The 51,705-nt window shown below is 69.6% G+C and carries 52 protein-coding genes and 1 riboswitch; of the genes, 30 read left to right on the top strand and 22 right to left on the bottom strand.

What is annotated here, in order from left to right; translation table 11 throughout:
• Window positions 1-144 precede the first annotated feature (144 nt).
• A complete protein-coding gene (nadA, locus tag ACIA03_RS20960) occupies window positions 145-1,317 on the bottom strand; it encodes a quinolinate synthase NadA (protein ID WP_396986053.1) in 1,173 nt (390 codons plus the stop codon).
• A 78-nt stretch (window positions 1,318-1,395) separates the two neighbouring features.
• On the bottom strand, window positions 1,396-2,445 hold the full coding sequence (locus tag ACIA03_RS20955) for a DUF695 domain-containing protein (RefSeq protein ID WP_396986051.1): 1,050 nt from the start codon (window positions 2,443-2,445) through the stop codon (window positions 1,396-1,398).
• 94 nt (window positions 2,446-2,539) lie between these two features.
• Between ACIA03_RS20955 and ACIA03_RS20950 the strand changes: the two genes are divergently transcribed.
• Together ACIA03_RS20950 and erpA are read left to right on the top strand one after the other, a co-directional pair.
• Window positions 2,540-3,625 (top strand): glycerate kinase, encoded by a 1,086-nt coding sequence (locus ACIA03_RS20950; RefSeq protein WP_396986049.1) that lies wholly within the window; start codon window positions 2,540-2,542, stop codon window positions 3,623-3,625.
• A gap of 65 nt (window positions 3,626-3,690) precedes the next feature.
• Window positions 3,691-4,044, top strand: a complete 354-nt coding sequence (erpA, locus tag ACIA03_RS20945; RefSeq protein WP_008363173.1) for an iron-sulfur cluster insertion protein ErpA — start codon at window positions 3,691-3,693, stop codon at window positions 4,042-4,044.
• A gap of 55 nt (window positions 4,045-4,099) precedes the next feature.
• Here erpA and ACIA03_RS20940 read toward each other — a convergent pair whose 3' ends face one another.
• Window positions 4,100-5,515: an MFS transporter gene (locus ACIA03_RS20940; protein WP_396986045.1), complete on the bottom strand. Its 1,416-nt coding sequence runs from the start codon at window positions 5,513-5,515 to the stop codon at window positions 4,100-4,102.
• An 86-nt stretch (window positions 5,516-5,601) separates the two neighbouring features.
• On the opposite strand from ACIA03_RS20940, the gene ACIA03_RS20935 reads away from it, so the two are divergent.
• Window positions 5,602-6,198: a TetR/AcrR family transcriptional regulator gene (locus ACIA03_RS20935; RefSeq protein ID WP_396986043.1), complete on the top strand. Its 597-nt coding sequence runs from the start codon at window positions 5,602-5,604 to the stop codon at window positions 6,196-6,198.
• Window positions 6,199-6,284: 86 nt separating this feature from the next.
• Here the strand turns inward: ACIA03_RS20935 and ACIA03_RS20930 are convergent, their stop codons facing one another.
• Window positions 6,285-6,500, bottom strand: a complete 216-nt coding sequence (locus ACIA03_RS20930) for a hypothetical protein (protein WP_396986041.1) — start codon at window positions 6,498-6,500, stop codon at window positions 6,285-6,287.
• Window positions 6,501-6,619: 119 nt separating this feature from the next.
• On the opposite strand from ACIA03_RS20930, the gene ACIA03_RS20925 reads away from it, so the two are divergent.
• Window positions 6,620-7,603: a carbohydrate kinase family protein gene (locus ACIA03_RS20925; RefSeq protein ID WP_396986039.1), complete on the top strand. Its 984-nt coding sequence runs from the start codon at window positions 6,620-6,622 to the stop codon at window positions 7,601-7,603.
• A gap of 10 nt (window positions 7,604-7,613) precedes the next feature.
• On the opposite strand, the gene ACIA03_RS20920 is transcribed toward ACIA03_RS20925, so the two are convergent.
• Entirely contained in the window at window positions 7,614-7,850 is a 237-nt protein-coding gene (locus ACIA03_RS20920) for a sulfurtransferase TusA family protein (RefSeq protein ID WP_396986037.1), read from the bottom strand.
• Complete coding sequence (locus tag ACIA03_RS20915; protein WP_396986035.1) at window positions 7,847-8,956, bottom strand: cysteine desulfurase family protein; 1,110 nt, start codon at window positions 8,954-8,956, stop codon at window positions 7,847-7,849. The genes ACIA03_RS20920 and ACIA03_RS20915 overlap by 4 nt, the downstream gene beginning before the upstream one ends.
• 175 nt (window positions 8,957-9,131) lie before the next feature.
• On the opposite strand from ACIA03_RS20915, the gene ACIA03_RS20910 reads away from it, so the two are divergent.
• The 10 genes from ACIA03_RS20910 to ACIA03_RS20865 all read left to right on the top strand — a co-directional run bounded on the left by ACIA03_RS20910 (window position 9,132) and on the right by ACIA03_RS20865 (window position 18,656).
• Window positions 9,132-10,025, top strand: a complete 894-nt coding sequence (locus ACIA03_RS20910) for a cytochrome c oxidase subunit II (protein WP_396986033.1) — start codon at window positions 9,132-9,134, stop codon at window positions 10,023-10,025.
• Window positions 10,022-11,704 (top strand): cytochrome c oxidase subunit I, encoded by a 1,683-nt coding sequence (ctaD, locus tag ACIA03_RS20905; protein WP_396986031.1) that lies wholly within the window; start codon window positions 10,022-10,024, stop codon window positions 11,702-11,704. Before ACIA03_RS20910 ends, ctaD begins: the two co-directional genes overlap by 4 nt.
• A 5-nt stretch (window positions 11,705-11,709) precedes the next feature.
• Window positions 11,710-12,126 (top strand): cytochrome c oxidase subunit 4, encoded by a 417-nt coding sequence (locus tag ACIA03_RS20900; RefSeq protein WP_396986029.1) that lies wholly within the window; start codon window positions 11,710-11,712, stop codon window positions 12,124-12,126.
• 149 nt (window positions 12,127-12,275) lie between these two features.
• Window positions 12,276-13,484, top strand: a complete 1,209-nt coding sequence (locus ACIA03_RS20895; RefSeq protein WP_396986027.1) for an Ig-like domain-containing protein — start codon at window positions 12,276-12,278, stop codon at window positions 13,482-13,484.
• A 204-nt stretch (window positions 13,485-13,688) separates the two neighbouring features.
• Entirely contained in the window at window positions 13,689-14,423 is a 735-nt protein-coding gene (locus ACIA03_RS20890; protein WP_396986025.1) for an HAD family hydrolase, read from the top strand.
• Window positions 14,404-15,381, top strand: a complete 978-nt coding sequence (phnD, locus tag ACIA03_RS20885; RefSeq protein ID WP_396986022.1) for a phosphate/phosphite/phosphonate ABC transporter substrate-binding protein — start codon at window positions 14,404-14,406, stop codon at window positions 15,379-15,381. The genes ACIA03_RS20890 and phnD overlap by 20 nt, the downstream gene beginning before the upstream one ends.
• Entirely contained in the window at window positions 15,378-16,142 is a 765-nt protein-coding gene (phnC, locus tag ACIA03_RS20880; RefSeq protein ID WP_396986020.1) for a phosphonate ABC transporter ATP-binding protein, read from the top strand. The genes phnD and phnC overlap by 4 nt, the downstream gene beginning before the upstream one ends.
• The gene (gene phnE / locus ACIA03_RS20875; RefSeq protein WP_396986018.1) at window positions 16,139-16,954 is read left to right on the top strand and encodes a phosphonate ABC transporter, permease protein PhnE; all 816 of its coding nucleotides are present in this window, start codon (window positions 16,139-16,141) and stop codon (window positions 16,952-16,954) included. The genes phnC and phnE (ACIA03_RS20875) overlap by 4 nt, the downstream gene beginning before the upstream one ends.
• Complete coding sequence (gene phnE, locus ACIA03_RS20870) at window positions 16,951-17,808, top strand: phosphonate ABC transporter, permease protein PhnE (protein ID WP_396986016.1); 858 nt, start codon at window positions 16,951-16,953, stop codon at window positions 17,806-17,808. The genes phnE (ACIA03_RS20875) and phnE (ACIA03_RS20870) overlap by 4 nt, the downstream gene beginning before the upstream one ends.
• Complete coding sequence (locus ACIA03_RS20865) at window positions 17,805-18,656, top strand: MurR/RpiR family transcriptional regulator (protein ID WP_091049949.1); 852 nt, start codon at window positions 17,805-17,807, stop codon at window positions 18,654-18,656. The genes phnE (ACIA03_RS20870) and ACIA03_RS20865 overlap by 4 nt, the downstream gene beginning before the upstream one ends.
• Window positions 18,657-18,780: 124 nt before the next feature.
• On the opposite strand, the gene ACIA03_RS20860 is transcribed toward ACIA03_RS20865, so the two are convergent.
• From ACIA03_RS20860 to ACIA03_RS20840, 5 genes are all read right to left on the bottom strand, one after another.
• Window positions 18,781-19,161: a hypothetical protein gene (locus ACIA03_RS20860; RefSeq protein WP_396986013.1), complete on the bottom strand. Its 381-nt coding sequence runs from the start codon at window positions 19,159-19,161 to the stop codon at window positions 18,781-18,783.
• A gap of 112 nt (window positions 19,162-19,273) precedes the next feature.
• On the bottom strand, window positions 19,274-21,001 hold the full coding sequence (locus ACIA03_RS20855; protein WP_396986011.1) for a cytochrome bc complex cytochrome b subunit: 1,728 nt from the start codon (window positions 20,999-21,001) through the stop codon (window positions 19,274-19,276).
• Window positions 20,998-22,161, bottom strand: a complete 1,164-nt coding sequence (locus ACIA03_RS20850; RefSeq protein ID WP_396986009.1) for a Rieske 2Fe-2S domain-containing protein — start codon at window positions 22,159-22,161, stop codon at window positions 20,998-21,000. Before ACIA03_RS20850 ends, ACIA03_RS20855 begins: the two co-directional genes overlap by 4 nt.
• Window positions 22,158-23,039, bottom strand: coding sequence for a c-type cytochrome (locus ACIA03_RS20845; RefSeq protein ID WP_396986007.1), 882 nt, complete (start codon window positions 23,037-23,039; stop codon window positions 22,158-22,160). The genes ACIA03_RS20850 and ACIA03_RS20845 overlap by 4 nt, the downstream gene beginning before the upstream one ends.
• Before the next feature lie 13 nt (window positions 23,040-23,052).
• Entirely contained in the window at window positions 23,053-23,718 is a 666-nt protein-coding gene (locus ACIA03_RS20840) for a heme-copper oxidase subunit III (protein WP_396986005.1), read from the bottom strand.
• A 150-nt stretch (window positions 23,719-23,868) separates the two neighbouring features.
• On the opposite strand from ACIA03_RS20840, the gene ACIA03_RS20835 reads away from it, so the two are divergent.
• Together ACIA03_RS20835 and trpD are read left to right on the top strand one after the other, a co-directional pair.
• Window positions 23,869-24,279 (top strand): hypothetical protein, encoded by a 411-nt coding sequence (locus ACIA03_RS20835; protein ID WP_091049965.1) that lies wholly within the window; start codon window positions 23,869-23,871, stop codon window positions 24,277-24,279.
• Window positions 24,276-25,313, top strand: a complete 1,038-nt coding sequence (gene trpD, locus ACIA03_RS20830; protein ID WP_396986003.1) for an anthranilate phosphoribosyltransferase — start codon at window positions 24,276-24,278, stop codon at window positions 25,311-25,313. Before ACIA03_RS20835 ends, trpD begins: the two co-directional genes overlap by 4 nt.
• Window positions 25,314-25,477: 164 nt before the next feature.
• Here trpD and ACIA03_RS20825 read toward each other — a convergent pair whose 3' ends face one another.
• Window positions 25,478-25,756, bottom strand: a complete 279-nt coding sequence (locus tag ACIA03_RS20825) for an Lrp/AsnC family transcriptional regulator (RefSeq protein WP_040757138.1) — start codon at window positions 25,754-25,756, stop codon at window positions 25,478-25,480.
• A gap of 23 nt (window positions 25,757-25,779) precedes the next feature.
• On the bottom strand, window positions 25,780-27,498 hold the full coding sequence (locus ACIA03_RS20820) for a DEDD exonuclease domain-containing protein (RefSeq protein WP_396986163.1): 1,719 nt from the start codon (window positions 27,496-27,498) through the stop codon (window positions 25,780-25,782).
• Window positions 27,499-27,660: 162 nt separating this feature from the next.
• Here ACIA03_RS20820 and ACIA03_RS20815 point away from each other — a divergent pair, with 162 nt between their 5' ends.
• Entirely contained in the window at window positions 27,661-29,559 is a 1,899-nt protein-coding gene (locus ACIA03_RS20815; protein WP_396986000.1) for a hypothetical protein, read from the top strand.
• Here the strand turns inward: ACIA03_RS20815 and ACIA03_RS20810 are convergent.
• Both ACIA03_RS20810 and ACIA03_RS20805 read right to left on the bottom strand, forming a co-directional pair.
• Complete coding sequence (locus ACIA03_RS20810; RefSeq protein ID WP_396985998.1) at window positions 29,540-31,435, bottom strand: APC family permease; 1,896 nt, start codon at window positions 31,433-31,435, stop codon at window positions 29,540-29,542. The two genes, ACIA03_RS20815 and ACIA03_RS20810, sit on opposite strands and share 20 nt — an antisense overlap.
• 82 nt (window positions 31,436-31,517) lie before the next feature.
• Window positions 31,518-32,783: an NYN domain-containing protein gene (locus ACIA03_RS20805; RefSeq protein WP_396985996.1), complete on the bottom strand. Its 1,266-nt coding sequence runs from the start codon at window positions 32,781-32,783 to the stop codon at window positions 31,518-31,520.
• A 123-nt stretch (window positions 32,784-32,906) separates the two neighbouring features.
• Between ACIA03_RS20805 and ACIA03_RS20800 the strand changes: the two genes are divergently transcribed.
• From ACIA03_RS20800 to ACIA03_RS20785, 4 genes are all read left to right on the top strand, one after another.
• Window positions 32,907-33,104, top strand: coding sequence for a hypothetical protein (locus ACIA03_RS20800; protein ID WP_396985994.1), 198 nt, complete (start codon window positions 32,907-32,909; stop codon window positions 33,102-33,104).
• A 96-nt stretch (window positions 33,105-33,200) separates the two neighbouring features.
• Window positions 33,201-33,379: riboswitch (cyclic di-AMP (ydaO/yuaA leader) on the top strand.
• Between the two features lie 15 nt (window positions 33,380-33,394).
• A complete protein-coding gene (locus tag ACIA03_RS20795) occupies window positions 33,395-34,381 on the top strand; it encodes an NlpC/P60 family protein (RefSeq protein WP_396985992.1) in 987 nt (328 codons plus the stop codon).
• A 38-nt stretch (window positions 34,382-34,419) separates the two neighbouring features.
• Window positions 34,420-35,634, top strand: a complete 1,215-nt coding sequence (locus ACIA03_RS20790; RefSeq protein WP_396985990.1) for a hypothetical protein — start codon at window positions 34,420-34,422, stop codon at window positions 35,632-35,634.
• 79 nt (window positions 35,635-35,713) lie between these two features.
• The gene (locus tag ACIA03_RS20785) at window positions 35,714-36,946 is read left to right on the top strand and encodes a M48 family metallopeptidase (RefSeq protein ID WP_396985988.1); all 1,233 of its coding nucleotides are present in this window, start codon (window positions 35,714-35,716) and stop codon (window positions 36,944-36,946) included.
• 94 nt (window positions 36,947-37,040) lie between these two features.
• Here the strand turns inward: ACIA03_RS20785 and ACIA03_RS20780 are convergent, their stop codons facing one another.
• Window positions 37,041-38,834, bottom strand: coding sequence for an AMP-dependent synthetase/ligase (locus ACIA03_RS20780; RefSeq protein WP_396985986.1), 1,794 nt, complete (start codon window positions 38,832-38,834; stop codon window positions 37,041-37,043).
• 132 nt (window positions 38,835-38,966) lie between these two features.
• Here ACIA03_RS20780 and ACIA03_RS20775 point away from each other — a divergent pair, with 132 nt between their 5' ends.
• Genes ACIA03_RS20775 through ACIA03_RS20755 form a run of 5 tightly spaced genes read left to right on the top strand, consistent with a single transcriptional unit; the run spans window position 38,967 to window position 43,065 of the window.
• Entirely contained in the window at window positions 38,967-39,398 is a 432-nt protein-coding gene (locus ACIA03_RS20775) for an SRPBCC family protein (protein WP_141792761.1), read from the top strand.
• Window positions 39,399-39,409: 11 nt separating this feature from the next.
• Window positions 39,410-40,705 carry an ArsA family ATPase gene (locus ACIA03_RS20770; protein WP_396985984.1) on the top strand — a complete coding sequence of 432 codons (1,296 nt, stop codon included), beginning with the start codon at window positions 39,410-39,412 and terminating at the stop codon, window positions 40,703-40,705.
• Window positions 40,702-41,124 (top strand): hypothetical protein, encoded by a 423-nt coding sequence (locus tag ACIA03_RS20765; RefSeq protein ID WP_396985982.1) that lies wholly within the window; start codon window positions 40,702-40,704, stop codon window positions 41,122-41,124. Before ACIA03_RS20770 ends, ACIA03_RS20765 begins: the two co-directional genes overlap by 4 nt.
• A gap of 3 nt (window positions 41,125-41,127) precedes the next feature.
• Window positions 41,128-42,078 (top strand): ROK family glucokinase, encoded by a 951-nt coding sequence (locus tag ACIA03_RS20760; protein ID WP_396985980.1) that lies wholly within the window; start codon window positions 41,128-41,130, stop codon window positions 42,076-42,078.
• A 24-nt stretch (window positions 42,079-42,102) separates the two neighbouring features.
• Window positions 42,103-43,065: an ROK family protein gene (locus ACIA03_RS20755; protein ID WP_396985978.1), complete on the top strand. Its 963-nt coding sequence runs from the start codon at window positions 42,103-42,105 to the stop codon at window positions 43,063-43,065.
• Here ACIA03_RS20755 and ACIA03_RS20750 read toward each other — a convergent pair.
• The gene (locus ACIA03_RS20750) at window positions 43,062-43,550 is read right to left on the bottom strand and encodes a hypothetical protein (RefSeq protein WP_396985976.1); all 489 of its coding nucleotides are present in this window, start codon (window positions 43,548-43,550) and stop codon (window positions 43,062-43,064) included. The two genes, ACIA03_RS20755 and ACIA03_RS20750, sit on opposite strands and share 4 nt — an antisense overlap.
• A gap of 181 nt (window positions 43,551-43,731) precedes the next feature.
• Here ACIA03_RS20750 and ACIA03_RS20745 point away from each other — a divergent pair, with 181 nt between their 5' ends.
• Genes ACIA03_RS20745 through ACIA03_RS20730 form a run of 4 tightly spaced genes read left to right on the top strand, consistent with a single transcriptional unit; the run spans window position 43,732 to window position 46,736 of the window.
• Window positions 43,732-44,484 carry a lysophospholipid acyltransferase family protein gene (locus ACIA03_RS20745; protein ID WP_396985974.1) on the top strand — a complete coding sequence of 251 codons (753 nt, stop codon included), beginning with the start codon at window positions 43,732-43,734 and terminating at the stop codon, window positions 44,482-44,484.
• Window positions 44,481-44,966 carry a flavin reductase family protein gene (locus ACIA03_RS20740; protein ID WP_396986161.1) on the top strand — a complete coding sequence of 162 codons (486 nt, stop codon included), beginning with the start codon at window positions 44,481-44,483 and terminating at the stop codon, window positions 44,964-44,966. Before ACIA03_RS20745 ends, ACIA03_RS20740 begins: the two co-directional genes overlap by 4 nt.
• Window positions 44,963-45,808, top strand: coding sequence for an arylamine N-acetyltransferase (locus ACIA03_RS20735; protein ID WP_396985972.1), 846 nt, complete (start codon window positions 44,963-44,965; stop codon window positions 45,806-45,808). The genes ACIA03_RS20740 and ACIA03_RS20735 overlap by 4 nt, the downstream gene beginning before the upstream one ends.
• A 25-nt stretch (window positions 45,809-45,833) precedes the next feature.
• Entirely contained in the window at window positions 45,834-46,736 is a 903-nt protein-coding gene (locus tag ACIA03_RS20730) for a hypothetical protein (RefSeq protein ID WP_396985970.1), read from the top strand.
• A gap of 58 nt (window positions 46,737-46,794) precedes the next feature.
• On the opposite strand, the gene ACIA03_RS20725 is transcribed toward ACIA03_RS20730, so the two are convergent.
• The 5 genes from ACIA03_RS20725 to ACIA03_RS20705 all read right to left on the bottom strand — a co-directional run bounded on the left by ACIA03_RS20725 (window position 46,795) and on the right by ACIA03_RS20705 (window position 51,667).
• Window positions 46,795-47,328, bottom strand: a complete 534-nt coding sequence (locus tag ACIA03_RS20725; protein ID WP_396985968.1) for a GNAT family N-acetyltransferase — start codon at window positions 47,326-47,328, stop codon at window positions 46,795-46,797.
• Window positions 47,329-47,500: 172 nt separating this feature from the next.
• Window positions 47,501-47,842 (bottom strand): DUF202 domain-containing protein, encoded by a 342-nt coding sequence (locus tag ACIA03_RS20720; RefSeq protein ID WP_396985966.1) that lies wholly within the window; start codon window positions 47,840-47,842, stop codon window positions 47,501-47,503.
• Entirely contained in the window at window positions 47,839-48,198 is a 360-nt protein-coding gene (locus ACIA03_RS20715; RefSeq protein ID WP_396985963.1) for a YidH family protein, read from the bottom strand. The genes ACIA03_RS20720 and ACIA03_RS20715 overlap by 4 nt, the downstream gene beginning before the upstream one ends.
• The gene (locus ACIA03_RS20710; RefSeq protein ID WP_396985961.1) at window positions 48,195-49,211 is read right to left on the bottom strand and encodes a formylglycine-generating enzyme family protein; all 1,017 of its coding nucleotides are present in this window, start codon (window positions 49,209-49,211) and stop codon (window positions 48,195-48,197) included. Before ACIA03_RS20710 ends, ACIA03_RS20715 begins: the two co-directional genes overlap by 4 nt.
• A complete protein-coding gene (locus tag ACIA03_RS20705) occupies window positions 49,208-51,667 on the bottom strand; it encodes a beta-glucosidase H (RefSeq protein ID WP_396985959.1) in 2,460 nt (819 codons plus the stop codon). Before ACIA03_RS20705 ends, ACIA03_RS20710 begins: the two co-directional genes overlap by 4 nt.
• Window positions 51,668-51,705 lie beyond the last annotated feature (38 nt).

Here is a 51,705-nt window from a genome sequence, read left to right as displayed (position 1 = left end):
TATCTTTATCAGCGCGCCCCGCGGCCGGCGCCCCCCCCCCCCCGCCGCCCCCCCCCCCCCGCGCGCGCTCCCCCCCCCCCCCCCCCCCCCCCCCCGACCTGAGTGACGCCTCGGCCGACGTATGGGACACCTCGGCAGAGGGTGTCAGTCGTCCTGGGTCTTGCCGGGCAGGTCGAGCATGCGCTGGAGGGCGAGCTTGGCGTAGCGCTCGGTGTCGGGGTCGACCTCGATGCGGTTGATGACCTGACCCTCGACGAGAGCCTCGAGGGCCCAGACGAAGTGGGGGAGGTCGATGCGGTTCATCGTCGAGCAGTAGCAGACGGTGCGGTCGAGGAAGACGATCCGCTTGTCCGGGTGGGCGTCGGCGAGGCGCTTGACCAGGTTGAGCTCGGTGCCGATCGCCCAAGCGGACCCGGCAGGAGCGGCCTCGATGGTCGAGATGATGAACTCGGTCGAGCCGACCAGGTCGGCCTTGAGGACGACCTCGTGCTGGCACTCGGGGTGGACCAGGATCTGTACGCCCGGGATCTCGGCGCGCAGGTCGTCGATGGTGTCGGGGGAGAAGCGGCCGTGGACCGAGCAGTGGCCCTTCCACAGGATCACCTTCGCCGCCCGCAGCTCCTCGGGGGATACGCCGCCGCCGGGCTTGAGCGGGTCCCAGACCACGCAGTCGTCCAGCGACATGCCGAGCTTCAGGACGGCCGTGTTACGGCCGAGGTGCTGGTCGGGGAAGAAGAGCACCTTGGCGTCGGACTTCTGCTCGAACGCCCACTCCAGCACGGCCTGTGCGTTGGAGGAGGTGCACACGACGCCGTCGTGGCGACCGCAGAACGCCTTGATGTCGGCGGAGGAGTTCATGTAGGTGACCGGCACGACCTGCTCGGCCACGCCCGCCTCCGAGAGCGCCTCCCAGGCCTTCTCGACCTGGCCCAGCCGCGCCATGTCGGCCATCGAGCACCCGGCCGCGAGGTCGGGGAGGATGACCGCCTGCGACGGCGAGGTGAGGATGTCGGCCGACTCGGCCATGAAGTGGACGCCGCAGAAGACGATGTACTCCGCGTCCGGCCGGGCGGCCGCGTCGCGCGCGAGCTTGAAGGAGTCACCGGTCACGTCTGCGAACTGGATGACCTCGTCGCGCTGGTAGTGGTGTCCGAGGACGAACACCTTGTCGCCGAGCTTCTCCTTGGCGGCGAGCGCGCGCTTGACCAGGTCGGGGTCGGAGGCGGCCGGCAGGTCGCCGGGACACTCGACGCCACGCTCGGAGTTCAGGTCGGTGCCGCGCCCCAGGGGGAGCAGCGGGAGGTCGACAGTCGTCATGATGACGATAATACATGTCGAGGGTTCGGCTACCCGGTGGCGTAGGTCACATGGTGGGACTCCTGCGCGGAGCCCGTCTCAGGCGCGCAGGGGTCGGACGGCGTCCCAGGCCGGGTCGGTGTCGACGCGGGTGACGACGTCGCCGTGCGCCCAGCCACCGACCGTCTCCTCGAGCCGCTGCGGGGCCGAGGTGGTGGGATCGACGTAGGCGTGGAGGAGGCGTACGCCGTTGGTGGTCTCATGGGCCACGACCCGGCCGTCGGGGCCGAGGGTCGAGGAGAGCCGGTCCTCGAGCTGGCCGAGCTCGCGGAGCGCGTCGGCCGAGGGGAGGCCCCGTTCGGCGAAGCCGATGTAGGGCACCATCACGCCGATGTGGTGGGTCAGGTTGGGCGCGGTGACCGGGTGCAGCGGCACGACCGCGCTCGCGATCACCGGGCCCTGCGGGCTCTCCCCGTGGAGCAGCACCCAGGCCGGGTTGCCGTCGGGGTCGACGTACTCCTTGCGGAGGTTCCGCACCGCGACGCGCAGACCGTCGAGGCCGAAGCCGTCGCGGGGGCGGGTGATGGTGGTCTCGACCTCGCCGATCCACAGCTCCGTGCTGGACTCGCCCAGCGTGGTGTCGAGGGCATGGAAGGCGATCTGCAGCCGGGCGTCCTCGGCGAGGTCGGGGAACGCCGGGTGGAACAGCGTGAGATCGAAGTGGGCACCGTTCTGCCGGGCGCCGACCAGCATGTCGGCCAGCCGGATGGCGGCACCGCCAGGGGTGGTGAGCACCGCCTCGACCGGGTCGTCGACCGGCGGGCGCTGGTCGCTGAACTCCCACGGGGAGACGCCGTCGGGCTCGGGAGCGGCGAGCAGCCAGCGGCGGGCGAGCGCCCGATGGTCCGGGTTGCCGCCCGCCGAGACGACCAGCAGCCGTCCGCCCAAGGGCCCAGGGCCGACCTCCCAGCTCAGGCCCGCCTCCATCGCGTCCACCCGCCGGGCCAGCAGCGCGACCAGCGCGTCCTGGTTGTCGGCGTCGATCGCGGCGCCGCAGGCCAGCGCGCCCTTCTGGGCCCACCAGGTCCAGAAGTCTCTGATGCGCCTGGTCTCTGAGTCACCGGCCCGGCGCCGCCCGAAGATCCGCACGAACCGACCTTAACGCGACGCATGCGTGATGGTTACTGCTCGAAACGACCGTGCGGGACACCCGGCGACTTCCGTGCGCGGGTAGGTTTCGGCCATGCGAGTGCTGATCGCCCCCGACAAGTACGCTGGCACGCTCACCGCCGCCCAGGCGGCGGCCGCGATCGCGGAGGGCTGGCGGAGTACGGCACCTCGCGACGAGCTCTCGCTGGCGCCGATGGCCGACGGCGGCCCCGGATTCCTCGAGCTGCTCCACGACGTCCTCGGCGGCGATCTGCGCGAGGTCGAGGTCAGGGGCCCGCACGGAGAGCCGGTCACTGCCCAGGTCCTGGTCGAGGGCGAGACCGCCTACGTCGAGTCGGCCCAGGCGGCCGGTCTGCACCTGACCGGCGGGAAGGGAGCCGAGCAGGCGACCTCGTACGGCGTGGGGCAGCTGCTCCTCGCCGCCCGTGACGCCGGCGCGACCAGGGTCGTCGTCGGTCTCGGCGGCTCCGGCACCAGCGACGGGGGCGCGGGGCTGCTCGCCGCGCTGGGCGCGACCGCCGACAAGCCGCTCGATGCCGGTGTCGCCGGGCTCGAGGGCATCTCCGAGGTCACGCTGCCCGAGCCATTGGGCCTCGAGATCGTGATCGCCAGCGACGTGGACAACCCGCTGACCGGGCTTTTCGGTGCGGTCAAGGTCTACGGTGCGCAGAAGGGCCTGGCCGAGGAGAGCATGCCCCGCTGGGACGGTGTGCTCCAGGACCTGGCAGCCGCCACGTCGCGTACGACCTCGACCGCGAAGGGCGCGGGAGCGGCCGGCGGGATGGGATTCGCGCTGCTGCTCCTGGGGGCCACGCGTCGGTCCGGATTCGACGTCGTCGCCGACCTGCTCGGGCTCCCGGAGCTGGCAGCGAGCGCCGACCTGGTGATCACCGGCGAAGGCTCCTTCGACCCGCAGAGCGCCGCCGGCAAGGTGCCCGCCGGGGTGGCGAGGCTGGCCGAGCAGGCGCTGCGGCCTTGCATCGTGCTCGCCGGCAAGGTCAGCATGAGCGGACGCGAGATGCGCACCCTCGGCATCGACGCCGCCTACTCCCTCGTCGACAGCGTCGGCGAGGAGCGAGCACTGGACCAGGCGTACGACTCCCTGGTCGGCCTCGCCGCCAGGGTGGCCCGGACCTGGTCCGTCGACCATCGGGAATAACCGAGGATGTGCGACGATTGAGCCTTAAGACACAACCCGCACCCACGCACAGGGAGCCCAGCTACATGACCGAGCAGACGACCGAACGCCGCGCCGACTCCATCAACCTGAGCGACGTTGCCGCCGCGAAGGTGAAGAGCCTCCTGGAGCAGGAAGGCCGCGACGACCTGAGCCTGCGCATCTCCGTGCAGCCCGGTGGCTGCTCCGGCCTGCGCTACCAGCTCTTCTTCGACGAGCGCACCCTCGACGGTGACGTCGTCACCGACTTCGACGGTGTCTCCGTCGTCGTCGACCGGATGAGCGTCCCCTACCTCAACGGCGCGATGATCGACTTCGTGGACAGCATCGAGAAGCAGGGGTTCACCATCGACAACCCCAACGCCACCGGCTCCTGCGCCTGCGGCGACTCGTTCCACTGAGCATCAGCGTGAGCGCCCCGGTCCGACGGACCGGGGCGCTCACGCGTTCTGGGCCTCAGGCAGGTGTCGGCGCGGGCCGCTGACCGGTGAACGCAGGAGTCGCCAGGACCAGGACGAGGAGACAGGCCCCGAAGGCGGTGGACGCGAGCATCGCGGTCTCCATGGCCGACTCCGTCCCCGCCGCCGCACGGTCGGTGAACACGGCGGTGAGTGTCGCGACACCGATCGCACCGCCGAGCTGCTGCATCGACTGGAACAGGCCCGCGGCGGCACCAGCGTCCTCGGCGCCGGCCGCCGCCATGATCTCGGCGCTGGCCGGGGTGAAGAAGAGCGGCGCGACGAAACCGAAGACGAAGCACGGCACCAGGACGCCGACCCAGAGCGGGGCGTCGGCGGCCAGGAGCGCGAACGCGACCAGCCCGACGAGTCCGAGGGTCGTTCCGAGCGTGATCGCCATGCGGCTGCCGATGCGCGCGATCAGCACCGGCACCAGTCGGGCGCCGATGATCACCGAGGCGCCCCAGGGTAGGTACGCGATGCCGGCTTCGAGCGCGTCGAAGTGGCGTACGTCCTGCAGGAAGAGCACCGAGAAGGTGAAGAAGCCGATCATCATGGCGGGCACCAGGAGCATGCCCGCATAGGGGACGGCGCGGCGGGCGCCTGCGAGCAGGCGCAGCGGTACGACGGGGTGCGCCGCGCGTGACTCCACCGCGATCAGGACGACCAGGGCCATCAGCGCGAGGACGAGGGAACCGAGCACGACCGGGTCGCCCCAACCCTCCTGGCCCGCTCGGGTGAGCCCGTGCACGAGAGCGACCATGGTGACGGCGGAGGCGATCGCACCGGGTACGTCCAGCCGCCCCGGCGTCCGGTCGGCGTCCCGGACGAACGCCACGGTCCCGGCGATGACGGCCGCGCCGACCGGTACGTTGATCAGCATCACCCAGCGCCAGTCCAGGGCCACCGTCAGCACGCCTCCGGCCACCAGACCCAGGCAGCTGCCCAGGCTGGAGCCGATGATGAACCAGGACATCGCTCGCAGGCGCTGCGGCCCCTCGTCGGTGTTCGCGACCAGCAGCACCATGATCGCCGGGCCCGCCAGTGCGGCGCCCACGCCCTGCACGGCCCGTGCTGCGATCAGCAGCTCACCGGTCGGTGCGAGGCCGCCCGCCGCGGAGGCCACGACGAAGACCGCCGCGCCTGCCAGGAGCACCCGGCGGGGGCCGAACATCGTCCCGAGTCGCCCGCTGACCAGGAGGAACCCCGCGAACGCCAGGGCATAGGCGGAGACGACCCAGGACAGGCCGACCGCGCTGAGTCCGAACTCGTCGCGGATGTAGGGGAGTGCGACGGTGACGATCACGCCGTCCACCATCAGCATCAGCTGGCAGGTCACCACCGCGGCGACCGCCCAACCTCCTCCACGGGCCCTGGCCCCGGTCGCGGCCCGTGTGTCGTGAAGCTCTGTCATGTCTGCGTACCTCGCTATGATCGGAAACAGGGAGACTCCCCATTTCAAATGTGGGGACAGTCCCCGGTTATTGTCAAGGGGTACTGATGACTGCGACCGAGATCACCGACTGGGCGAGCAGGCGGCCGAAGCGGGCCGACGCCCGCCGCAACTACGACGCCGTCGTCGAAGCCGCACGAGCCGCCTTCGCCCGTGACGGCGTCGACACCTCGATCGACGAGATCGCCCGCGCCGCCGGCGTCGGGAACGCGACGCTCTACCGGCACTTCCCGACGCGTGACGAGCTCATCGCCGTGGCACTTGCGGAGAACATGGCAGCCGTGCACACCCGTGGCGCCGAGCTGGTCGGGGACGAGAAGCCGCTGGCGGCCCTGCGAGAGTGGCTCCTGGCCACGATCGACCAGATCAGCACGTACGGAGGGCTCCCGGACAGCGTGCTCGACGCCGCGGGGCGCGAGGGGTCGCTTCTAGGTGTGACGTGTGGCCACATGCAGGAGACGACGCGGGTGCTGTTGAAGCAGGCGCAGGACGCCGGCGAGATCAGGCGCGACGTACGCATGGACGAGCTCTTCGACCTGGCCGCCGGCATCGCGTGGGTCATCAGCCGTGACCGCACCGCCGACGCCGCCCGCGCGGCTCGCCTCCTGGACCTCGCACTCGACGGGTTGATCCCGCGGGGCTGACCGCACGGGGACATGACGAGAGCCCCTGTGCGTGACAGGGGCTCTCTTGGTCTTCGGCTGGGATCGCGAGTCGCGACCTCGCCGGCTCAGGTCAGGGCGAGATCGTCTGCCACGTGGCCGCAGGTCTCGAGCATCGCGGCGTCGCGTGGCTCGCGGGACTGCATCCGCACCGCAGGCGCCGGGCGGGCCGACTCGCGCACCCGTGGCGCGGGCAGGCGCAGCGCGCTGTCGGCGGCGGCGCAGTCGGCGCAGAGCTGCGCGGGGCTGTCGAGGTCGTCGTAGGGTACGCGCATATCTGTCATGCAAACGACGGTAAGCACTACCAACGGGTAGCAGAAGGCCGACTCAGCGGTAATATTTCATCTCCCGTCCACGGTCGAGCCTTAACGTCGCCCGAGGTCTCGCCGGTAGGGTTCCGCGCATGTCCGGTTCACTCCTGATCGCAGGCTCCATCGCCACCGACCACCTGATGAGCTTCGGTGGAAAGTTCGCCGACTCGCTGGTCGCCGACCAGCTCGACAAGCTCTCGGTGAGCTTCCTGGTCAACGACCTCGAGATCCGCCGCGGTGGCGTCGGCGCCAACATCTCCTTCGGCCTGGCCAACCTCGGCCTCGCGCCGGTGCTCGTGGGTGCGGTCGGCGAGGACTTCGCCGACTACCGCTCCTGGCTCGAGCGCCACGGCGTCAACTGCGACCACCTGCGCGTCTCCGAGACGCTGCACACCGCGCGGTTCGTCTGCACCACCGACACCGCGATGGCGCAGTTCGCCAGCTTCTACCCGGGGGCGATGGCCGAGGCTCGCGAGATCGAGCTCGGCCCGATCGCGGAGAAGGTTGGTGAGCCGTCGTTCGTGCTGATCGCGCCCGACGACCCCGACGCGATGAAGCGCCACACCGAGGAGGCCCGCCAGCGCGGCTACACCTTCATCTCCGACCCGAGCCAGCAGCTCGCCTTCGGCGACGGTGAGCTGATCCGCGACCTCGTCGACGGCGCTGCCTACCTGTTCACCAACGAGTACGAGTCCCACGTGCTCCAGCAGAAGACCGGCTGGTCCGCCGAGGAGGTCCTGGCCCGGGTCGGCACCCAGGTCACCACGCTCGGCAAGGACGGCGTACGCATCCAGCGCAAGGGCGAGGACGCGATCGTGCTGCCCGCCGCGAAGAACGTGAACGCCGTCGAGCCCACCGGTGTCGGCGACGCCTTCCGCGCCGGCTTCCTCGCCGCGCTGGCCTGGGACTGCGAGCTGGAGCAGGCCGCCGAGGTCGGCTGCGTCCTGGCCGCCTACTGCGTCGAGACCGTCGGCCCGCAGGAGTACTCCTTCACCGCCGAGGAGTTCGTCGCCCGCGTCCGCGAGTCCTACGGCGACACCGCCGCCGACCAGATCGCTTCGCACATCAAGGGCTGAACCCCCCCGCTCAGCTCAGGCGGCGTATCCGATACACGGGTACGCCGTCTTCTGCTTCCACCTCGCCGACGAACTCCTGGCCGCGCATGCGAGCCCAGGCGGGTACGTCGTGGTGGGCTGCGACGTCGTCGGCCGCGACGGCGATGACCTCGCCGATCTCGACATCGCCGAGGTGGCGGCCGAGCTCGATGATCGGCCGCGGACAGGCCTGGCCGCGGCAGTCGAGGGTGACGCTCGGCGCGCTCACAGCCCCGCCTCGGCGCGCAGGTTCTTGACGATCTCAGGCAGTGCGTCGAGCACGCGCTCCACATCCTCTCGCGTCGTGTCGCGGGTCAGCGATAGCCGAACGTTACCGTGTGTCAGCGCTCCCATGGCAGCAAGTACGCGAGACGGTTCTCGGGTGTCCGACGTGCAGGCCGAGCCGCTCGCGACACCGGCGCCGATACGGTCCAGCGCGGTCACCAGCGCCTCGCCGTCGACATACAGCGCCGAGAACGTCACCAGATGGGGGAGCCGGCCCTCGGCAGGGCCGGCGACGTCGACGTCCGGGATCTCCGCGCTCACCCGATCGCGGACCAGCTTGATCAGCTCGTGCTGGCGGGCGTTGACCTCCTCGCGCTCGGCGACCACCGCCTGGAGCGCCGCGGCGGCGGCCAGCGCCCCGGGTACGTTCGTGAACCCCTGATCCGTACGCGACCACTCATCGCCCGGGAACGGCCACCGCCAGCGGGCCGACCTGCGCACGACCAGCACTCCCACCCCGCCGGGGCCACCCCACTTGCGGGCGGAGCCGGCGATCGCGTCCCCGACCTCGGGCAGGGGCAGGCGTCCCATCGAGGCGCCGGCATCGACGAAGAGAGCGGCCGGGCCGGCGGCGGAGGCGACCTCGTCGAGGGGCTGGAGCGTGCCCACCTCGTGGTTGGCCTGCTGGACGGCGACCACATCGACGTCTCCGCCGGCGAGGGCGGCGCGGACGGCGTCCACCTCGACCCGTGCCTCGGCATCGACGGCCAGCTCGATGACGGGGGAGCGCTGCGACCAGCGCGCGGCGTCGATGACCGCCTGGTGCTCGACGGCACTGTGAGCTATGCCACGTGATCCGAGCCCCAGCAGGCCCGCGTGCACGGCGGAGGTGCCCGAAGATGTGAAAAGGACCTCATCGCGACGGACCCCCAGCGCCTCGGCCACGACCTCGCGGGCGTTCGCGAGCAGCAGCCCCGCGTTACGGGCCGGCCGGTGGAGGCGGCGCGGGTCGGCGTACCCCTGATCGGCCGCGGCCAGAAGCACTTCCCGCGCGGCGGGGTGGAGTGGTTCGGCCGAGGCGGCGTCGAGGTAGATGAAGCTGTCGGTCACAGGACCCAACGGTAGCCATACGCGACATGAGGAACCCCTGAAGATGAATCCGGAGGCGCTCGCGGTAGTCTGCCGACATCTGAGTGTTCGCATGAGAGAGAGGCTCGTAGTGGGTCTGCACTTGCCAGGGGCCGGATCGACTCCGTCCCACGCCCGCGCCCGCCGTGGTGCGCTGGTGGCGACGCTGACGGCCGGCGCCCTCCTGCTGAGTGGCTGTTCGGGCGAGGCGGCGCGTTTCGGCTTCCCCGAGCCGCGTTCTGAGCAGGGGGAGCACAACCTTGCCCTGTGGCAGGGCGCGTGGGTCGCCGCGTTGATCACCGGTGTCCTGACCTGGGGGCTCATCTTCTGGGCGATCTGGCGCTACCGGCGCCGCAGCGACGCCGACGTCCCGGTCCAGACGCGTTACAACCTGCCGTTGGAGATCTTCTACACGATCGCCCCGGTGCTGATGGTGATCGTCTTCTTCGACCACACCGTCAAGGTCCAGAACGAGATGCTGGACAACGGCAACCCGACCAATGTGATCGAGGTGACCGGCCAGCAGTGGCAGTGGACCTTCAACCACGGCATCGGTGAGCCCGACCTGAGCGCCGACGACAACCTGGTCGACGACAAGTACGCCTACGACAGCTACGGCTACGTCGTCGGCACCGGCTCGCACATCCCGACGCTGGTCCTCCCGGAGAAGACCACCACGCGGTTCAACCTGCGCTCGGCCGACGTCATCCACAACTTCGGTGTCCCGGAGTTCGGCATGAAGATGGACGTCGTCCCCGGTCGGGTGAACCACTACTCGATCACCACGAAGGAGGCCACGGCCACCTTCGACCCGAACGCGGAGGACCTCATCGAGGGCAAGACCTTCCGCGGTGCCTGCTACGAGCTCTGCGGCGTCTACCACGCCCGGATGATCTTCAAGGTCGCGATCCTCTCCGAGAGCGACTACAAGTCCTACGTCGACACGCTGGCGCAGAAGGGCTTCGAGGCCGAGCGTCCGCTTCTCGGTGGCGGTAAGTCCACCCGCCCCGCCGACGACGTCTCCAGCCACAACGAGGAGGAGGGCGAGTGACTGCCACCGCTGCACCCCCGGTCGCCGGCGGCCGCAAGCCGCTCGGCAAGCTGATCTACCAGCTGCTGACCACCACCGATCACAAGCTGATCGGCAAGATGTACCTGGTCACGTCGTTCTTCTGGTTCCTGATCGGCGGCATGATGGCGCTGCTGATGCGTTCGGAGCTGGCGTTCCCGGGGCAGCAGGTCGTCAACGACGAGCTGTTCAACCAGCTGTTCACGATGCACGGCACGATCATGCTGCTGCTCTTCGCGACGCCGCTGTTCTTCGGCTTCTCGAACGTGATCATGCCGCTGCAGATCGGCGCTCCTGACGTCGCCTTCCCGCGACTCAACATGTTCAGCTACTGGCTCTACCTCTTCGGTGGCCTGATCTCGGCCAGCGGCTTCTTCACCCCCGCGGGTGCGGCCGACTTCGGCTGGTTCGCCTACACGCCGCTCTCCACCGCGCAGTACTCGCCGGGTGTCGGTGGCGACCTGTGGATCATGGGTCTCTACATGGCCGGTCTGGGCACCATCCTCGGCTCGGTCAACTTCATCACCACGATCATCTGCATGCGTGCGCCGGGCATGACCATGTTCCGGATGCCGATCTTCACGTGGAACACCCTGATCACCGCGCTGCTCGCGCTGATCGCGTTCCCGATCCTCGCCGCCGCGCTGCTGATGCTCGAGTCCGACCGCCAGTTCGGTTCCCACGTCTTCGACGCCGCCCACGGCGGCCCGATCCTGTGGCAGCACCTGTTCTGGTTCTTCGGTCACCCCGAGGTCTACATCATCGCGCTGCCGTTCTTCGGCATCATCTCCGAGATCCTCCCGGTCTTCAGCCGCAAGCCGATCTTCGGCTACATCGGCCTGGTCGCCGCGACCCTCGGTATCGCGATCCTCTCGGTGGCGGTGTGGGCGCACCACATGTTCGTCACCGGCGCGGTCAACCTGCCGTTCTTCTCCGGCATGACCTTCCTCATCGCCGTGCCGACAGGCGTGAAGTTCTTCAACTGGATCGGCACGATGTGGGGCGGATCGGTCAGCTTCGACACCCCGATGCTGTGGTCGATCGGCTTCCTGACGACCTTCCTCTTCGGTGGTCTGACCGGCATCATCCTGGCGAGCCCGCCGCTCGACTTCCAGGTCTCCGACTCCTACTTCGTGGTTGCTCACTTCCACTACGTGGTCTTCGGAACCGTCGTGTTCGCGATGTTCGCCGGCTTCTACTTCTGGTGGCCGAAGATGACCGGCCGGATGCTCGACGAGCGCCTCGGCAAGGTCCACTTCTGGCTGCTGTTCGTCGGCTTCCACGCGACCTTCCTGGTCCAGCACTGGCTCGGTGTCGAGGGCATGCAGCGACGCATCTCCGACTACCTGCCCAGCGACGGGTTCACCTTCCTCAACCAGTTCTCGACGGTGGGTGCGTTCCTGCTGAGCCTGTCGATGCTGCCGTTCTTCTACAACCTCTACGTCTCCCGCAACGCCCCCAAGGTCGAGGTGGATGACCCGTGGGGTTGGGGCCGCTCGCTGGAGTGGGCCACGGCCTGCCCGGCGCCGCGCCACAACTTCGTCTCCATCCCGAAGATCCGCTCGGAGTCCCCGGCCTTCGACCTCCACCACCCGGAGATCGCCGCGCTGGAGCACGATGAGGACGATCTCCTCTCCACCAGCTCCAACAAGGAAGGCTGAGCACGTTGAAGTCTGAAGCCTGGATCTTCGTGGTCTGCACCGCCTTCATGGTGCTGGTCACCCCGGCCTACTGGTTCGTCACCGCAGCCTCCGCGGAGGGTGGCGACTGGACCGGCACCTCGGCGCTGGTCATGTGCACCCTGCTGTTCGCGATGATCACCGTCTACCTCGGCTTCCACGCCATGAAGATGGACCCGCGTCCCGAGGACCGCGAGGACGGCGACATCGCCGAGGGCGCGGGGGAGTACGGCTTCTTCCCGCCGTTCTCCTGGTGGCCGCTGTGGGCCGGGCTCACCTTCGGCCTGGTGGTCCTCGCCGTCGCGATGGCCGCCTGGTGGCTGCTCATCATCGCCGCCGTGCTGGGTCTGCTGGCCCTCGCCGGCTGGAACTTCGAGTACTACCGAGGCGAGTTCAAGCACTGAGCAACGGACCTACGCGGGGCCCGATCCGAGATGGATCGGGCCCCGGTTCCGTTCTTGCACGCCTCTTGGCGATGCCCGGTAGGGTTATCGCGCCCGCGTCCCGGTTTCGGGCGTCTTGGGTCAATGATCAGGTCTGGAGCAGTCTCACCGTGTCAACGCAGTCACCGTTTCACCGCCCGTCCGTGTTCGCCCGCCGCCGGGTGCTGTTGACCACCGCCGCCGCGGCTCTCGCGCCGGTGCTCGCCGCGTGCGGGGCGGACTCGGCTTCGAAGGAGCCCAAGAAGCCCGCCGAGCCGACGGTGCAGATCACGCCCAACATCGAGAACAACGCCACCGGCGTCGCGGTCGACAAGGTGGTCAAGGTCGACGTGGCCAAGGGGCGTCTCGACGAGGTCATGCTGACCGGCGCGAAGGGCACCAAGGTGCGGGGCACGATCACCGAGGACGGGCTCAGTTGGAGCGCGGGCGAGGTGCTCGAGCCGACCGCCTCCTACACCCTCTCGGTGACCGCCACCGGTGACGACGGTCTGCAGCAGAAGAGCGAGGTCAAGTTCTCCACCGAGGATCTCGGCCTGGACCGCCAGACCTACCCGTCGATCGCACCGCTCGACGGCGAGACGGTCGGCGTCGGGATGCCGATCATCGTGACGTACGACCTGCCGGTGAAGAACAAGGCCGCCTTCGAGAAGAAGATGCTGGTCGAGTCGACCCCGAAGCAGGACGGGTCGTGGTACTGGGTGAGCGACAAGGAGGTCCACTACCGTCCGCGGACCTACTGGCAGGCCAACTCCACGATCAACGTGAAGCTCAACATCAACTCGGTCCCGGCCGGCGGCGGCATCTTCGGCCAGAAGGACCGCGAGATCACCTTCAAGACCGGCGACGCCCACATCTACCGGGCCAACGCCCAGACCCACCAGATGGAAGTCTTCAAGAACGGACAGAAGATCAAGACCATCCCGATCACGACCGGCAAGGAGGGGTTCGTCACCCGCAGCGGCGTGAAGGTGATCATCGAGAAGTTCAAGCGCAAGACCATGAACTCCGAGACCATCGGGATCAACCAGGGCGACCGGGAGTACTACAACATGGAGGGCGTGAAGTGGGCCATGCGGCTCACGTTCTCCGGTGAGTTCATCCACGGCGCGCCCTGGTCGGTCGCGCAGCAGGGCAACGCCAACGTCTCCCACGGCTGCACCGGGATGAGTGACGAGAACGCGAAGTTCCTCTACGACATGACCCGCCGCGGCGACGTGGTCGAGACGGTGGGGACCAACCGCCAGATGACGTTCAGCAACGGCTGGGGCGACTGGAACACCTCCTACGACGAGTACCGGGCGGGGTCTGCTCTCGCCTGACCCGCGGCGCGCCGAAGTCGGCTTGGGCCTGTGAACCGGCCTGAGTCGATATCGTGCAGTGCAGTAAATAGCGTGTGACATCAAGCGTTTGCTGCTTGCGTCCTGAAGCGTCTTTACCTACGTTCCAGTTATCACGTAATCGCGTTGCGCAGGGCTGACCCCGACGGCCCGCGCCCCTGGAAGGTGGATGCGTTGCCTCGGCCGGTGCTGGTACTGGACCTGGACGGCACGGTGTGTCTCGGAGACACCCCGGTGCTTCTCTACGCCGAGAGGGTGGCGGCCCTCACCGCTGTCCCTGAGGCGCTCCTGGAGGCCGCTCAGGCCTTCCTGGGGAAGCGGCTGCCCGAGAGTGCCCCGAAGACGCTCACAGGCGCTCAGGACGGCTATGAGGCCGTCAAGATCCTGGGCCTGGCCGCGGGGGTGACCGAGGAGCAGCTGAGCGCTGCGTACGTCCTGAGCAGGGCGGAGATGAGCGAGTGCCCCGGTGACATCCGCACGCCCGAGGGGCTGGCCGACCTGCTCGCCGGGATCGACGCGCACCGGGTGATCCTGACCAACTCGCCCGGCAGCGGGCTGGACGCGATCCTGGAGCACCTCGGCGTACGCGACGTGGTCGACGAGGTGTGCGCGGACGCGCTCAAGCCGACCCGGATGAAGGGGCACCTGGACGCCTTCCTCGACGCCGCCGGCGCCACCGACGCGCCGGAGTGGTTGATGTCGGTCGGCGACATCTGGCGCAATGACCTTGGTCCCGCCGTCGAGCGTGGTTGTGTTGCTGCGTACGTTGATGCCTTCGACCGCCGGCAAGGACCAGCTCATGTTCGTGCAGGATCACTCGTGGACCTGTACCCCGCAGTCTCGGACTGGTCGAGTGACCCGTCATCCTTCATCGCAGCTCACCCCCTCAAGGAGTCTGTCCATGTTGAGAACACCCAGTAGCCGGTTGCTGGCGGTCGGCGCCGCCGCCTCGCTCGCCCTCGCGCTCGCCGCCTGCGGCAGCGGCGAGGACAGTGCCGCGCCCGCTGAGGATCCCGAGGAGATCGTGCTGTCGCTGGTGCCCTCCGGCGACGTCGACTCGATCACCGAGAGCGCGAAGGGCCTGGAGTCGTTCCTCAGCGACAGGATCGGGATCCCCGTGCGTGCCGAGGTGACCGAGAGCTATGCCGCCGCGATCGTCGCGTTGAAGTCCGACCAGGCCCAGGTCGCGATGCTCGGCCCGATCGGCATGGTCCAGGCCGAGGATCAGGCCGGTGCGGTGCCGGTCCTGCAGTCGGTCCGCTACGGCTCGGGGACCTACCACACCCAGTGGTTCACCAACGACCCCGACACCTACTGCACCGACGAGGTCAAGGTGGTCGAGGGCTTCAAGTACTGCAACGGCACCGATGCCGCCAAGACCGGCCCCGTCGGTGAGGAGGCCATCGCCAAGATCAAGCCCGGCAGCTCGATCGCCTTCGTCGACCAGGGCTCCGCCTCGGGCTACTACTACCCGGCCACCCAGTGGAGCCAGGTCACCGGTGGCGACGCGCTGGTCGACCTCGACGCACAGTTTGCCGGCGACCACGACGCCGCGATCCTGGCCGTGGCGCGCGGCGACTACCCGATCGGGGTGAGCTACGACGACGCCCGCGAGGAGGTCGCGGCCGACGAGCCGAAGGTCGCCTCCGACGTGGTCGTGTTCGCCTACTCCACCGAGATCCCCAACGACGGCATCGTCGTCGCGGGCAACCTCTCCAAGGAGCTGCGTACGAAGGTGACCGACGCGTTCACCGCGATGGCGAAGGATCCCAAGGGGCTCAAGACGCTCGAGGCGGTCTACGAGATCGAGGGCCTCGAGAAGGTCGACACCGCTGCGCTGAAGAAGGCGAAGAGCGTGGAGGAGAACTTCGGCGAATGAGCATCGTCTTCGACGACGTCTCGGTGGTCTACCCGAACGGCACCCGCGGCCTGGACAAGGTCTCGCTGACCATTCCGGCCGGGGAGTTCGTCGTGGTCGTCGGGCTCTCGGGGGCGGGGAAGTCGACGCTCATCCGCACGATCAACGGCCTGGTGCCGGTCACCGCCGGGAAGCTGTCGGTGGGCGGGACCGACGTGGCCTCGGCACGCGGGCGCCGGCTGCGGCGGCTGCGTGCCGAGATCGGGATGATCTTCCAGGGTTTCAACCTGGTCGCCCGTCGCTCGGTGGTGGGCAACGTCCTCACCGGCCGGCTGCATGCCCAGTCATGGCTGCAGTCGGCCCTCGGGCTGCACCCGAAGGCCGACAAGGAGATCGCCTTCGAGGCGCTCGAGCGCGTCGGGATCGTCGAGAAGGCCTGGGTACGCGCCTCCGAGCTCTCCGGCGGGCAGCAGCAACGGGTCGCGATCGCGCGTGCGCTGGCGCAGCAGCCGTCGGTCATCCTCGCCGACGAGCCGGTCGCCTCGCTCGACCCGCCGACGGCCAACCTGGTGATGCGTGACCTGCAACGAATCAACCGCGATCTCGGTATCACCACCGTGGTCAACCTGCACTTCCTCGACCTGGCTCGGCGCTACGCCGACCGGATCATCGGCATGCGCGCGGGCCAGATCGTCTTCGACGGCCCGGCGGCCGAGGCCGACGACGCCGTCTTCGAGAAGATCTACGGTCGCTCGCTGACCGCCGAGGACGTCTCGGCATGACTGAGGCGATCCTCGAGCGCCCGGACGGCCCGGTGCGTCCGGCGCAGCCGCCGCTGAGCCCGCTGCTCGTCGGCGGCGTCCTCGGCGCCGTCGCAATCACCGTGGTGGCGGGCTGGGCGATCGACTTCTCGCTCGCGCCGGCCATCCAGCAGTGGCCCGAACTGGTGATGATCCTCGAGGAGGTGGTGCACCCCGAGTGGGCGGAGATCACCGACCCGTCCTCGCGGCTGTGGACCGCGCTGCAGGAGACCGCGGCCATCGCGGTCATCGCGACCTTCGTCGGCTCCCTGATCGCCCTCGGGGTGGCTCTGCTGGGCTCCAAGGTCAGCGCGCCACCGGCGGTCTACCGGGTCACCAAGTCGGTGATGGCGGTGATCCGGTCGCTGCCCGACATGGCCTACGCGCTGGTGTTCGTCGCCGTCGTCACCGGACCGCTCCCGGGAATCCTGGCGCTGACCATCTTCAACATCGGCATCGTCGCCAAGCTGACCGCGGAGAGCATCGACGCCGTCGATCCCGGCCCCCTGGAGGCGCTCGACGCCGCCGGGGCCACGCGCTGGCAGCGAGCCCGCGTCGCGATCGTGCCGGCCGTGCTGCCCAACTACGCCTCGTACGTCCTCTATGTCTTCGAGCTCAACATCCGTGCCTCGGTGGTGCTGGGCGCGGTCGGGGCCGGCGGTGTGGGGCAGCTGATCATGCTCTACTTCAACCGCGCCGACTATCCGCGGCTCGCGGCGGTCGTGATCGTCATCTTCGTGGTCGTCATCGCCATCGACCTGCTCTCTCAGGTCCTGCGCCGGAGGCTGGTGTGAGGCCGAAGCCGCCCCCGAAGTGGCCCTACACCCTGGCCGGCCTGGCCCTGATCGGCATCGTGCTGGTGGCCGGGTGGTCGCTGGATGACGCCAAGTGGGAGCGGCTGCCACAGTTCCCCGGGGAGATCCTGCAGTACGCCGGCCAGATGCTCGACGGCGTGCTCACCTGGCCGGGTGCCCATCCCGAGGGCCAGGCCGACCCGGAGCTCACCTACGGCGACTGGTGGCTGCAGTCACTGAAGCTGATGGGGGAGTCGGTGGCGCTCGCCTGGATCGGCACCTGCGTCGGGGCGCTGTTCTCGTTCCCGCTGGCGTTCCTGGCCGCCTCCAACACCTCGCCGCTGGTCGTGCGGGTCCCGGTGCGGCTCTTCTTCAACGCCATCCGCGCCGTCCCGGAGATCCTGCTGGCGGTGATCGTGATGCTGCCGCTGTTCGGGCTCAACCCGATGGCGGGGGCGATGGCGATCGGCATCCACTCGATCGGCTCGCTCGGCAAGCTGACGCTGGAGAACGTCGAGGCGGTCGACCCGCGTCCCGTCGAGGCGGTCACGGCGGCCGGTGCGTCCTGGTGGCAGCGCATCCGCACAGCGGTCATCCCGCAGATGCTTCCGGAGACCGTGGCGTTCTGGCTCTACCGTTTCGAGGTGAACATCAGGGCAAGCGCGATCCTCGGCGTGGTGAGCGCCGGTGGAATTGGTGCGTTACTAAACCGTGTCCTTCGGGGCCGGGAGTGGGAGTGGGGTGGAATCATGCTAGTTGTGATCATCTTCGTGACGATCCTGGTGGACCAGCTGTCAGCGGCGCTGCGTCACCGGATCCTGCACGGCGCCGAAGCCACGCTGGTGGCGGCATGACGAGTGCGCCGGTTCTACCAGCCATCAGGGCCGCAATGCCGCGGCTCAACCCTTCCGAGCGCGCGGTCGCCGAGGTCGTGCTGACCCGCTCGGAGTGGGCCATCGAGGCGACCACCGCCGAGATCGCCGCCGAGGCCTCCGTCTCGACCGCGACCGTGGTCAGAGCCGCGCAGAGACTCGGGTTCCGCGGCTTCCCGCACCTCAAGGTGCTGCTGGCGCGCGACCTGGGCACGGCCAAGACCGAGACGACTGAGGGAGGCAGCCCGCTGACGGTGGTGCGTTCGTTCTTCGCCGACATCGCCGACTCCGCCTCCGACATGGTCGGGCTCCTCTCCGAGGAGCAGGTCACCCGGGCGGTGGAGCTCCTCGCCGAGGCGCGCTCGATCCTCGTCGCCGGCACCGGTGTCTCCTCGCCGGTTGCCCAGGACATCGCGATGAGACTGGGTTCCCAGGGGTTGAGCACCGTCGCCCCGAGCGACCACCTCGACCAGCTCATCCGCGCTCGCCTGCTCCAGCCGGGCGACGTCTGCGTCGTCGTCAGCGGCACCGGCGCCACCGCGCCGACCATCCAGGTCGCCCAGGCGGCCGTCGCCGGGGGAGCGGCCGTCATCGCGCTGACCTCTTTCACCGGCACCCAGCTGACCAAGCTCGCCGAGGTCGAGCTGGTCACTCCGCAGGGCGGTCGCGCCGGGTTCCGCCAGGAGCTCGACTCGATCATCCGGATCCCGCAGCTGATCCTCGGCAATGCGCTCGTCGCCGCCGTCGCGGCGCGGGACCCCGAGGCCGCTGCCAACGTACGCGCCCGGGTGCTCGAGGTCGTCGGCGGCGAGCTCGACCCGCAGGGCTGATCGCCTACTCGGCGCAACTGCCCCAGAAATAGACGCCCAGTCGGCGCATCTGTCCCGCACGTTCGGGACAGATGCGCCGACTCGGCGTTCTGGGGTGGGACAGATGGGCCGAGTCAGCGAACGATCAGAGGTACGCACCGAGCAGGTCGGCCTCAGCGCGGAGCTGGCTCGCCTTCTCGGTGGCGTCGTGGGAATCCAGGTCCGTTGCGGCGGCCAGCCGCTCGGCCAGCTCGCCGGAGATGACGGCGCGTACGTCGTCGTCGGTGAGGTCGCGTCTGGCGGCCTCGGTCGCACCGACGCCGATCGCGGCGCCGGCGATCGGGCCCTCTGCCGAAGCGGAGCCGGAGGCCATCCCATCCGTCGAGAGAGCCGTCTCCGTCACCGGCAGAGCCTCGGCGTTGGCGATCGCAGCCAGCGTCGAGCGGAGCACGGCGGTCGCCGTGGCGTCGCGAGCCTTGCGGGCGGTGAGGAGGTCGGCTCGGAGACGGGCCGCGAGGTCGGTCATGTGCCGACCCTAGATTTCGGGGTCCGCCGGCGGCAACCGGGTTTCGGGCGGGAAAACGCACGTGGCGCCGTCCCCCGGAGGGAACGGCGCCACGTGGCGTACGGCTTCAGCCTCAGTGGCTGAGGGGCTCCTCGATCGCCGAGTGACGGTGATCGTCGAAGTCGTGACCGTCGACCTGGTGACCCTCGTGGGCGGCCAGCGCGTGGGCCTCGTGCTCGGCGTGGTGGTGTGCCTCGCTGAGCTCCTCGGGGGTCGGCTTGTCCACGTCGTGGTCGTAGTAGAAGGCACGGAGCTTGGCGCGGAGCGACAGCTTGCCGTTCTTCTTCAGCTCCGGCTCCTCGCCGGCCCGGCCGCGGTCGCGGACGGTCATGGCGTAGGCCTCGTCCTCGGGGAGCGGCAGGTGCTTCTCGTGGTAGGCGCCCTCCGGCGTACGGATGACCGTGCCGGTCTCGTAGCCGTGCAGCAGCTTCTCGTTGTCGTGACGCTGCAGCGAGATGCACCAACGACGCGTGATGATGAACGCCGCGATCGGACCCAGGAACACGAACGCCCGCAGGAAGTAGGTGATCTGGTTGATCGAGAGGTCGAACTTGATCGCGATGATGTCGTTGCCGCCGGCGGCCCAGAAGCCTGCGTAGAACGTCATCAGCGCGACGAACGTGGCGGTGCGGGTCGGAGCGTTGCGCGGGCGCTGGAGCAGGTGGTGCTCGCGCTTGTCGCCGGTGATCCAGGCCTCGATGAACGGGAGCATCAGCACGACCATCCAGGCCGCCATCGGCAGCACGATGACCGGGAAGAAGATGTTCCACGACCAGGTCGAGCCCCAGAAGTGCGACTCCCAGCCCGGCATGATGCGCAGCGCGCCGTCGGGCCAGCCCATGTACCAGTCAGGCTGCGAGCCCGCGGTGACCTTGGTCGGGTCGTACGGACCGAACTTCCACACCGGGTTGAGCGAGAAGAAAGCGCCGAGCAGGGCGGTCACACCGAAGGTGATGAAGAAGAAGCCGGTCATCTTGGAGATGTAGTTCGGCACCATCGGGTAGCCGACGACGTTCTTCTCGGTGCGTCCGGGTCCGGGCCACTGGGTGTGCTTGTGGTAGATCAGGAGGATCAGGTGGGCACCGATCAGCGCCAGCAGCAGCGCCGGGATCAACAGCACGTGGATCGTGAACAGGCGCGGGATGATGTCGTCGCCCGGGAACTCGCCTCCGAACAGGAAGAACGAGATGTACGTCCCCACGATGGGGATCGCCATCATGAACCCGTCCGCGGCCCGGATGCCGGTGCCGGAGAGCAGGTCGTCGGGGAGCGAGTAGCCGGTGAAGCCCTCGAGCGTGCCGAGGAGCAGCAGCGTGGCGCCGATGACCCAGTTGATCTCACGCGGCTTGCGGTGCGCACCGGTGAAGAACACGCGCATCATGTGGATCATCATCGAGGCGATGAACAGCATCGCCGCCCAGTGGTGGACCTGACGCAGCAGCAGGCCGCCGCGTACGTCGAAGGAGATGTCCAGCGTCGAGGCCATCGCCTCGGACATGTCGATGCCGCGCAGCGGGGCGTAGGAGCCCTGGTAGGTGATCTCGGCCATCGAGGGCTTGAACCACAGCGTCAGGAAGACGCCGGTGACCAGCAGGACCACGAAGCTCCACAGCGCGATCTCGCCCAGCATGAACGACCAGTGGTCGGGGAAGATCTTGCGGGAGAGGAACTTGCTCAGGCCGCCGAGCCCGAGGCGCTCGTCAGCCCAGTTGGCGGCTGCGCCGGCCTTGGTCGGCTTGCCCGCCGGGGCAGCGGCGTTGGTGCCGTTGCTGGCGGCAACCTTGGACGTGTCGGTGCTCACTGTCCGCCCTCCTTGTAGCCGTACTGCTCAGCATCGGCGGCGTGGTCCTTTGACCAGTCGTCGAAGATCTCGTCGATGTCGTAGGTGTTGCGCTCCCAGTAGCTGACGCCCACAGGCTCAGGGTAGTCCGAGAGGGCAACGAGGAAGCCGTCCGCGTCGACGCCCAGGGGCAGCTGCGGCAGGTGACGACCGGCCGGACCGAAGAGGACCCTGCCGTGGTCGGCGAGGTCGAAGGTCGACTGGTGGCACGGGCACAGCAGGTGGTGCGTGGTGCGCTCGTTCAGCGAGATCGGGCAACCGACGTGGGTGCAGATCTTGGAGTAGGCCACGATGCCGTTGACCGACCAGTTGCGGGTCACGTCGTTGACGATGTCGTTGGGGTCCATCCGCAGCAGGATCGTGGCGGCCTTCGACTTGGCGATCTGCAGCGGCGCGCCGTGAAGGCTGCCGTCGAAGATCGTCGAGGGCTCGGCGTTGACCAGGTCACCGATCTCCAGGTCGCCCGGGCGGATCGGGGTGCCGACCACGTCGCGGACGACGCGCACGCCGGCATCCCAGACGGTGTGCTCGAGGCCGGCGCCGGCGTAAGGCTGCTCCTCGGTGATCTGGGCGTTGGTCTTGCCCAGGTCCTTGAGCATGACGATCGCGGGCAGACCGAGCAGGGCGGCCGAGCCGATCATCGCGTTGCGGATGAACGGGCGGCGGGCCATGCCGGACTCCTGGAGCGCGGCCTTGAGCTCGGCGACGGCGACCTCGCGGGTGGCGGGGGAGGAGGCTGCCGGGTGCCGGTCCTCGGTGTGCTCGATGTCGACGACGAGCTTGCGAGCCCACTGGATGACGCCGATGCCGAGGAAGAGGAGGGCGAAGCCGAGGCTCGCTCCCAGCGCCAGGTTGGAGGCGCCGTAGCCGGCCCAGACGTCACCGTCGTAGCCCGGCTTGATGGCGAAGTAGGCAACCACGAACAGCACCGAGCAGAGCGCGGAGAGACCGAAGAAGAGGCTCACCTGGCGCTCGGCGCGCTTCTCCGCCTTGGGGTCGACGTCAGTAGGACGCCAGTGATGCTCGTGCATGCCCGGGTCGGGCAGCAGCGCGTCCGTGTGCGCGTTGAGCTCGGGGTGCGAGTCGTCGTGCTTCTCGATCTCGCTGAGGTCGCTGCTCACTTGGCAGATCCCTTCTTGGTCTGGTTGGTGCGCGTGGTGTGCGCGGCGATCCAAAAGGCGAAGGCCACCAGAACGCCGAGACCGACGATCCAGGCGACGAGGCCCTCGGTCACGGGGCCGAGCGAACCGTTGTTGAAGCCGCCGTAGTCAGGCTGCTCCTTCATCGACTCGACGTAGGAGATGACCGCCTTCTTCTCCTCCGGGCTGATGTTGCCGTCGGAGAAGTTGTCCATGGACTGCGGACCGGTCAGCATCGCCTCGTAGATGTGCTTCGGGTCGGTGTTGAGGATGCTCGGAGCCTTGCCGCCGCGCGGCATCGCGCCGCCGGCACCGGTGAAGTTGTGGCAGGCGGTGCAGTTGGTCAGGAAGATCTGGCCACCGAGGGTGACCGCCTCCTCCTTCTCCTTCTCGGAGCCGTAGGTCTCCGGGTCGTACTGCTCCTTGTCCGGGATCGACGGGCCGGGGCCGAGGCTGGCGACGTACGCGGCCATCGCGTCGATCTCGTCCTGGCTGAAGCTGGGGTCCTTGACCTCGACCTGGGCGCCGGGCTGGGCCATCGGCATCCGGCCGGTGCCGACCTGGAAGTCGACGGAGGCGGCACCGACACCGATCAGGGAGGGTCCGTAGAGCTTCCCGTTCTGGGTGGTGATGCCCTCACCGTTGGAGCCGTGGCAGGTGGAGCAGTTGATCATGAAGAGCTCTTTGCCCTCGGCGACGAGAGCAGCGTTGTCCTTCTCCTGCTCGGCCTGCGAGGCCGGGGCAAGGGCGGCGTACGCGCCGCCGGTGCTCAACAGGGCGACCAGGAGCACGGCGGCACCGGCCAACGGGCGGCGGCGGTGCCGCGACAGTCGACCGACGGAGCGGTTCAGTAGACGCACATTCAGTCCTTGGTCACTTGAGGAGGTAGATGGTCGCGAACAGGCCGATCCACACCACGTCGACGAAGTGCCAGTAGTAGGACACGACGATCGCGGAGACGGCCTGCTCGTGGGTGAAGCGCTTGGCGACGTACGTCCGGCCGAGCACGAACAGGAAGGCGATCAGGCCGCCGGTGACGTGCAGACCGTGGAAGCCCGTCGTCAGGTAGAAGACCGAGCCGTAGGGGTCGTCGGGGCCGGTGAAGCCGCGGTTGAGGGCGATGCCCTCCTGCACCAGGGCGGCGTACTCCGTCGCCTGGCCCGCGATGAAGACCGCGCCCATGAGGTAGGTGAGGATGAACCACTCACGCAGACCCCACAGCCGGACCGCGAGCAGCGAGCCCTTACGTCCGACCTGGCCACGCTCGGCGGCGAAGACGCCGAACTGGCAGGTGAACGACGACAGCACGAGGATCGTGGTGTTGACCGCCGCGAACGGGATGTTGAGCGCCTCGGTGTTGGCATGCCACGTCTCGGGGCTGACCGCGCGGATCGTGAAGTAGGCCGCGAACAGCGCCGCGAAGAACATCAGCTCGCTTGCGAGCCAGATGATCGTCCCCACGCTGACCATGCTCGGACGGTCGTGATGCCCGTGCAGGCGGGCTGTTGGAAGAGTCGATACTGTCGCCACGCCCGCCATTATGTCCTGCCCCTTTCCCAGAGTCTTCTTGGGACCCTGTGTGTCGTGTCTCGGGCCGGTCATGCACCGGTCCCACACCCTTGAGACACCGCTCGGGTTCGGGGTGTGACATCTGGCCGCAGGCCGTGGTGTTGGCGCTAGCATCAGGGTGTGACCGACACCACCTCGAATTCCCTGAAGATCCTCGTCTACAGCGACGACGTCGACGTACGCAAGCAGGTGATCCTCGCTCTGGGGCGCCGTCCGCACCCCTCCCTCCCGGAGGTGGAGTACGTCGAGGTGGCCACCGAGCCGGCCGTGCGCGCGCAGCTCGACGCCGGGGGCCTGGCGCTGGCCGTGCTCGACGGCGAGGCCGCCCCGGCCGGCGGGCTCGGGATCGCGAAGGCGGTCAAGGACGAGGTGCGGGACGCTCCGCCGATCGTGGTCCTCATCGGACGTCCCCAGGACGCGTGGCTCGGCACCTGGTCGCGTGCGGAAGCGACCGTCCCGCACCCGCTCGACCCGTTCGAGCTGGCCCGGACGGTCGTGGGACTGCTGCGGCCCGTTAACGTTGGCGCATGACGTCCGCCCCCAACTCCTGGCCCGAGGTCCTCACCACGCTGGTCGCGGGACAGTCCCTGTCCGCGCACCAGGCGGCGTGGGCGATGGGGGAGATCCTCTCCGGAGAGGCGACGACCGCCCAGATCGCCGCCTTCGCGGTGGCGCTGCGTGCCAAGGGCGAGACCGTCGACGAGCTCGCCGGCGTCGCCGACGGGATGCTGGCCAAGGCCAACCCGATCTTCGTGCCCGGCCGAGTGCTCGACATCGTCGGCACCGGCGGTGACCGGTCCTTCTCGGTCAACATCTCCACGATGTCCGCGATCGTCGCGGCCGGCGCAGGGGCCAAGATCGTCAAGCACGGCAACCGGTCCGCCTCCTCCAAGTCGGGGTCGGCCGACGTGCTCGAGGCGCTCGGCATCCGGCTCGACCTCGATGTCTCGCGGGTCGGCGAGGTGGCCGAGGAGGCCGGGATCACCTTCCTGTTCGCCGCGGCCTTCCACCCCGCGATGCGCCACGCCGCCGCCGCGCGGCGGGAGATCGGCATCGCCACCGTCTTCAACCTGCTCGGCCCGCTGACCAACCCGGCGCGCCCCGCGTCCTCCGCGATCGGCTGCGCCGACGCCGCTGCCGCGCCGGTCATGGCCGGTGTCTTCGCCCGCCGTGGGTCCGACGCCTGGGTCTTCCGCGGCGACGACGGCCTCGACGAGCTCACCACCACCACGACCTCCCACATCTGGATGGTCTCGCAGGGCGTCGTGACCGAGGCGACCGTCGAGCCCCTCGACCACGGCATCGCCCGGGCCACCGCCGAGGACCTGCGCGGCGACGACGCCGCCTACAACGCCTCCGTCGTCCGGCGTCTGCTCGCCGGGGAGAAGGGCGCCGTACGTGACGCGGTCGTGCTCAACGCCGGTGCCGCCCTCGCCGTCCACGACGCCGGCTCCGGCAGCGTCGACGAGCGGCTCTCCGGCGGGATCGCCCGGGCTGCTGATGCCATCGACTCCGGGGCTGCTCAGGGTGTGCTCGACCGGTGGGTCGCTGCTACAGCGCGCTGATCTAGATGATCTCGCGCCGAGTCGGCGCATCTTTGCGCCTGGCTCGCTTCGCTTCGCGGTGGGCTGTAGATGATTACGCGCCGAGTCGGCGCATCCGCACGCATCGCTCGCTTCGCTTCGCTCCAAGCGTGCAGATGCGCCGACTCGGCTACACGAGGACGTGCTCAGTCCAGGCCGATGGAGAACGCGGCCTCGAGGTCGACCTGGGAGTAGGTGCGGAAGGCGATGTGGGTCTCGGTCTCGAGCACGCCGGGGACCTTGTTGACCTTGTCGGCGACGACGGTGGCCACATCCTCGTGGGCGCGGACGCGGACCAGGGCGATCAGGTCGATCTGGCCGGTGACGGAGTAGACCTCGCTGACCCCGTCGATGGCGGCGACGGCCTCGGCCACCTCGGGGATCTGGGAGACCTCGGCATTGATGAAGACGATCGCTGTGATCACGCAGGTCACGTTAGCCGATCGGTCTAGAGCGCGGCTGCCCGACGGCCCGCACCGCCGATCGGGCAGGTCCATTCGCCCTCGATGTGGGCGAGGCGTACGCCCGGGGACTCCAGCCAGCGCAGCACCAGCTCGGTCTCCTCGGCGCTCGCGGCTGGGACCGGGCCGGGCGCGTCCAGGACGGTCTCGGCGCTGAGCTGGAGGTCGGCGACGTAGGCGTGGGCGTTGGCCTCGCGGGGGATCACACCGGCGCCGGCGAGCCGTCCGTGACGGACCACGTGGACCGCCCAGCGGCCGTCGTCTTCGCGTCGGATCGCGGTGAGGTCGGGCAGCCGGGTCAGGCCGCTGAGCCGCTGCGTACGCGCGGCGGCGCGCAGGTAGGAGGTCAGCCGGTCACGGTGGACCGCCGCCTCCTCGAACCGTTCCTGCTCGGCCAGGCCGGTCAGCCGCTCGGTGACCGTCTCGACCACCTCGTCGGGCCGGTGGAGCAGGGACTCGCGGACGCGCGCGACCAGGGTGGCGTACGTCTCCGAGGTGATGCTCTGGTCGCACGGGCTCAGGCAGCGGTGGAGCTCGGCGAGGACGCACGGGGTCCTGGTCGGGAGGAGCGGGAGACGGTCGGCGCACTGCCGGATCGGGAAGGTGTCGTGCAGCGCCTGGAGGGCCTTCTCGGCGACCTTCTTGGAGCCGAACGGGCCGAGATAGTCCGCGTCGTCGTCGAGCACCTGCTTGACCAGCGAGAGCCTGGGCCAGGGCTCCTGGGTGAGCTTGACGAAGTGCATCTTCTCGGGGCGACGCGAGCGGCGGTTGTAGGGCGGCTTGTGCTCGGCGATGAGCCGCAGCTCGCGCACGCCCGCCTCCAGCGCCGTCGCGCACTCGATGCCCTGGACGGTCGCGGCCAGCCCGACCATCTCGCCCATCCGGGAGCGGGTCTCGGAGGCGGTGAAGTAGGTGCGGACCCGGGTGCGGAGGTCCTTGGAGGTGCCGATGTAGAGCACCCGGCCCTTCTCGTCCTTGAACAGGTAGACGCCGGGGGCGTGCGGCAGGTCCTCGGCCAGGTGGCGCTTCTTGCGCTGGGCGGTGGTGACCTTGGCCGAGAAGACGGCCAGGTCCTCGAGGGTCTGCACCCCGACGTTGCCGAGGCGCTCCATCATCCCGTGGAGGACGTCGACGGTCGCACGGGCGTCGGAGAGGGCTCGGTGGTTGGGCGTCGTGGGGGAGCCGAAGAGCCGGGCGAGAGAGCCGAGCTTGTGGTTGGGCGCCTCGTCGCGGGTGACCACCCGGCGGGCGATCTTCACCGTGTCGAGCACCTCGAAACGCGGCCACGGCCGCTCCTGCTTCGCCGCGAAGTGCTTAAGGAAGCCCACGTCGAAGGGGGCGTTGTGGGCGACCAGCACACAGCCCTCGGCGAACTCGAGGAACGCCGGCAGCACCGACTCGATGGTGGGCGAGGAGGCGACCATCGAGTTGGTGATCCCGGTCAGCACGGCGATCGAGGGCGGGATGCCGGTGTGCGGGTTGACGAGGGTCTGGAACTCGCCCAGGACCTCGCCGCCGCGCACCTTCACCGCGCCGATCTCGGTGATCATGCCGCCGTTGTCGGGGCTGTTGCCGGTGGTCTCCAGGTCGACCACGCAGAACGTCAGGTCCCGCAGCGGCCGACCGAGCTCGTCGAAGCCGCGCTGGGCCTCCCAGCCTCCGGTGGCCTGCTCGCGCTGGCGGCGGGCCACGGCCCGGGCACGCATCTCCTTGCGCGCCTCGCGCACCGCCGCACTGCTCATGTCGCCGCCTCCGTAGGGCAGGGCAAAGAATACGGAGCCGGCGACCTGAGGCCTGTGGTCGCTCGCTGGCGCTCGCTCATGCGAACACATTAGCGAGTGCCGCCGACAGTCCTTCGCCACTAGGGTGTGGCGCACCTGACATGGGAGGTGTGGGTCATCGCTGCGAGAAACGGCGGCACTGAGGGGTCCACGGGCGGGAACGAGGACCGTCCGTGGGCGCGCTGGTTCGCTCGCTCGGGCTCGCTGCAGGTCGAGCCGGCCGAGGCCGGCGAGCAGGCCAGGACGCTGCTGAGCGGGGAGGGACAGGCTGCGGCGCTGCGGTTCAACGAGCGCGTCCTCGACACCCTGACCGGCGATCTGGCGGGCCTGGTCGAGTACGTCACCGTGCTCGACGGTGCCAAGGCCGACGAGGTCCTCAACACCCAGAAGCTGATCGACCACGCCTTCGCGCGGGTCTCCGGCCAGGGTGTCGACCGGTTCGTGGCCTGGCTCGCGGAGCTGCGCACGCAGGGCCACCCGGCGATCGCGGTGCAGGCCCTGCATGCGTACGGAAGGCTGGCGGACGGCGACCTGGCCGCCGTGGCGACCTCGCTGGAGTCCGCCGCGGACCGGGTGATCCTGATCGCGGCGGCCGCGCTGCACAGGCCGCCCGAGGACGCGGCCCGGCTCGCGATCGAGACCGAGCACGACGCCTCCATCGCCTACGCCGTCATCCACGACGTGCTCCGGCAGCGGACCGTGCCCGACATCGCTCGCTTCCTCCGGGCGCTGCAGCTGCTCGGGGCGACCGAGCTGGTCAACGACACCGTCAAGCAGTTCGCGGCGACCTCCAGCGGACGCTCCAACCTCGACAAGGCCCTGCTGTACGTCGCGCTGAGCGCCAGCCCCAGGCTGCGCGAGATCGCGCTGGACCTGCTCTGGCGCACCCTCGGCGCGATCGGCGACCTCGGCCGGGCGCCCGGTCCGGCCCAGCAGCAGGACCTCGTCGCGGCGTTCTGGGACCTGAGCCCGGGCGGACGCGTGCTCGAGGACTGGTTCAGGCTCCGCCTCGACGGCAGCGAGAACGCCGAGGAGGCGCGCGAGCAGGTGGTGCTGCTGCTGCGCGGGAGCCGGGGACCCGGCCGCGACAGCCTCCTGGCCGCCCTGGCCGGCGACGCCACGCCCATGAACCTGAAGCGGATCTGCGAGACCCTCATGGAGGAGGGCGACGAGGCGCAGGCGGCGATGATCGTGCGGGCGCTCGCCCGCAGCGGCCACATCGAGCGGCTCGGCGACTTCCTCGACCGGTGGTCGTGGACGCAGCCGTCCGCCGAGACCACGCGGAAGCTGCTCCACTGGGTCCTCACCCCGGAGGGCGCGGACCGGGAGCCGATGGGATCCGCCGTCGTGGAGGGCATCGCCGGATATCTCGCCGACGTCCACGGCAAGACGCTGGGCGAGGATCTCCGGCGGCAGGCCGCCACCCTGGTCAGGCTCCGCCCCGCCCAGGAGATCGTGGGGCTGCTCGGGCACGTCCCGTCCAGGGTCGGCAGGCGCGGTCGCTCGGCCGTCGCCGCCGACGTCGGCTGGAGGCTGGCCGAGGACCTGCTCGTCTACCCGGCTCCGACCGAGGAGGCGTACGTGGCGTGGTACGCCGAGTGCCTCGCCGCCCTCGAGGCCGCCGGATTCACCGACGCCGTGCGTACGTCCTGGCACCATCTGGCCGACGAGGCGATCGACCGCCGTGGCGCCGGGCCGACGATCGCCGAGACGGCCCACCAGCTCCGTCGCAACCAGCTCCCGGACACGGCCGACCGGCTGCTGATCCGCTACCTCGACCAGGCGCAGAGCGTCACGCCCACCGACATCGTCGGCATCACCACGCGCCTGCGGCTCCACCGCTATCCGGAGGCGAGCCGCGCCGAGGTGCTGCGCCGATCGGTGGGACGGTGGCAGGACCGCGCCCGGGTCGCCGCCGTCGTCGAGACCCTGGTCGCCGCCGGCCAGGAGGAGGAGGCCGAGTGGGTCAGGGCCGGGTCGACGTGAGCCGGGCCTGCCTGAGGTAGCGGCGACCGGCGCCGACGAGGAGCACGAACGCGCCCGAGGCGACGATCATCACCAGGGCGCGCAGGCTCCACACGCTCCAGACGGAGTCGTCGTCGATCCGGTGGCGGACGGCGCTCAGCAGCGTCAGCGCGACCAGATACAGCGCGAGTACGACGAACGGCCTGTTCGCCGGGTCGCGGGAGACCAGGCGCGCGCCGTGGTTCTTCGCGTCGTACCAGCCCAGGCCGGGGACCCGCAGATGATGGAGCCAGGGGAGCACGAGGAGCACGAGCGATCCCCAGGCGATGACCGCCACGCCCTTCCACACCCGGTCCCACGCGGACTCGTTGACGACCAGCGCGATGACGACGAAGGCCGCGTACGCCGCGAACGGGAGGAGCTGCTGGAGACCCGTCCCGAGCAGGTCCGAGCGCACGGCCAGGACGACGCAGGTGACCGCGTAGAGGATCAGGATCGGGATCGTGTTGAGCACCGCCAGGGTCTGCCAGTCGCCACCCACCGCCACCAGGACGACCAGCGCGAGCACCAGGTTCACGAGCAGGATCAGCCAGAAGGAGTCGCTGGTGCGGCCGGGGAGCCGCGAGGCCCGCGGCTCGTGCAGGCCGCTGGGGACGTACCTCTCCGCGCTGAGCGCGTAGACCTCGCGGCTCAGCGCATAGGTGAACACGATGCCCGAACCGATCGGGGCGATGATCGCGGCGAGGCGGACCAGCACGACCAGCCAGTCCAGCGGTGCGCCGGCCAGCGTGGCCGCATCGGTCAGGCGCGCGTAGGAGGTGCCGTGCGCGGCGCCGGAGGCGGCCATGTGCTCGGCGTAGACCAGCTGGAGCGCGGAGTAGAGCAGGAACGAGCCGACGACCGTGCCGTAGACCGCCCAGCGCACCCGCCGGGCCGCCTCGCGACGGCCGCCCCGGACCTCGCCGGTCACGTCCAGCGGTGCCTGGAAACCGATGTAGGCGTAGATCACGCCGCTGGTGATCAGCGCGCTCATCACGCCGGTCGACGTGGGCCCGGCTGCCGGTCCCGAGCCGGTGAGCGGGGCCGGGGTCGCGAGCGCCAGGCACACCACGAAGACCACCGGGATGGCGATCTTGAGCAGGGTCAGAGCCGCGTTCGTGCGAAGCACGAGCCGCCGGGGCAGCAGCACGAAGGCGATGATCGCGGCGGTCACGGCGACCGCCAGCGCGGAGCCGATCCTGGTGAGCCCGCTCTCGCCGGCCAGCGCGGGGACGACCTCGGCCAGCCCGTTGACCGCCGCCGCTGCCTGGGCGGCGGGGTTGATGGCGTACGAGATCCACAGCGAGGCCGCGAGGACGATCACCACCAGCGGCCCGAAGGCGTCGTGCGGGTGGAACAGGAGCCCGCCCGTGCGCTGGGAGATGAGCCCGAACTCGACCATCACGACCGCGATGGTGAGCATGAGTACGCCGCCCGCGGCCCAACCGAGGAGCGCGGCCTCGCCCAGGCTCTCGTGGAGGCCCGGCACCGCGAGCAGCCAGCCGGATCCGATGACGCCGCCCGCGGCGAGACCGACGACCTCGACCAGGCTGAGCTTGTCGCCGTCGTCGGCGGGTCGCTCGTCCTTCTCGGGCGCCACGGGGGCGACAGGCGTGATGGGCTCGGTCGGCTCGGCGGGCTGAGGAGCGGGAGCGGGACTCTGCGCCCGTCGCATCGCCTCGAACGCGATCGCGGTCATCAGGCCGCCGATGGCGGCGACCCAGAAGCTGGACTCGTGCAGCAACTCACCGAAGCTCGGTGACTTGAGAGCGTTGAGCTGGACGCTGCCGTAGATGGACATCACGAATCCCGCGGCGCACAGGAACATCCTGGCGATCGCGTTGAGGGTGTGCCGCACGCGCTGGTCTCCCACTCCCGATGATTCGAATGTCCGGAGAACCTATCGAATCAGGCCGGTGCGCCGCAGGAAGCCGACCGGATCAGCCCAGCAGGGGCGAGAGGGAGGAGAGTGGGACGGTGCGGGCGCCGGCGCGGCGTACGTCCTTGACGATCTCGGCGTCGTCGGTGGCGACCAGGATGACGCGGCCGGCCGGCTCGGCGTCGACGAGGTCGCGGATGACGTCGTCGGCGATGACGCCCTCGGGGGAGAAGAGGACCTTGACGCCGCGAGGAGGCACCGCGGTGGGACGTACGGATGCGGAGTGGGCGTCGAAGACGACGGTCGTCTCGGCGCCGGTGCGGGCGGCGATCGGCGCGATCGCCCGCAGCAGCCGCAGCCGCTGGGCATCGAGCGCCGAGTCGGGCCACAGGGCCTTTGAGACGTTGTAGCCGTCCACGATCAGCCGGACCCGCGGCATGGCCAGGAACTGCTCGAGGTGGGCGCTGCTGGTGACGCCGGCACCGGCGGCCGCGTCGGCGGAGGCGAGCTCGGCCTCCACCCGCTCGCCCGGGGTGCCGGTGACCGGTGGCAGGGCGAGCTCGCGCCGCAGCCCTCCGGCCGCGTCGAGCAACGTGTCGAGCAGGAACCTGGCCCGCAGCGAGGCGTCCTCACGGTCGGTCTTGGACGTACGCCGCTCGGCGGCCGCTTCGCGCTCGAGCTTGTCGATCTGGCTGCGGAGCTGGCGCAGCTGGCGGTCGCGGGAGGCCAGCTCCTCCTCGGCGCGGGCGAGCGCCGCACGGGTCTCGCTCAGGGCCTCGTCCAGCCCCGTCCCGGCCTCACGCGCCGCGGCCCGGGCCTCACCGAGCTTGCGCCGCAGGGCGGTGTTGTCGGCCTTGAGCTCGTCGAGGCGGGCCTTGCGGTCGGCACGCACCTCCCGGATCTCGTCCTCGGCCGCGGCGAGCTTGCCGCGCAGCCGGGCGACCTCGGCGTCGACCGCCGGCACCGCGGCGGCGTCCAGCCGGTCCAGGGCCTCCTTGAGCGAGACCTCCCAGCCGTCGGGGCGGACGAGCCAGACGACGGCGGCCGCCTCGGCCGGATCCTCGGGCAGCACGAGGTCGTCGGGGGAGCCCTCGGAGACGTAGGCCGGGCGCAGCTGGCTCCCGACCTTCTCCCGGACCTCGTCGTCGCCCTCGAGCACCGAGGCGATCATCGCGCCACCGGCCTTGGCACGCCGGGCGGGCGCGAAGTCGGCGATCCGCTTGAGCGCGGGCGGGAGGCGCACGACGTCGGGAAGCACCCCGGCCGTGAGCGCGACGATGCGCCCCCGGACCGTGTCGGGGAGCGTCGCGTACGCGGAGACCTCCATGTGCCAAGTGTAGGGACCCGGTCCGCGATCGCCGCCTCGAATACCGTGCTGCGATGGTGATGACACGCCGCACGCAACCGTACGAAAGCAAAAATGTCGGTGCTCGGTGAGACCGTCACTCACATGACGACGAGAATCGACTGTGACACCTGCCTCGTGCGCGGTCTGGCGTGCCACGACTGCGTGGTCACCGTGCTGCTGGGGCCGCCCCCGGAGCTGACCATCGACGACGAGGAGCGCCGCGCGCTCGACGTGCTGGCCGATGGCGGCCTGGTCCCGCCGCTTCGGATGGTGGCTCTGCCATTAGTGGAGGGTATGTAGCCGAACTTTTGGGCGTGGGTGGTTGGCAGGTGGGGGAGGCCGTCGGCTAGTGTGCGCAGGAACCTGGCACCCGTGGCAGTGGGTCAACCGGCTCACGCGGGTGTCGCGCTTAGTCCAGGTCCGCTTCGGGGCGGGCCAGGAGCCGGGGAACCACACCGATCATCTGGGGTGTATCCGCCGCAAGAGCGACCTGGGAGACCAGATCGAGGAGCGGCGGTAAGGCAAGTCGTGCCTGAACCCGTCAGCTCACCCGGTAGGCGTCAACGACTACACAAGGAGACCGTCCGCTCGTGACACGCGACCGGAAGCGACTCGTTGCCGGGGCCGCCGGCATCGCCGCCATCGGAATCGCCGGGATCATTCCCGCTGCGACGCCCGCCCAGGCAGAGCCAGACATCGACGACGTTCGTAAGAAGGTCGACAAGCTCTACACCGAGGCCGAGGCGGCCAACGAGGACTACAGCAACGCCAAGCTGCGGCTGCAGGACCTCAAGGACCAGCTGGAGGACCTCGACTCCGACGAGAAGCGGCAGAGCAAGGAGCTCGACAAGATCCGCGCCGAGCTGCGTGACTCCGTGCTGCGGCAGTTCGAGGGCTCCGACGTCTCGGCCGTCGGCCAGGTGATCACCTCCGACGACCCGCAGGAGTTCCTCGCCGGCCTGGCCACCGTCTCGTCCTACAACGCGCTGCAGGCCGACCTGCTGGCTCGGTACAACACCGAGGCCGAGGCCCTCCAGGTGCGCCGCGAGGCCACCGAGGACGCCAAGGCTCAGATGGCCAAGATCAAGCTGACCATGCAGCAGAAGAAGAGCGAGATCGACAAGAAGTACGAGGCGGCCCAGGCCGAGCTCGACGAGCTCGAGGCCGATCAGCTCGAGGAGTTCCAGTCCGGCGACACGAGCATCCCGGGCAACCTGCCGGCCCCGTCGGGCCGTGCCAAGATCGCCGTCGACTACGCCCTCGACCAGGTCGGTGACTCCTACGTCTACGGCGCCACCGGCACCGAGTCCTGGGACTGCTCCGGCCTCACCATGGTTGCCTGGGGCCAGGCCGGCGTCTCGCTGCCGCACTCCTCTTCGGCGCAGTACAGCAGCGGCCCCTCGGTGCCGCGCGACCAGCTCGCCCCCGGCGACCTGGTCTTCTACTACAGCCCGATCAGCCACGTCGGCATGTACATCGGCAACGGCATGATCGTGCACGCCTCCAACCCGAGCACCGGTGTGAAGGTCTCCCCGATGGACGAGATGCCCTACACGGGCGCCGTCCGCCCGGGTTGAGCTTGACCCAGCACCCTGAAGAGGCCGATCGTTCGCAGGTGCGAACGGTCGGCTCTCTTCTATCCCGCATCCAGGCCCACCCCGTCCTGATCGGGGCCGGCCTCGTGCTGGTGATGCTGCTCGCCGGGTTCGTCGGCTGGCGGCTGACCGGCGGCGGCGAGTACGTCGCGCCGACCCCGTCCGCCGCGCCGGTCGTGCGCGCCGACACCGAAGGCGCCCGGGCCTCGCTGGCACGGTTGGTCGACGGCGTACGTGAGGGGGCGGAGCCCGACGGCGAGGACGCCGCTTCGGTGGCCGTGCGCAACGCGCACGCCATCGGTATCGAGGACGTGAGCGCCAGGTACATCGCCGAGTCCGGCAACGTGGACCCCGACGGCTCCTGGACGGCCGACGTCGAGATGTCGTGGCGCACGCCCGGAGACCCGGCGCTGACCGAGGAGCTGAAGGTCGCCTTCGACCCCGAGGGCGCGATCACGGGCTTCTCGGCCGACCAGGGCACCCGGATGCCGCTGTGGCTCAGCGGTCCGGTCGAGGTGCGTCGCACCGACTCGACCCTCGTGGTCGTCCAGGCCTCCGCCGAGGTGGCCGACCGCTACGCCGAGCTGGCCACCACCGCGGTCGCGGGGGTCCGCAAGGTGATCGCCTGGAACGACCCGCGCCTGGTCCTCGAGGTGCCCGCGGCCGGTCTCGACTCGGCGCTCGGCGTGCAGCGGGGGACCTACTCTGCCGTCGCCGCGGTGACCGCGACCGTCGACGGGTCCACGAAGACCGGGACGCCGCTGCACGTGTGGGTCAACCAGGACGTCATCGGCGATCTGGACGCCCCCGGCGCCCAGATCGTCATCACCCATGAGGCCACCCACGCGGCCACCGACGCCGCGACCAACACCCACCGGCCGATGTGGCTGGTCGAGGGCTTCGCCGACTACGTCGCGCTCCGCGACACCAAGCTCCCGCTGTCCAAGACCGCCGGCCAGATCCTCGCCCAGGTCCGCGAGAACGGCGCCCCCGACCACCTGCCGGGCAAGGCCGAGTTCAACACCCGCTCGGAGCACTTCGGCGCCGAGTACGAAGCCGCCTGGCTGGCCTGTGAGGTGCTCGCCGAGGCCGGTGGCGAGCAGGCCCTCGTCGACCTCTACGAGGACACCGGACGCGGCATCGGTCTGGAGAAGGCGCTGCAGGCGAGCTTCGGCTTCGGGGAGGACGAGCTGACCGCCCGCTGGCGGACCCGTCTGTCACACTCTGCGTCGTGAGCGAGCGTCAGCGAGTGAACCATGCGTACAACACGCCGCCGCGTCCGTATTCTGGCGCTTGCGCTACGGACGTGGCGGCGTGAGCGCGACACGACGTACGTCCTGGGTGGTTCTCATCGTCGGGGCGGTCGCGTTCGTGGTGCTCGCCTGGTGGCTGATCCCGTGGCATCCCTATCCGGGCGGCCCGCTCGACCTGCCCGACGAACGCGACGTGTTCACCGCCGAGGAGCTGAAGCGGATGCTGGCCTACTCCGACACCGCCCGCTGGATCAGTCGCGCCTCGCTCGTCGCCTCCCTGGTGGTCGCCTGCGTGCTCGGGTTCACCTCGCTCGGGAGGCGTCTGGTGGCGCGGCTGCCGGGACCGTGGCTGCTCCGGGTGGTGCTCGCGGTCGCCGCGGTCACGCTCATCGGCTGGGTCGTGACGCTGCCGTTCGGAGTGGCGATCCACCGTCTGCAGCTGCGCTACGGGCTCTCCCGGCAGGCGTGGGCGTCCTGGTTCGGTGACACGCTGCTCAACCAGGCCGTCGGCATCCTGACCACCTCCTTGGCGGTGCTCGCCCTCTTCGCCTGCATCCGTCTCGGCCGGCGCTGGTGGCCGGCCCTCGCCGCCGCTCTGGTCGCGGCCCTCGTGGTGGTCGGATCGTTCGTCTATCCGGTCGCCATCGAGCCCCTGTTCAACGACTTCGAGCCGCTGCCGCGCGGCCAGCTCCGCACCGAGGTGATGGCGATCGCCGACCGCGAGGGCGTCCAGCTCGACGATGTGCTCGTGGTCGACGCCTCCCGGCGGACCACCTCGCTCAATGCGTACGTCACCGGCTTCGGCTCCACCCGCCGGGTCGTCCTCTACGACAACCTCGTCGCCTCACAGCGGGGCGCGGTGGCGCACGGGGCGGTGCTCTCCGTCGTCGCCCACGAGCTCGCCCACGCCAAACACGACGACGTCCTGGTCGGCACGGTCATCGGCGCCGCCGGCTCGGTCGCCGGCGTCGGCCTGCTGGGCCTGTTGCTCTCCTACCGCCGCCAGGACGAGTACGCCACCCCCGAAGGCATCCCGATGCTGCTGGCGCTCTTCGCGCTGGTGAGCGTGCTGGCTATGCCCGTCGAGAACGGGCTCAGCCGGCAGGTCGAGACCCGCGCGGACGTCGATGCGCTCCACGCCACCGGCGACCTGGAATCGTTCACGCGGCTGCAGCACTCCCTCGGCGTACGCTCGCTCTCCGATCCGTCCCCGCAGGCCTGGTCGCAGTGGTGGTTCGGCTCCCACCCGACGACCTTGCAGCGGATCGCTATTGCTCGTCGGGTGTTGGACTGAAAAGAGGCCGAGTCGGCGCATCCGACCCCTCTTGCTCGCTTCGCTTCGCAAGACACGGGGTCAGATGCGCCGACTCGGCAGCACGAGAAAAGCTTTACTTTGCGTACAGCGCGTCCACCTCGTGGCTGAACTCGCGCATGACCACGTTCCGCTTGAGCTTGAGGCTGGGGGTGAGCTGGCCACCCTCCTCGGTCCAGGAGTCGGGGATGATCACGAACTTGCGGATGGACTCGGCCTTCGAGACCGCCTTGTTGGCGTCGTCGACGGCGCCCTGGATGACCGCGCGCAGGTCCTCGTCCTCGACGAGGTCGTCGATGTTGCTCGACTTGCCGTTGGCCTCGGCCCAGGTGGGCAGGGCCTCGGGGTCGATGGTGACGATCGCGCCGATGAACGGCTGGCCGTCGCCGACGACGATGCACTGGTCGACGAGCACGTGGGCGCGCAGGCGGTCCTCGAGAACCGCGGGGGCGACGTTCTTGCCGCCGGCGGTGACCAGGATCTCCTTCTTGCGGCCGGTGATCTTGACGAAGCCCTCGTCGTCGACCTCGCCGAGGTCGCCGGAGTGGAACCAGCCGTCGTCGGTCTTGGCCTCGCTGGTGGCCGTGGGGTTCTGCCAGTACTCCTTGAGCACCTGGCCGCCCTTGAAGAGCAGCTCGCCGTCGTCGGCGACCCGCACGGAGGTGCCGGGCAGCGGCCGGCCGACGGTGCCGATCTTGAATGCCTCGGGCAGGTTGACGGTGAGCGCGGCGGTGGTCTCGGTGAGGCCGTAGCCCTCCAGGACGGTGACGCCGATGCCGCGGTAGAAGTGGCCGAGGCGGTCGCCGAGCGGGGCGCCGCCGGAGACGGCGTAGGAGCAGTTGCCGCCGAGCGCGGCGAGGAGCTTGCCGTAGACGAGCTTGGCGAAGAGCTTGTGCTTCGCGGCGAGCAGGAGCGGCGCCTTGCCGGTCTCGGTGGCCCGGGAGTATTCGATCGCGACCTCGGTGGCCATGTCGAAGATGCGGCCCTTGCCGTCGGCGACGGCCTTCTGCGAGGCGGTGTTGTAGACCTTCTCGAACACCCGCGGCACCGCCAGCACGAAGGTCGGCTGGAAGGTGCCGAGGTCGGCGACGAGGTTCTTGATGTCGGGGGTGTGGCCCAGGCGGGTGCGCGACTTGATGCAGCCGATCTGGATGATCCGCGCGAAGACGTGCGCGAGCGGCAGGAACAGCAGGGTGCTGCGACCCTCGATGTTGAACAGGCCGTCGAGCGAGTCCACGACCACGCCGAGCTCGAACATGAAGTTGCCGTGGGTGAGCACGCAGCCCTTCGGGCGGCCGGTGGTGCCGGAGGTGTAGATCAGCGTCGCGGCGTCCTCGGGCGTGACCGCGCTGCGGCGCGCCTCGAGCTGCTCGTCGGTGATGTCGGTGCCGAGCTTGACCAGCAGGTCGACGGCGTTGTCGTTGATCGACCACACGTTGTTGAGGGCGGTGCAGCCCGCGCGGACCTCGCTGATCCGGCTCATGTGACCGGCGTCCTCGGCGACGATTGCCACGGCCGCGGAGTCCTGGAGGATCCACTCGATCTGCTCGGCCGAGGAGGTCTCGTAGATCGGCACCGTCGTCGCCCCGGCGAACCAGATCGCGTAGTCGATCAGCGTCCACTCGTAGCGCGTCTTGGAGAGCAGCGCGACCCGGTCCCCAGCGCCGACACCCGCCGCGATCAGTCCCTTGGCGACCGCCGAGACCTCACCGAGGAACTCCGACGACGTGACGTCGACCCAGGTGCCGTCAGCGCCTGGCCGGCTGAGCACGGCAGCGTCGGGCGCCTCGGCGGCGTTGCGCACGACATCGTCGCTCAGGCTGCCGGTGGGGGGAACAACGTACGTCGCGGGCGTGGAGAACTCGCGCACAAGGGCCTCCGCATACTGATGGTAGGTGGGTACGAACCGGAGGTTACCCCGGTCACAGCCCGACCATTTCACCGGGATGCTATCCGGTACGCTCCATCACACCTAGCAAGTCAGGGAGTGAGGACACCACCGATGGCCGATCAGACCACCTCGACGATCGTGATCGAGGCCGCGCCCTCGGCAGTGATGGCGGTGATCGCAGACTTCAAGTCCTACCCGGCCTGGGCCAAGGGCATGCAGGAGGTCAGCGTCGTCGAGACCGGCGTCGACGGGCGGGCCGAGCAGGTCCGGTTCGTGCTGGACGTCGCGCCGATCAAGGACGAATACACCCTGGCCTACGACTGGGACGACGACCGTCAGGTCACCTGGTCGCTGGTCAAGGGCAACCTGCTGCGTTCGATGGACGGTGCCTATGTGCTGCGCGACCTCGGTGGTCGCACCGAGGTCACCTACCGGCTTGCCCTCGATCTGAGCATCCCGCTGATCGGCATGCTCAAGCGCAAGGGCGAGAAGGTCCTGATCGACACCGCGCTGCGAGGCCTCAAGCAGAGGGTCGAGAAGTAGGGCATGCCTTCGTGAGAATCCTTCTCTTCACCGGCAAGGGCGGCGTCGGCAAGTCCACCGTCTCGGCCGGCACCGCGGCGATGTCCGCGGCCCGCGGTCTGCGCACCCTGGTCCTCTCCACCGACGCCGCCCACTCCCTGGGCGACGCGTTCGGGGTGACGGGTGCCCTCGGTTCGGAGCCCGTCGAGGTCACCCCGCACCTCTACGTCCAGCATGTCGACGCGCAGCGTCGCTTCGAGCAGTCCTGGGCGGAGGTGCAGGGCTATCTGCTCAGCGTCCTGGACACGATCGGGGTCGACCGGATCGCGGCCGAGGAGCTGACCGTCATCCCCGGTGCCGAGGAGGTCTTCGCCCTCCTGGAGCTGCGCCGGATGGCGGTCTCGGGGGAGTGGGACACGATCGTGGTCGACTGCGCCCCGACCGCCGAGACGCTGCGGCTGCTCGCCCTTCCCGAGGCGCTGGGGTGGTATCTGGAGCGGATCCTCCCGGTCCAGCGCAAGATGGTGAAGGCGCTCAAGCCGGTGCTGACCAAGGCCGCCGGGGTGCCGATGCCCGGTGACTCCGTCTTCGACGCCCTGGTCCGGCTCCACGACGAGCTCGCGGAGGTCCGGGAGCTGCTGTCGGGCCCCGAGGCGTCCGTACGCATCGTGCTGACCCCCGAGCGGGTCGTGCTCGCCGAGGCCCGACGGTCCTGGACGACGCTCTCCCTCTACGGCTACCGCGTCGACGGCGTCGTCGCCAACCGGATCTTCCCGGCGGGCGGCTCCGACGACTGGCGGGCCGGCTGGGTCAAGGCCCAGGACGACGTGCTCGGCGACGTGGGCGCCTCCTTCGAGGGGCTGCCCGTCTGGCGCTCGTTCTACCGCCCGACTGAGCCGGTGGGGGTCGACGACCTGCGCGAGGTCGCCGAGGCGGCATACGCCTCCGCGCTTCGCGCGGTTACTCCTTCGCTCGGCGCGAGCGGACGAGCAAGCTCGCCGCTCGACCTCGCTCAGGTCGTCTGGACGGGCAGCGTCGACCCGCTGGCCGTCCCCGACACGCCGGCGCCGTTCCGGACCGAGGCCGATGGCGACACCACCGTCGTCCGGCTGGCGCTCCCCGGACTGGCCCAGTGGGTCGAGCGCGACCAGGTCCAGCTGGGCCGCAACGGCGACGAGCTGGCGATCACCGTGGGGGGCTATCGGCGCCTGCTGACCCTGCCCGCCGCACTTGCCCGGATGCGCGTCAGTGGGGCGCGCGTCGAGGGCGGGGAGCTGCGAGTAACGTTTTCTCGTCAGACGACGAACACCGAGAGTGAGAAATCGTGAGCGAGCAGCGCCACGAGTGGGCGGACGAGCCGTTGGGGTCGACCGCCGAGGAGCTCGGCAGGCTGATGGAGGCCATCGGCGAGTGGGCCAAGGACTCCCGGATCGGCCATCTCGCCGAGGGGCTCGGGGAGCATCTCGGAACGGGGGCACCGGAGTGCACCTACTGCCCGCTGTGCCGTACCGTTCATGTCCTCCGGGAGTCGAGCCCGGAGGTCAAGGTGCATCTGGCCAGCGCTGCCGCATCGTTGGTGCAGGCCGCGGCCACGGTGCTCAACGCGGCGGCCACGAGTCCGGGTGCTGGCCCTAGTGAAGGCGAGGATGCTCACAGTGATGGCGTGCGGGCTGAGGAAGATGCGACCCGGGACTGGGCGCGACGCTCGGAGAAGGTCGACCGGATCGATCTCGACGGCTGGAGCTGAGGCATGACGACGAAGAAGCTCTCCTGCGGGGTCGACGTCGGGGGCACCAAGATCCTCGGCGGCGTCGTCGACCACGACGGCAACATCATCGAGGACCACCGCGTCGAGTCGCCGGCGAAGAGCCCGGAGGCCATCGAGGCAGCCATCGTCGAGGTGGTCCAGGAGCTCAAGACCAAGCACCCGATCGAGTGCGTCGGCATCGGCGCCGCGGGCTACATCGACAAGAACCGTTCGACGGTCCTGTTCGCCCCCAACATCGCCTGGCGCGACGTACCGCTCAAGGAGCGCCTGGAGAAGGTCCTCGAGCTGCCGGTCGTGATCGAGAACGACGCCAACGCGGCTGCGTGGGGCGAGTTCGAGTACGGCGCGGGTGCCGAGGTCGACAACATGATGCTGGTGACCGTCGGCACCGGTGTCGGCGGCGGCCTGGTGCTCGAGGGCGACCTCTACCGCGGTGCCTTCGGCGTCGGCGCCGAGATCGGCCACATGCGAGTCGTGCCCAACGGCCATCTGTGCGGCTGCGGCAACCGCGGCTGCTGGGAGCAGTACGCCTCGGGGTCGGCCCTGGTGCGCAACGTCCGCGACGCCGCGCGCGGCGGCTCGCTGCTGGCTCGCGAGGTCCTGGACCGCGCCGAGGGCGACCTTGCCAAGATCAAGGGTCCGCTGATCACCGAGGCCGCCCGCGACGGCGACGCCTTCGCGATCGAGGCGCTCACCGACCTCGGCATCTGGCTTGGTGAGGGGATCGCCTCCATCGCCGCCGTCCTCGACCCGGCGGTCGTCGCGATCGGCGGCGGCGTAGCCGAGGCCGAGGACTTGCTGTTGGGCCCGGCTCGGCGCGCCTTCGAGGCGCAGTTGACCGGTCGCGGACATCGCCCGATGCTCGACATCCGCAAGGCGACGCTGGGCAACGAGGCCGGCCTGATCGGCGCGGCCGACCTGGCCCGCAAGTGAGCCGGATCCAGTGAGCCAGATCCCGTGAGTCTGCACATCGGTGTCGACATCGGCGGCACCAAGGTGCTCGCGGCGGAGGTCTCACCGGCCGGTGAGGTGCTCCGCACGGCTCACCGCAGCACGCCGGGGCGCCGGGTCGAGCTCGAGCTGGTGGAGGACGCGCTGACCGAGGCGGTCACCGAGGTGGCCGCCGGCCGGCCCGTCGCCGGTGTCGGGCTGGCCGCCGCAGGGTTCGTCGACGCGGCGGGCGAGCGGGTCATGTTCGCTCCCCACCTGCCCTGGCGTGGCGAGCCGACCCTGACCCGGCTCTCCTCGCGATGGGGCACCCGGGTGGCGCTCGACAACGACGCCAACTGTGCCGCGCTGGCCGAGCTGGAGCTCGGCGTGGCCCGTGGCGTCGATTCGGCCCTGCTCATCACCCTCGGCACCGGCATCGGCGGCGCCGTGATCCTCGACGGCCGGATCGTCCGGGGTCGCAACGGCATGGCCGGCGAGTTCGGCCACATGCAGGTCGTGCCCGGGGGGCTGCCGTGCGAGTGCGGTCTCACCGGCTGCTGGGAGCAGTACTCCTCCGGCAACGCGCTGGTCGCCTTCGTGCGCGCCCGCGTGGAGACCGAGGAGTACGCCGGCTGCGCGCTCGACGAGCTGGCCGCGGGCGACCCGCTCAAGATCACCGGCCCGGCGGTCACCGCCGCCGCGGCTCGCGGCGATGCGCTCGCGCTGGCTGCGTACGACTCGGTGGGAGAGTGGCTGGGTGTCGGGATGGCCGGTCTGGTGGCCGCTTTCGACCCCGAGCTGCTGGTCGTCGGTGGCGGAGTCTCGACTGCGGGCGATCTGCTCCTGGCGCCCGCCCGGACGGCTCTCGAGGCCTCGCTCGTCGGTCGCCTCCACCGCGAGGTTCCGCCGATCGTGGAAGCAGCCTTCGGCGCGGAGGCCGGCGTCGTCGGGGCGGCGATCCTGGCCCGACGCCTCACCGGCGAGAGCTAGACCCGCGCGCCGTCGTCCCAGGGTTCGCGGGGCTCGGACGGCATGGTCATCAGCAGGTAGACGAAGCCGCCGAGGAAGGCGGCGACGAGGGCGCCGATGACCCAGCTGCTGAAATGGCGGTCGGTGATCTGGGTGACCACGATCAGGACCAGCACGGCGACCGGGGCACCGAGTACGCCGATCCAGGCGAGAAGGCGTGCGGGGGTCGGCTTCGGCAGCGGCGGCGGAGGCGGCGGGACATAGCCCTCGTCGTCATCGCGCCACATGTCCTCGTAGGAATCCGGTTCCTCGACCGGCTCGACGATGTCGATCTTCTTCTCGAAGAGGCCGCGGGAGACGGGCTCCTCCTCGAGGGCGGGGCGGTCGCCGTAGTTCTCGACGATCTCGCGCCATGCCTCCTCGTCCGACGGCCGGTCCTCCGGAGGCACGGAGGCGTCGTCGGAGGCCCCGGTCGTGTCCTCGGGCAGGTCGTCTCGCTCGCTCACGCCGCCACCTCCGTTGCGCAAGCGCCAGAGTACGGACGTGGCGGCGTGTTGATGCGTTGGTTCACTCGCTGACGCTCGCTCACTCTTCCAGCCTAGCCGGATCTCATGACAGGGTGCGGGAGTAGAAGTACCTGTCTCGTTATAGGCTCACGGGTCGAAGACAAATATGGAAGGCGATGGGGTGTCGACGAAGCTCTTCTACTCGTTCTTGAAGTGGGTCGCGGTCGGTCCTCTGCTCCGGGCGGTGTTCCGCCCGACCTGGGAGGGTGTCGAGAACATCCCGCGCAAGGGCCCGGCGATCCTGGCCGGCAACCACCTCTCCTACGCCGACTGGCTCTTCATGCCGCTGGGCTCACCGCGGATGGTGCGGTTCGTGGCGAAGGCGGAGTATTTCACCGGCACGGGTGTGAAGGGTTTCCTGCAGCGTGCGTTCTTCAGCGGCACCGGCAACGTCCCGATCGACCGGTCGGGAGCGACGGCGGCCGAGGGCGCCCTGATCGCCGCGAAGCGGGTGCTCGGCGACGGCGAGCTCTTCGGGATCTATCCCGAGGGCACCCGTTCTCACGACGGCAAGCTCTACCGCGGCCGCACCGGCATCGCCCGGTTGGCGCTGGACACCGGCGCTCCGGTGATCCCGGTCGCCGTGATCGGCACCGACGTGATCGCGCCCCCGGGCAAGAAGCTCGGCAAGATCGTCCGGCCGCGCATCATCTTCGGCAAGCCCCTGGACTTCTCGCGCTACGAGGGCATGGCCAACGACCGCTACATCCTGCGTGCGATCACCGACGAGATCGTCTACGAGATCCTGAAGCTGTCCGGCCAGGAGTACGTCGACATGTACGCCACCGACGCCAAGAAGCTGGCCGACGGCAAGAAGCCCTCGAAGAAGCCCGGGAAGAAGAACTCCGCGCGGCCTACCAAGGACGTAGCCTGACGATCCACTCGTCCCACCCGTTCCCGACGCCGGAGGATCCGGTACGCCGGCTGCGTGGTCGTCTGGGTGGGCGGGTGTCGCTGTGGACCTCCGGGTCCTCCGGGCTCACGGTGTCGTCGCTGATGGTGGCCAACGGCTCGCCGGGAGCCGTGCTCGGGCTGATCGATCCCGACTCGGACCTCCGCGACGAGCTCGAGGAGACCGGCGTCGGGGTCGTGTCGCTGCTCCACTGGCGCCACCGGGACCTGGCCGAGGCGTTCGGGGGCACCACACCCGCTCCCGGAGGAGCGTTCCGGACGGGGACGTGGGAGACGACCGAGTTCGGCCGGCGGCTCGCCGACGCGCCGACCTGGGCGGGCGTACGCCTGGTCTCGATGCACGAAATCGGCTGGTCCGCCCTGGCGACCTGCGAGATCGTGTCGCTCGAGGTCGGTGACGACGCCGACCCGCTGGTCCACCGGCACGGAAGGTACGAACGATGATCGACGGCTATCTGCGACGGCTCGGCATCGACGGGCGGCCGGAGGCGACGTACGGGACGCTTGTCGATCTTCATCACCGACACCTCGACACGCTTCCCTACGAGAACCTCTCGATCATGCTCGCGGCCATCGGGGCGTCGAGGGCGCCCGACGTCGTCGACCCCGTGGAGACGCTCGAGCGGGTGGCGGCCGGGGGCAACGCCGGTTACTGCTTCCACAACAACGGCGTCTTTTCGCTGGCGCTCGCCGAGCTGGGCTTCGACGTCGTACGGCGCACCGGCCAGATGCTCGAGGCGACCGGTCCGTCGGGGACGCTGGACCATCTGGCGCTGGAGATCCGCGGTCTGCCGACCGCGACCAACCCTGGTGGGCGGTGGGTGGCCGATGTCGGCTACGGGGACGGCTTCCGCGACCCGTTGCCGCTGGTCGAGGGGCACTTCCGGCAGTCCGGGTTCGTCTACCGGCTGGCCCGCGTGGGGGAGTCGGGATGGACGTTCCACCACGATCCGCACGGCTCGTTCAACGGCTCCTTCGTGCGGGGGAGCGTGACACAGGAGGACGTCGCGGCCTCGCATCTGCGGCTCTCCACCCCGCCCGACGGCGACTTCACACGCAAGCTCGTCGTGCAGCGACGGGACGAGTCCGGCGCCGAGACGGTCCGCTCCATCCGGCACATCCGCAGCGGAGAGGGGGCCTTCGAGCGCGAGCTGCGTGACTTCGAGGAGTGGCGTACTGCCCTGGGTGGGCTCGGGCTGTCGTTCCGGGGTGTCGAGGAGGACGCGCTGCGCGAGCTCCACAAGCGACAGGCGGCCGAGTACGACGAGTGGTTGCTGACGCGGTAGCCGGCGACGTGCTGAGATGGCGGACATGAGCGACGACGCACCTGCCTTTGAGCTGCTCGACATCGCGGCCGAGCTCTACGGACTTCCGCTGACCGACTTCACCCCCGAGCGTGACGCGCGGGCCAAGGGACTGAAGGGCACGGCACTGGCGGGTCCGGTCAAGGCGTTCAAGAAGCCGTCGACGGCCGCGTGGGTGGTGAACCTGCTGGTGCGCTACGAGACCGAGCAGGTGGAGCAGGTGATCTCGGTGGGCGCTCTGCTGCGTGAGGCGCAGACCGGCATGGACGCCGCCCAGCTGCGTGAGCTCACCAAGCAGCGCCGCCAGCTGACCGCGGCCGTGACGACCCGCGCACGTGGCCTCGCCCGCGAGCACGGTCTCCGGGTGACCGAGGCGGTGGCCACCCAGGTCGAGGCGACGTTGACCGCGGCGATGATCGACGAGTCCGCCGCCCAGGCCGTACGCAGCGGCCTGCTGGTCTCCCCGTTGTCCGCGACCGGTATCGACGCCGTGGACGCGGCCGGCGCGGTCGCGTTGCCCGACGCGCTGGGCTTCGAGGTCCCCGAGGTCGTCCCGCCGCCCCCGGAGCCGTTGCGCGCGGTCCCCGACCTGCCTGACACGGCGGCGCTCGACGAGGCCCGGGAGGCGCTCGAGGAGGCGGAGTCCGCGCTCTCCGGCGCCGAGGCTCAGCGGGACAAGGCGGTCTCCGCCTTCAAGGACATCGAGGCGAGATCGCTCCAGGTGAAGTCCGAGATCGAGGACCTACGCCGCCGGCTCGCCGACCTGGAGGCGGCCGCCGTCGACGTCGACGACGAGCTCACCGAGGCGGAGGACGAGCGCGAGTCCGCCGAGACGGCGGTCTCGGAGGCCGTCGCCGCGCGGGACGCGGCAGCCGCCGAGGTCGAGCGCCTCGGGTCTGCCGGGCGCTGACGTGCTACCCGCATGCGTGGCGCCGCCGGAGAGGTTGTTCTCCTTCGCGCGTTGAGCCTCAGACGGTGACGGCTTTCCGCATCCGGACCAGCGGGACCGGTGCGCCGCCGCGGTCGTCGGTGATCCGCTCGACCGGTTCGAAGCCGTACGTCCGGTAGAGCGGCTCGCCGGACAGCGTGCCCATCAGCTCGAGGGCGGTGAAGCCCTCTGCCGCGGCTGCTCGCTCGCACAGCTCCAGGATCAGCCTGCCCACGCCGCGACGGGCGAAGGCCGGGTTGGTGTACATCGCCCGCACCCTGGCCGGGTCCTTCGCAGGGTCGAGGAGCGCCGGCTCGCGGCCGGGGGTGTGGTCGCCGCCGTAGAGGGTCGCCCTCCGGCTCCAGCCGCCGCAGCCGGCGATCTCGTCGTCCTCTTCGACCACGAAGTATGTGCCGTCCTCGATCAGCTGGGTGTCGATGCCCATCACCGTTCTGCTCGAGGTGATCTGGGCTTCGGTCAGGAACCCCTTCTGGAGCTCGGCGATCGAGCTGTTCATGATCGCGGTCAGGGCCGGGATGTCTTCTGGTGTCGCGATTCGGTGGGTGAAGGGCACGAAGGTGAGCCTGCCATGTCCATCCCTGCGAGTGGCAGATGTTGGCGAGGACGGGACTTCTGTGCGTGATATCACGCGGATCCGACGATGGCTGATGATGTCAACCACGTGGGTGAGCCGGTGGGTGCGCGCGCTACGGGCTTCGACCGGCTGTGCTCAGCCCGGTGCTACCTCACGTCGACAGGCTCATTGACAAGAATGCCATGCAGGCAACGGCCAGGATCCCTGATGACACCGCAGCGAGGACGAGTGGGAGTCCGTCCTGTCCGGTAGATCCTGTGCGGATCAGCGATTCGTGCCCACGGCGGTACCTGGCCGAAGCCGTGAAGTAGGCAGCGATCCCCATGCCTGCGCCGCCGATGGCAAGAGGTAGCGCGAGGAATCCGAGCGTGGGCCCGGTGAAACGGAATGCGACGACGCTCGCGGCTGCAAATGCCAGGCTCGTGCGACGCCACGCCAGAAGCGTGCGCTCAGGTTGGAGACCAGGATCGAACACCCTGTCGGCGACGGTCATGCAACTGCGCCGATGGCAAGCAACGTGATGGCTACGACGACTCCGACGACCATCACTGCGCCGAATGTCAGGCCTGGTAGCGGGGTGTGATGCCTCAGCGCTTTCTCCGTGCCTGCCCAGCCGAACCATGCCTGGAACGTCGCGGCCCCGCCGAGGACGACGAAGACGATCGCGGCCGCGGTGCGCCACAATGGCGATTCCGGGATGGAGAGAGCCGCCAGCGCGAATGACGCTGCGTACAGCGCGAGCGCCGTGCGCAACCAGGCGAGAAAGGTGCGCTCGTTCGCGAGGCTGAACCGGGGGTCCGGCTCCTCTCCTTCACCGTAGACGTGCTGCGGGAATCGCTTGCGGCTCATCGAACCCTCCTGGTCGGTGCGGTGGCCGGGCCGAGCGCGACGGTACGGAACCCGGCGTTCCCCATCGACGAGTCAGGCGTGTTCTGCGAGCGTGCGGAATTGCGGTAACGGTTGCAGTAGGAGATGTGACACAGATAGCTGCCGCCGCGGAGCACGCGCACCTGCCCGGTGGTGGGGCCGACCGGATTCGTGGGTGCGTGGCGAGCGTAGGCGTCGGGGCTGAACCAGTCCTGACACCACTCCCACACATTCCCGACGGCCTGCCACAGCCCGTACCCGTTCGGTTCAAAGCTGCGCACCGGCGCTGTCGTCAGCCAGCCGTCTTCAAGAGTGTTCTCCTGTGGAAACCGGCCTTGCCAGATATTGGCCCGCCACCCGCCCGCGTCGACTTCGGCGTCACCCCAGGGATACTTCGCGTTCGCGATTCCACCGCGCGCGGCGTACTCCCACTCGGCCTCGGTGGGGAGGCGCCGTCCCGCCCATTCGGCGTAGGCGACAGCGTCGTTCCAGCTCACGTGGACGACGGGGTGGTCCGACAGTCCGTCGACAGTTGATCGAGGCCCGCCCGGGTGGCGCCAGTCCGCTCCTCGCACACCGAACCACCACGGTGTGCCGGCGGCCGGCCCCATGATGGCTTCGGCTTCGGCATCCACGGCGCGATAGAACACAGCGGAGAAGCCGATGATCTCCGCTTCAGTCTGGTAGCCGGTCTCGTCCACGAACCGGGCGAAGTCACGATTTGTCACCGGCGTTGCGTCGATGTCGAACGTGTCCAGCTGGACCTCGTGCAAAGGCACCTCTCCATCGCCGGGATTGCGGTCGCCCGATGAGTCACCCATCAGGAAGGAGCCGGCGGGAATGTGGGCCTGCTCGATCATGTGACGTCCGCGCACTGGAGCAATGCGGGATGGCGCGCGGACGGGAACCTGTGGAACCTGCCCGGAGAACTGCCCGCGCTCTGGGCCGCTGCATCCGCAGGTGCAGACGTTCTCGAACGCGTTGTCGACGGTCATGGGACGCACACCGTCACCGTCTCGGGTAGGTCGGCGACGCTGGTGCCGATCCGCAGCACATACTCGCCGGGCTCCAGTGTCCAACCGCCGTCCCAGTGTTCGAGGGCTCGGCGGGGAATGGTGGCGCGAATGACCTGCTCTGTCCCCGCGGCGGCGCGGACTGCGGCGAAGCCGACCAGCCAGCGTACTGGGCGGTCGACAGTGGAGTCTGGCCGCTCGGCGTAGACCTGGACAACGTGCTTACCAGCGCGCTGGCCGGTGTTCGCCACAGGCACCTCGACCGTCCAGCCCGTGTCGTGCGCGCGTACTTCGGGCGAGCCCAGGCTCCACGTGGTGTATCCAAGGCCGAAGCCGAAGGGGAATGCGGGCTCGATGCCGGCTTTCAGCCAGGCGCGGTAACCGATGTGCACGCCCTCTTCGTAACGCACTACGCCTTCGATCGGCGTCGTGCTGCTGACGGGGGCGTCCTCAAGACGTTTCGGCCAGGTCGTGGGCAGGCGCCCACCTGCCTCCCGCACGCCTGTGAGGACGTCGGCGAGGGCGTGACCGTACTCCTGACCGCCGAACCACGACAGCAAGAGCGCGGCAGTACGGTCACGCCATGGCAGTTCCACGGGCGCGCCGGAGTTGACGATCACGATCGTACGCGGGTTTGCGGCGAGAACGGCCTCCACGAGTTCGTCCTGGCGCCCGGGCAGGGCGAGCGAGCTGCGGTCGTAACCCTCCGACTCCACTCGCGAGTTTGTGCCGACGACGAGGACTGCGACATCTGCCGCCCTGGCTGCTGCTGCCGCCTCGGCGATGAGGGCGGATGGTTCGCTGGTGTCCTGCTCGGTGCCGATCGTCACGCTCATCGCGTTGCCCATGCCGGCCAGATGCAGTGGGCGCAGCTCGAACCGGATGTCGATCGGCGTCGCAGCCGTAACCTCTACGGGTGCGGAATTCGAGGGCGGCGTCAGGAAGGCGGCACCGAGGTCGGAGCCCACGGGCTCTGCCTTGACGTCGACGATCGCTTCCCCGTCCACGAGAACTCGTCCTTCGCCGACACCTGCGAAGCCAAGCAGAATCGTGCCGTTCTCGGCGGGCGTGTAGCGGGTGGTGAACTCGAACAAGGCTGCGTCAGCGACTGGAGCCTCGCCACCGAAGTAGACCAGTGCGCTCGCGCGGCGGTCCTCCACGAACATTTCGCCGCCTTCGGCATCGAGGAAGCGTACCCGCGCCCCTGGCTCACCTGTGGTGGGATTGGTCATGGTGTCGAGGGGCAGCTCGACGACACCTTCTTGCACCACGGCGCCGATGGAGTAGCTGACATCCGCTTCGGGGAAAGCTTCGCGGATGCCCGCGAGCGGCGACACGACCTTCTCGGGCAGAACCGTGGCGCTTCCGCCGCCCTGCGTGCGTGCGTCGCGGGCATTGTGGCCGATGACCGCGACGGACCTGATCCCGCTCGGCTCCAAAGGAAGGATGCCATCGTTGCGCGCGAGTACGGTGCCCTCGGCGGCTGCCTCGCGCGCGAAGGCGACGTCGTCCTCGAGGTCTACGGGTGTCGAGCTGACCTGTTCGACGCCGTCCAGGGCCCCTACCCGAGCGGCGAGGCGCAGTATCCGCAGTACCTTTCGGTCGACCACGGCCTCGGGGATCGCCCCCGCACGTACGGCTGCGACGAGCGCCTCGCCCCAGGGGCCGTCGGGGCCGGGCATGACAAGGTCCTGCGGGTGCTCGGCGCTGGCGATGCTGCGCACTGCAGTCCAGTCGCTGATGACGACGCCGTCGAACCCCCACTCTGACTTCAGCGGAGTTTCCAGGAGTTCGTTCTCGGTCATCGTCGCGCCGTTGACGGAGTTGTAGGCGCTCATTACCAGCCATGCCTGGGCCTCGACGATCGCCTTCTCGAACGCACGCAGGTACACCTCACGCAGCGTGCGCTCGTCGACCTGGACGTCGGCGGTGAAGCGGTCGGTCTCGAAGTCGTTGGCGACGTAGTGCTTCGGGGTTGCGCCGACGCCGTTGCGCTGGACACCTACGACGTAAGCGGCAGCGAGCTCGGCGGTGAGGATCGGATCTTCGCTGAACGCCTCGAAATGGCGGCCGCCGAGCGGTGAGCGGTGCAGATTGATCGTCGGGCCAAGTACGACGTCGACGTTCTTGCGGCGTGCCTCACGTGCCGAGGCTGCGCCGTAGCGGTCGGCGATGGTGATGTCCCACGAGGCCGACAGAGCGGTGGCCGAGGGCAGGTTGAGCGACGGGGACCGTTCATCCCAAGCCTCCCCGCGCACACCGCTCGGGCCGTCGGACACCAGAATCCGGCGCAGACCGATCCTCTCGAGTGGCCACGTCGTCCAGAAGTCGCGGCCTGTGAGGAGTTGAACCTTCTCCTCCAGGGTGAGCCTGTTGAGGCGTCGCTCCAACTCGGCGTTCTGCGCCGAGGGCGCCGAGTCCAGGTCATTTCCGATCATCGATCTCTTTCCTTCGTCATGGTGTTGTCGCGAGTCGG

It is taken from the genome of Nocardioides sp. NPDC051685 (genome assembly GCF_044453405.1).
Classification (GTDB): domain Bacteria; phylum Actinomycetota; class Actinomycetes; order Propionibacteriales; family Nocardioidaceae; genus Nocardioides.
This window is presented reverse-complemented; position numbering and strand designations above follow the sequence as displayed.

Excerpts from the sequence above, each read along its gene's own strand:
- ACIA03_RS20710 (WP_396985961.1), bottom strand. The coding sequence starts at position 49,211 with ATGACCGTCGACAACGCGTTCGAGAACGTCTGCACCTGCGGATGCAGC.
- ACIA03_RS20865 (WP_091049949.1), top strand. The coding sequence starts at position 17,805 with ATGACGAGTGCGCCGGTTCTACCAGCCATCAGGGCCGCAATGCCGCGG.
- nadA (WP_396986053.1), bottom strand. The coding sequence starts at position 1,317 with ATGACGACTGTCGACCTCCCGCTGCTCCCCCTGGGGCGCGGCACCGAC.
- ACIA03_RS20925 (WP_396986039.1), top strand. The coding sequence starts at position 6,620 with ATGTCCGGTTCACTCCTGATCGCAGGCTCCATCGCCACCGACCACCTG.
- phnD (WP_396986022.1), top strand. The coding sequence starts at position 14,404 with ATGTTGAGAACACCCAGTAGCCGGTTGCTGGCGGTCGGCGCCGCCGCC.
- ACIA03_RS20820 (WP_396986163.1), bottom strand. The coding sequence starts at position 27,498 with ATGCGTGCCCGGGCCGTGGCCCGCCGCCAGCGCGAGCAGGCCACCGGA.
- ACIA03_RS20705 (WP_396985959.1), bottom strand. The coding sequence starts at position 51,667 with ATGATCGGAAATGACCTGGACTCGGCGCCCTCGGCGCAGAACGCCGAG.
- ACIA03_RS20930 (WP_396986041.1), bottom strand. The coding sequence starts at position 6,500 with ATGACAGATATGCGCGTACCCTACGACGACCTCGACAGCCCCGCGCAG.
- ACIA03_RS20860 (WP_396986013.1), bottom strand. The coding sequence starts at position 19,161 with ATGACCGACCTCGCGGCCCGTCTCCGAGCCGACCTCCTCACCGCCCGC.
- ACIA03_RS20775 (WP_141792761.1), top strand. The coding sequence starts at position 38,967 with ATGGCCGATCAGACCACCTCGACGATCGTGATCGAGGCCGCGCCCTCG.
- ACIA03_RS20800 (WP_396985994.1), top strand. The coding sequence starts at position 32,907 with ATGACGACGAGAATCGACTGTGACACCTGCCTCGTGCGCGGTCTGGCG.
- ACIA03_RS20805 (WP_396985996.1), bottom strand. The coding sequence starts at position 32,783 with ATGGAGGTCTCCGCGTACGCGACGCTCCCCGACACGGTCCGGGGGCGC.
- ACIA03_RS20735 (WP_396985972.1), top strand. The coding sequence starts at position 44,963 with ATGATCGACGGCTATCTGCGACGGCTCGGCATCGACGGGCGGCCGGAG.
- ACIA03_RS20940 (WP_396986045.1), bottom strand. The coding sequence starts at position 5,515 with ATGACAGAGCTTCACGACACACGGGCCGCGACCGGGGCCAGGGCCCGT.
- ACIA03_RS20720 (WP_396985966.1), bottom strand. The coding sequence starts at position 47,842 with ATGACCGTCGCCGACAGGGTGTTCGATCCTGGTCTCCAACCTGAGCGC.
- ACIA03_RS20935 (WP_396986043.1), top strand. The coding sequence starts at position 5,602 with ATGACTGCGACCGAGATCACCGACTGGGCGAGCAGGCGGCCGAAGCGG.
- phnC (WP_396986020.1), top strand. The coding sequence starts at position 15,378 with ATGAGCATCGTCTTCGACGACGTCTCGGTGGTCTACCCGAACGGCACC.
- phnE (WP_396986018.1), top strand. The coding sequence starts at position 16,139 with ATGACTGAGGCGATCCTCGAGCGCCCGGACGGCCCGGTGCGTCCGGCG.
- ACIA03_RS20715 (WP_396985963.1), bottom strand. The coding sequence starts at position 48,198 with ATGAGCCGCAAGCGATTCCCGCAGCACGTCTACGGTGAAGGAGAGGAG.
- ACIA03_RS20950 (WP_396986049.1), top strand. The coding sequence starts at position 2,540 with ATGCGAGTGCTGATCGCCCCCGACAAGTACGCTGGCACGCTCACCGCC.
- erpA (WP_008363173.1), top strand. The coding sequence starts at position 3,691 with ATGACCGAGCAGACGACCGAACGCCGCGCCGACTCCATCAACCTGAGC.
- ACIA03_RS20840 (WP_396986005.1), bottom strand. The coding sequence starts at position 23,718 with ATGGCGGGCGTGGCGACAGTATCGACTCTTCCAACAGCCCGCCTGCAC.
- trpD (WP_396986003.1), top strand. The coding sequence starts at position 24,276 with ATGACGTCCGCCCCCAACTCCTGGCCCGAGGTCCTCACCACGCTGGTC.
- ACIA03_RS20760 (WP_396985980.1), top strand. The coding sequence starts at position 41,128 with ATGACGACGAAGAAGCTCTCCTGCGGGGTCGACGTCGGGGGCACCAAG.
- ACIA03_RS20730 (WP_396985970.1), top strand. The coding sequence starts at position 45,834 with ATGAGCGACGACGCACCTGCCTTTGAGCTGCTCGACATCGCGGCCGAG.